The organism is uncultured Enterococcus sp., assembly GCF_913775425.1.
Taxonomy (GTDB): domain Bacteria; phylum Bacillota; class Bacilli; order Lactobacillales; family Enterococcaceae; genus Enterococcus_G.
Map to the genome: position 1 here is coordinate 1 of NZ_CAJYIS010000067.1, position 57,671 is coordinate 57,671.

Annotated in this window: 58 protein-coding genes (1 of these 58 running past the window's edge); 49 read left to right on the forward strand and 9 right to left on the reverse strand. The window is 39.2% G+C overall.

Translation table 11 applies throughout. The annotated features are described in order from the left end of the window. The 8 genes from tsf to QZ413_RS07825 form a co-directional block, all read left to right on the forward strand. The coding region (gene tsf / locus QZ413_RS07790) for a translation elongation factor Ts (protein ID WP_297078965.1) at positions 1 to 869 on the forward strand (869 nt) is incomplete at its 5' end. Between the two features lie 153 nt (positions 870 to 1,022). Beyond that, positions 1,023 to 1,745, forward strand: coding sequence for a UMP kinase (gene pyrH, locus QZ413_RS07795; protein ID WP_035020756.1), 723 nt, complete (start codon positions 1,023 to 1,025; stop codon positions 1,743 to 1,745). A 2-nt stretch (positions 1,746 to 1,747) separates the two neighbouring features. Then, on the forward strand, positions 1,748 to 2,305 hold the full coding sequence (frr, locus tag QZ413_RS07800; RefSeq protein WP_297078967.1) for a ribosome recycling factor: 558 nt from the start codon (positions 1,748 to 1,750) through the stop codon (positions 2,303 to 2,305). A 167-nt stretch (positions 2,306 to 2,472) separates the two neighbouring features. Continuing rightward, a complete protein-coding gene (locus QZ413_RS07805; protein ID WP_297078969.1) occupies positions 2,473 to 3,273 on the forward strand; it encodes an isoprenyl transferase in 801 nt (266 codons plus the stop codon). Beyond that, positions 3,270 to 4,076, forward strand: a complete 807-nt coding sequence (locus tag QZ413_RS07810) for a phosphatidate cytidylyltransferase (RefSeq protein WP_297078971.1) — start codon at positions 3,270 to 3,272, stop codon at positions 4,074 to 4,076. Before QZ413_RS07805 ends, QZ413_RS07810 begins: the two co-directional genes overlap by 4 nt. Before the next feature lie 142 nt (positions 4,077 to 4,218). Beyond that, complete coding sequence (gene rseP, locus QZ413_RS07815) at positions 4,219 to 5,484, forward strand: RIP metalloprotease RseP (protein ID WP_297078972.1); 1,266 nt, start codon at positions 4,219 to 4,221, stop codon at positions 5,482 to 5,484. Positions 5,485 to 5,508: 24 nt separating this feature from the next. Continuing rightward, positions 5,509 to 7,179: a proline--tRNA ligase gene (gene proS, locus QZ413_RS07820; RefSeq protein ID WP_297078974.1), complete on the forward strand. Its 1,671-nt coding sequence runs from the start codon at positions 5,509 to 5,511 to the stop codon at positions 7,177 to 7,179. A gap of 100 nt (positions 7,180 to 7,279) precedes the next feature. After that, complete coding sequence (locus QZ413_RS07825) at positions 7,280 to 11,611, forward strand: PolC-type DNA polymerase III (RefSeq protein WP_297078976.1); 4,332 nt, start codon at positions 7,280 to 7,282, stop codon at positions 11,609 to 11,611. Between the two features lie 153 nt (positions 11,612 to 11,764). Here the strand turns inward: QZ413_RS07825 and rlmD are convergent, their stop codons facing one another. Next, positions 11,765 to 13,135, reverse strand: a complete 1,371-nt coding sequence (gene rlmD / locus QZ413_RS07830) for a 23S rRNA (uracil(1939)-C(5))-methyltransferase RlmD (protein ID WP_297078978.1) — start codon at positions 13,133 to 13,135, stop codon at positions 11,765 to 11,767. Positions 13,136 to 13,237: 102 nt separating this feature from the next. Between rlmD and QZ413_RS07835 the strand changes: the two genes are divergently transcribed. The 3 genes from QZ413_RS07835 to QZ413_RS07845 all read left to right on the forward strand — a co-directional run bounded on the left by QZ413_RS07835 (position 13,238) and on the right by QZ413_RS07845 (position 15,793). After that, a complete protein-coding gene (locus QZ413_RS07835; protein ID WP_297078980.1) occupies positions 13,238 to 14,029 on the forward strand; it encodes a RecX family transcriptional regulator in 792 nt (263 codons plus the stop codon). Then, positions 14,019 to 15,164 carry an A/G-specific adenine glycosylase gene (gene mutY, locus QZ413_RS07840; protein ID WP_297078981.1) on the forward strand — a complete coding sequence of 382 codons (1,146 nt, stop codon included), beginning with the start codon at positions 14,019 to 14,021 and terminating at the stop codon, positions 15,162 to 15,164. Before QZ413_RS07835 ends, mutY begins: the two co-directional genes overlap by 11 nt. A gap of 95 nt (positions 15,165 to 15,259) precedes the next feature. Next, on the forward strand, positions 15,260 to 15,793 hold the full coding sequence (locus QZ413_RS07845; protein ID WP_016185709.1) for a DUF402 domain-containing protein: 534 nt from the start codon (positions 15,260 to 15,262) through the stop codon (positions 15,791 to 15,793). A gap of 32 nt (positions 15,794 to 15,825) precedes the next feature. On the opposite strand, the gene QZ413_RS07850 is transcribed toward QZ413_RS07845, so the two are convergent. Both QZ413_RS07850 and QZ413_RS07855 read right to left on the reverse strand, forming a co-directional pair. Further along, positions 15,826 to 16,257, reverse strand: coding sequence for a GNAT family N-acetyltransferase (locus tag QZ413_RS07850; protein ID WP_297078984.1), 432 nt, complete (start codon positions 16,255 to 16,257; stop codon positions 15,826 to 15,828). After that, positions 16,226 to 16,765, reverse strand: coding sequence for a cysteine hydrolase family protein (locus tag QZ413_RS07855; protein ID WP_297078986.1), 540 nt, complete (start codon positions 16,763 to 16,765; stop codon positions 16,226 to 16,228). Before QZ413_RS07855 ends, QZ413_RS07850 begins: the two co-directional genes overlap by 32 nt. Positions 16,766 to 16,946: 181 nt before the next feature. On the opposite strand from QZ413_RS07855, the gene QZ413_RS07860 reads away from it, so the two are divergent. The 7 genes from QZ413_RS07860 to QZ413_RS07890 all read left to right on the forward strand — a co-directional run bounded on the left by QZ413_RS07860 (position 16,947) and on the right by QZ413_RS07890 (position 23,356). Beyond that, complete coding sequence (locus QZ413_RS07860; protein WP_297078987.1) at positions 16,947 to 17,693, forward strand: threonine/serine exporter family protein; 747 nt, start codon at positions 16,947 to 16,949, stop codon at positions 17,691 to 17,693. 12 nt (positions 17,694 to 17,705) lie between these two features. After that, a complete protein-coding gene (locus tag QZ413_RS07865; RefSeq protein WP_297078989.1) occupies positions 17,706 to 18,137 on the forward strand; it encodes a threonine/serine exporter family protein in 432 nt (143 codons plus the stop codon). A gap of 136 nt (positions 18,138 to 18,273) precedes the next feature. Continuing rightward, positions 18,274 to 19,599: an aminopeptidase C gene (locus tag QZ413_RS07870; protein WP_297078992.1), complete on the forward strand. Its 1,326-nt coding sequence runs from the start codon at positions 18,274 to 18,276 to the stop codon at positions 19,597 to 19,599. 19 nt (positions 19,600 to 19,618) lie between these two features. Next, on the forward strand, positions 19,619 to 21,028 hold the full coding sequence (locus QZ413_RS07875; RefSeq protein ID WP_297078993.1) for a C69 family dipeptidase: 1,410 nt from the start codon (positions 19,619 to 19,621) through the stop codon (positions 21,026 to 21,028). A 12-nt stretch (positions 21,029 to 21,040) separates the two neighbouring features. Next, positions 21,041 to 22,489, forward strand: a complete 1,449-nt coding sequence (locus QZ413_RS07880) for an amino acid permease (protein ID WP_297078995.1) — start codon at positions 21,041 to 21,043, stop codon at positions 22,487 to 22,489. Between the two features lie 65 nt (positions 22,490 to 22,554). Further along, positions 22,555 to 22,956 carry a hypothetical protein gene (locus QZ413_RS07885; RefSeq protein WP_297078997.1) on the forward strand — a complete coding sequence of 134 codons (402 nt, stop codon included), beginning with the start codon at positions 22,555 to 22,557 and terminating at the stop codon, positions 22,954 to 22,956. A gap of 58 nt (positions 22,957 to 23,014) precedes the next feature. Then, positions 23,015 to 23,356: a hypothetical protein gene (locus tag QZ413_RS07890; protein WP_297078999.1), complete on the forward strand. Its 342-nt coding sequence runs from the start codon at positions 23,015 to 23,017 to the stop codon at positions 23,354 to 23,356. On the opposite strand, the gene QZ413_RS07895 is transcribed toward QZ413_RS07890, so the two are convergent. After that, positions 23,343 to 23,963 (reverse strand): TetR-like C-terminal domain-containing protein, encoded by a 621-nt coding sequence (locus tag QZ413_RS07895; RefSeq protein ID WP_297079001.1) that lies wholly within the window; start codon positions 23,961 to 23,963, stop codon positions 23,343 to 23,345. The genes QZ413_RS07890 and QZ413_RS07895 overlap by 14 nt on opposite strands. Positions 23,964 to 24,087: 124 nt before the next feature. Between QZ413_RS07895 and QZ413_RS07900 the strand changes: the two genes are divergently transcribed. After that, entirely contained in the window at positions 24,088 to 26,658 is a 2,571-nt protein-coding gene (locus tag QZ413_RS07900; RefSeq protein WP_297079003.1) for a YhgE/Pip domain-containing protein, read from the forward strand. Positions 26,659 to 26,700: 42 nt separating this feature from the next. Here the strand turns inward: QZ413_RS07900 and QZ413_RS07905 are convergent, their stop codons facing one another. Next, a complete protein-coding gene (locus tag QZ413_RS07905; RefSeq protein ID WP_297079005.1) occupies positions 26,701 to 27,246 on the reverse strand; it encodes a biotin transporter BioY in 546 nt (181 codons plus the stop codon). A 76-nt stretch (positions 27,247 to 27,322) separates the two neighbouring features. On the opposite strand from QZ413_RS07905, the gene QZ413_RS07910 reads away from it, so the two are divergent. Next, positions 27,323 to 27,640 (forward strand): CHY zinc finger protein, encoded by a 318-nt coding sequence (locus QZ413_RS07910; protein ID WP_297079007.1) that lies wholly within the window; start codon positions 27,323 to 27,325, stop codon positions 27,638 to 27,640. Positions 27,641 to 27,672: 32 nt separating this feature from the next. Here QZ413_RS07910 and QZ413_RS07915 read toward each other — a convergent pair whose 3' ends face one another. Beyond that, on the reverse strand, positions 27,673 to 28,221 hold the full coding sequence (locus tag QZ413_RS07915; protein WP_297079009.1) for a metal-dependent hydrolase: 549 nt from the start codon (positions 28,219 to 28,221) through the stop codon (positions 27,673 to 27,675). A 165-nt stretch (positions 28,222 to 28,386) separates the two neighbouring features. Between QZ413_RS07915 and QZ413_RS07920 the strand changes: the two genes are divergently transcribed. From QZ413_RS07920 to QZ413_RS07930, 3 genes are all read left to right on the forward strand, one after another. Continuing rightward, on the forward strand, positions 28,387 to 29,496 hold the full coding sequence (locus QZ413_RS07920; RefSeq protein WP_297079011.1) for an AI-2E family transporter: 1,110 nt from the start codon (positions 28,387 to 28,389) through the stop codon (positions 29,494 to 29,496). A gap of 110 nt (positions 29,497 to 29,606) precedes the next feature. Continuing rightward, entirely contained in the window at positions 29,607 to 30,983 is a 1,377-nt protein-coding gene (locus QZ413_RS07925; protein WP_297079013.1) for a hemolysin family protein, read from the forward strand. Between the two features lie 120 nt (positions 30,984 to 31,103). Next, positions 31,104 to 32,684: a peptide chain release factor 3 gene (locus tag QZ413_RS07930; RefSeq protein ID WP_297079086.1), complete on the forward strand. Its 1,581-nt coding sequence runs from the start codon at positions 31,104 to 31,106 to the stop codon at positions 32,682 to 32,684. 37 nt (positions 32,685 to 32,721) lie between these two features. Here the strand turns inward: QZ413_RS07930 and QZ413_RS07935 are convergent, their stop codons facing one another. Then, complete coding sequence (locus tag QZ413_RS07935; protein WP_297079014.1) at positions 32,722 to 33,021, reverse strand: DUF1827 family protein; 300 nt, start codon at positions 33,019 to 33,021, stop codon at positions 32,722 to 32,724. Between the two features lie 128 nt (positions 33,022 to 33,149). Then, on the reverse strand, positions 33,150 to 35,342 hold the full coding sequence (locus QZ413_RS07940) for an ATP-dependent Clp protease ATP-binding subunit (RefSeq protein ID WP_297079018.1): 2,193 nt from the start codon (positions 35,340 to 35,342) through the stop codon (positions 33,150 to 33,152). 326 nt (positions 35,343 to 35,668) lie between these two features. On the opposite strand from QZ413_RS07940, the gene QZ413_RS07945 reads away from it, so the two are divergent. The 18 genes from QZ413_RS07945 (at position 35,669) to QZ413_RS08030 (ending at position 51,716) form a co-directional block, all read left to right on the forward strand. After that, positions 35,669 to 35,935 (forward strand): phosphocarrier protein HPr, encoded by a 267-nt coding sequence (locus tag QZ413_RS07945; protein ID WP_297079019.1) that lies wholly within the window; start codon positions 35,669 to 35,671, stop codon positions 35,933 to 35,935. Beyond that, the gene (ptsP, locus tag QZ413_RS07950) at positions 35,935 to 37,662 is read left to right on the forward strand and encodes a phosphoenolpyruvate--protein phosphotransferase (protein WP_297079021.1); all 1,728 of its coding nucleotides are present in this window, start codon (positions 35,935 to 35,937) and stop codon (positions 37,660 to 37,662) included. The genes QZ413_RS07945 and ptsP overlap by 1 nt, the downstream gene beginning before the upstream one ends. A 165-nt stretch (positions 37,663 to 37,827) precedes the next feature. Further along, positions 37,828 to 38,865: a glycosyltransferase family 4 protein gene (locus QZ413_RS07955; RefSeq protein ID WP_297079024.1), complete on the forward strand. Its 1,038-nt coding sequence runs from the start codon at positions 37,828 to 37,830 to the stop codon at positions 38,863 to 38,865. Positions 38,866 to 38,883: 18 nt separating this feature from the next. Continuing rightward, complete coding sequence (locus tag QZ413_RS07960) at positions 38,884 to 40,116, forward strand: glycosyltransferase family 4 protein (RefSeq protein ID WP_297079025.1); 1,233 nt, start codon at positions 38,884 to 38,886, stop codon at positions 40,114 to 40,116. Positions 40,117 to 40,182: 66 nt separating this feature from the next. After that, positions 40,183 to 41,055 (forward strand): NAD(P)-dependent oxidoreductase, encoded by an 873-nt coding sequence (locus tag QZ413_RS07965; protein ID WP_297079027.1) that lies wholly within the window; start codon positions 40,183 to 40,185, stop codon positions 41,053 to 41,055. An 89-nt stretch (positions 41,056 to 41,144) separates the two neighbouring features. Then, positions 41,145 to 41,375: a YkuJ family protein gene (locus QZ413_RS07970; RefSeq protein WP_297079029.1), complete on the forward strand. Its 231-nt coding sequence runs from the start codon at positions 41,145 to 41,147 to the stop codon at positions 41,373 to 41,375. Between the two features lie 183 nt (positions 41,376 to 41,558). Beyond that, complete coding sequence (locus QZ413_RS07975; RefSeq protein WP_016185685.1) at positions 41,559 to 41,999, forward strand: MarR family winged helix-turn-helix transcriptional regulator; 441 nt, start codon at positions 41,559 to 41,561, stop codon at positions 41,997 to 41,999. A gap of 9 nt (positions 42,000 to 42,008) precedes the next feature. Continuing rightward, a complete protein-coding gene (locus tag QZ413_RS07980) occupies positions 42,009 to 42,971 on the forward strand; it encodes a beta-ketoacyl-ACP synthase III (RefSeq protein WP_297079032.1) in 963 nt (320 codons plus the stop codon). Positions 42,972 to 43,005: 34 nt separating this feature from the next. Further along, positions 43,006 to 43,230 carry an acyl carrier protein gene (locus QZ413_RS07985; RefSeq protein WP_016185683.1) on the forward strand — a complete coding sequence of 75 codons (225 nt, stop codon included), beginning with the start codon at positions 43,006 to 43,008 and terminating at the stop codon, positions 43,228 to 43,230. 60 nt (positions 43,231 to 43,290) lie between these two features. Beyond that, positions 43,291 to 44,220, forward strand: coding sequence for an ACP S-malonyltransferase (gene fabD, locus QZ413_RS07990; protein ID WP_297079036.1), 930 nt, complete (start codon positions 43,291 to 43,293; stop codon positions 44,218 to 44,220). Positions 44,221 to 44,229: 9 nt separating this feature from the next. Next, positions 44,230 to 44,967 (forward strand): 3-oxoacyl-[acyl-carrier-protein] reductase, encoded by a 738-nt coding sequence (fabG, locus tag QZ413_RS07995; RefSeq protein ID WP_297079038.1) that lies wholly within the window; start codon positions 44,230 to 44,232, stop codon positions 44,965 to 44,967. Between the two features lie 16 nt (positions 44,968 to 44,983). Beyond that, the gene (fabF, locus tag QZ413_RS08000) at positions 44,984 to 46,225 is read left to right on the forward strand and encodes a beta-ketoacyl-ACP synthase II (RefSeq protein ID WP_297079040.1); all 1,242 of its coding nucleotides are present in this window, start codon (positions 44,984 to 44,986) and stop codon (positions 46,223 to 46,225) included. Beyond that, positions 46,222 to 46,713: an acetyl-CoA carboxylase biotin carboxyl carrier protein gene (accB, locus tag QZ413_RS08005; RefSeq protein ID WP_297079042.1), complete on the forward strand. Its 492-nt coding sequence runs from the start codon at positions 46,222 to 46,224 to the stop codon at positions 46,711 to 46,713. The genes fabF and accB overlap by 4 nt, the downstream gene beginning before the upstream one ends. Positions 46,714 to 46,717: 4 nt before the next feature. After that, on the forward strand, positions 46,718 to 47,146 hold the full coding sequence (gene fabZ / locus QZ413_RS08010; protein WP_297079044.1) for a 3-hydroxyacyl-ACP dehydratase FabZ: 429 nt from the start codon (positions 46,718 to 46,720) through the stop codon (positions 47,144 to 47,146). Positions 47,147 to 47,154: 8 nt separating this feature from the next. Next, a complete protein-coding gene (locus QZ413_RS08015) occupies positions 47,155 to 48,519 on the forward strand; it encodes an acetyl-CoA carboxylase biotin carboxylase subunit (protein WP_297079047.1) in 1,365 nt (454 codons plus the stop codon). 12 nt (positions 48,520 to 48,531) lie between these two features. Next, entirely contained in the window at positions 48,532 to 49,392 is an 861-nt protein-coding gene (accD, locus tag QZ413_RS08020; RefSeq protein ID WP_297079049.1) for an acetyl-CoA carboxylase, carboxyltransferase subunit beta, read from the forward strand. A 3-nt stretch (positions 49,393 to 49,395) separates the two neighbouring features. After that, positions 49,396 to 50,181, forward strand: coding sequence for an acetyl-CoA carboxylase carboxyl transferase subunit alpha (locus tag QZ413_RS08025; protein ID WP_297079051.1), 786 nt, complete (start codon positions 49,396 to 49,398; stop codon positions 50,179 to 50,181). 80 nt (positions 50,182 to 50,261) lie between these two features. Then, entirely contained in the window at positions 50,262 to 51,716 is a 1,455-nt protein-coding gene (locus tag QZ413_RS08030; RefSeq protein WP_297079054.1) for an amidase, read from the forward strand. Between the two features lie 156 nt (positions 51,717 to 51,872). On the opposite strand, the gene QZ413_RS08035 is transcribed toward QZ413_RS08030, so the two are convergent. After that, positions 51,873 to 52,412, reverse strand: coding sequence for a hypothetical protein (locus tag QZ413_RS08035; RefSeq protein ID WP_297079056.1), 540 nt, complete (start codon positions 52,410 to 52,412; stop codon positions 51,873 to 51,875). Between the two features lie 199 nt (positions 52,413 to 52,611). Here QZ413_RS08035 and QZ413_RS08040 point away from each other — a divergent pair, with 199 nt between their 5' ends. The 8 genes in view from QZ413_RS08040 to QZ413_RS08075 are tightly spaced (at most 60 nt apart) and all read left to right on the forward strand, a layout consistent with a single transcriptional unit that may run on beyond the window. Continuing rightward, positions 52,612 to 53,139, forward strand: coding sequence for a YqeG family HAD IIIA-type phosphatase (locus QZ413_RS08040; RefSeq protein WP_297079058.1), 528 nt, complete (start codon positions 52,612 to 52,614; stop codon positions 53,137 to 53,139). Beyond that, a complete protein-coding gene (gene yqeH / locus QZ413_RS08045; RefSeq protein WP_297079060.1) occupies positions 53,136 to 54,245 on the forward strand; it encodes a ribosome biogenesis GTPase YqeH in 1,110 nt (369 codons plus the stop codon). Before QZ413_RS08040 ends, yqeH begins: the two co-directional genes overlap by 4 nt. A gap of 11 nt (positions 54,246 to 54,256) precedes the next feature. Continuing rightward, the gene (yhbY, locus tag QZ413_RS08050) at positions 54,257 to 54,568 is read left to right on the forward strand and encodes a ribosome assembly RNA-binding protein YhbY (RefSeq protein WP_297079062.1); all 312 of its coding nucleotides are present in this window, start codon (positions 54,257 to 54,259) and stop codon (positions 54,566 to 54,568) included. Positions 54,569 to 54,582: 14 nt separating this feature from the next. Further along, positions 54,583 to 55,209, forward strand: coding sequence for a nicotinate-nucleotide adenylyltransferase (locus QZ413_RS08055; RefSeq protein ID WP_297079064.1), 627 nt, complete (start codon positions 54,583 to 54,585; stop codon positions 55,207 to 55,209). Beyond that, complete coding sequence (yqeK, locus tag QZ413_RS08060; protein ID WP_297079066.1) at positions 55,202 to 55,792, forward strand: bis(5'-nucleosyl)-tetraphosphatase (symmetrical) YqeK; 591 nt, start codon at positions 55,202 to 55,204, stop codon at positions 55,790 to 55,792. Before QZ413_RS08055 ends, yqeK begins: the two co-directional genes overlap by 8 nt. Positions 55,793 to 55,801: 9 nt before the next feature. After that, a complete protein-coding gene (gene rsfS / locus QZ413_RS08065; RefSeq protein WP_297079069.1) occupies positions 55,802 to 56,161 on the forward strand; it encodes a ribosome silencing factor in 360 nt (119 codons plus the stop codon). Next, on the forward strand, positions 56,161 to 56,889 hold the full coding sequence (locus QZ413_RS08070; RefSeq protein WP_297079071.1) for a class I SAM-dependent methyltransferase: 729 nt from the start codon (positions 56,161 to 56,163) through the stop codon (positions 56,887 to 56,889). The genes rsfS and QZ413_RS08070 overlap by 1 nt, the downstream gene beginning before the upstream one ends. 60 nt (positions 56,890 to 56,949) lie before the next feature. Next, positions 56,950 to 57,671, forward strand: partial view of a nucleotidyltransferase gene (locus QZ413_RS08075; RefSeq protein WP_297079088.1) — the 5' portion only. It continues 451 nt past the right edge of the window; 722 of the gene's 1,173 nt are visible here — the first part of the coding sequence; its start codon is at positions 56,950 to 56,952; the stop codon falls past the right edge of the window.

Genomic DNA, 57,671 nt, shown 5'->3' on the forward strand with positions numbered 1-57,671 from the left:
CAGCTAAATTAGTTAAAGAATTACGCGACATGACAGGCGTAGGAATGATGGACGCAAAACGTGCATTAGTTGAAGTTGATGGCGACATCGATAAAGCTGTAGATTTATTACGTGAAAAAGGAATGGCGAAAGCGGCTAAGAAAAATGACCGTATCGCTGCTGAAGGGTTAGCTTCAGTTGCTGTAGACGGAAACGTTGCAGCAATCGTAGAAGTAAACTCAGAAACAGACTTCGTTTCTAAAAACGAAAAATTCCAAGAATTAGTGAAAGAAATCGCTGAATTAGTAGCGAAAAACAAACCTGCAGATTTAGAAGCAGCGATGGCAATGACAACTGCTAAAGGAACTGTAGAAACTGATTTAATCGAAGCAACACAAGTAATCGGTGAAAAAATCAGCTTCCGTCGTTTCCACGTTGTAGAAAAAGGCGACAACCAAGCATTTGGTGGATACTTACACATGGGCGGACGTATTGCAGTATTAACTGTAATCGATGGCTCAACTGATTCAGACGTAGCGAAAGATGTTGCGATGCACGTTGCCGCAATCAACCCTCGTTATGTAAATGAAACACAAATTCCTCAAGAAGAATTAGATCACGAAAAATCTGTTTTAACAGAACAAGCATTAAACGAAGGCAAACCTGCGAATATCGTTGAAAAAATGGTTGTTGGTCGTTTGAACAAATTTAAAGCTGAAATTTCATTAGTTGACCAACCATTCGTTAAAGATCCTGACTTAACAGTTGAAAAATACTTAGCGACTAAAGGTGCTACAGTTGTTTCATTCACTCGTTTTGAAGTCGGCGAAGGAATCGAAAAACGCGAAGATAACTTTGTTGAAGAAGTTATGAGTCAAGTGAAAAAATAATTCTGTTCTACAGAGCAGAAGGGAACGCATATTTATGCGCTCCCTTTTTTTTGAGAATTTTCCTTGGGATAATTTCTAGGAAACTACTCATCAAACGTGACGCTTCAGTAAATAATGTGCTAAAATAAGCATATAACTGTGATGGAGGATAAGATTGTGAAACCAAAATACCAACGTGTTGTATTGAAATTAAGTGGCGAGGCATTAGCCGGAACAGAAGGATTTGGGATTAATCCCCCAGTTATTAAAGAAATCGTAAAAGAATTAAAAGATGTTCATGATTTAGGTGTCGAACTAGCGATCGTTGTCGGTGGTGGAAACATTTGGCGTGGACAGATCGGTGCGCAAATGGGAATGGAACGTGCGCAAGCAGATTATATGGGAATGCTTGCAACCGTAATGAATGCTTTAGCGTTACAAGATACATTAGAAAACGCTGGAGTACCAACACGCGTACAAACATCAATTGAAATGCGCCAAATCGCAGAACCATACATTAGACGTCGTGCAGAACGTCATTTAGAAAAAGAACGTGTTGTGATTTTTGCTGGAGGAACTGGAAATCCATATTTCTCTACAGATACAACTGCAGCATTACGTGCTGCTGAAATCAACGCTGATGTGATCTTGATGGCAAAAAATAATGTCGATGGTGTCTACTCTGCAGATCCAAAATTAGACAAAGATGCAGTGAAATTTGAAGAGTTGACCCATATGGAAGTAATCTCAAAAGGATTGCAAGTAATGGATTCAACAGCAAGTTCACTAAGCATGGATAATGATATTCCATTGCTTGTCTTTAATTTAAATGAACCCGGTAATATTCGTCGTGCAATTTTAGGTGAAAATATCGGAACTACTGTGAGGGGGAAATAGAAATGGCAGATCAAATTTTAACAGATGCAAAAGCGAAAATGAAAAAAGCGGAAGATAACTTACAACGTGAGTTAGGACAAATCCGTGCTGGACGTGCAAATGCTAGCTTATTAGACCGCGTATCGGTAGTGTATTACGGAGCACCAACTCCTGTGAATCAATTGGCATCCATTACGATCCCAGAAGCGCGTATCTTAATGATTACACCATTTGATAAATCATCGATCAAAGAAATCGAAAAAGCACTGATGGCATCTGATATTGGGATTACACCAACTAGTGATGGAAATGTAATTCGTTTAGTAATTCCTCAATTAACAGAAGAACGTCGTAAAGAATTAGCTAAAGACGTGAAAAAAGCGGCTGAATCAGCAAAAGTAGCTGTTCGTAATGCACGTCGTGATGCATTAGATGCATACAAAAAACAAGAAAAAGCAAGTGATATCACAGAAGATGATTTACGTGACGCAGAAAAAGCGGTTCAAACTGCAACAGACGACAGTATCAAAACAGTTGATAAAATCGCAGCAGATAAAGAACAAGAATTACTTGAAGTGTAAGAAAAAGGTGATCGTGTTCGATCACCTTTTTTTCATGTAAAAAAACAGAGAACAATAGTCATTTTTTGTAGCCATTAAATTTCTGTGAATAATGTTTGGTTTTCATGGGCATTTTAAACGATTATTGCTATAATGAATAGACTAGTTATCTGATGGGAGCGACAAATATGTTACGATTTTTTCCACAAAAAAAGAACTATTTAGCAGAAACTCGTGAACAGACATTTGATCATACATTGCCAATACCAGAGCATGTGGCGATTATTATGGATGGAAATGGACGTTGGGCACAAAATCGCCGTCTTCCACGTGTTGCTGGACATAAAGAAGGCATGGAAACCGTAAAAAAAATCACACGTCACGCCTCACATTTAGGCGTAAAGGTATTGACGCTTTATGCGTTTTCGACTGAGAATTGGAAACGTCCGACAAATGAAGTCGATTTTTTAATGCAGTTACCAGTCGATTTTTTTGATAAGTTTGTCCCTGAATTGATCAAAGAAAATGTAAAAGTCCATGTGATGGGGTATCAAGAGTTTTTGCCAAAGCATACGCTAGAAGCAGTAGAACGTGCGATTGAACAAACAAAACACAATACAGGGATGATTTTGAACTTTGCGTTGAACTATGGTAGTCGCGCGGAAATCATTACAGCCATGCAACAAGTCTACACTGAAGTGGCTACGACGCATCAAGATGCCAGCAAAATTGATGAGGCATTATTTGAAAAACATTTAATGACTGGTTTTTTACCTGAAACGTTACGTGATCCTTCATTGTTGATTCGAACGAGTGGTGAAGAACGTATCAGTAACTTTTTGTTATGGCAAATCGCCTATTCAGAACTATTCTTTACAAAAGCCTATTGGCCAGATTTTGATGAGCGATTGTTAGAAGAAGCCATTGCGGTATATCAACAACGTGATCGCAGGTTTGGTGCGGTCAAGATCAAGGAGGATAAGGAATGAAACAACGGGTCATTACTGCTGTTGTGGCGCTGATTATTTTCTTACCCATCATCTTTTTTAATTTTGGTGGACAAGCAGTCAATTTATTAGCAGCTGTATTAGCAGTCGTCGGGGTATATGAATTATTTCGCATGAATCAATTAACGATTTTGAGCTTTGAAGGAGTCTTATCAGCTTTAGGGGCTGTCATATTGGTCTTACCAAAAGATCCTTACTTTGCATTTTTAGCAGATCAAACATCAAAATTTAGTCTTTTTTATTTCATTGTAATGGTATTACTGGGCATTTCAGTCGTGTCAAAGAACACTTATACAATCGATGAAGCCGCTTTTCCAGTATTGGTTAGTTTGTACGTCGGTGTTGGCTTTGAGACGTTTGCTTCAGCAAGAGCAAGTAGTTTAGTCGTGTTAATGTTTGGGCTATTGATCGTATGGGCAACGGATATCGGTGCATATATGTTTGGTCGTAAGTATGGGACGAAAAAGCTTTGGCCGGAAATCTCACCAAACAAAACAATTGAAGGGGCGTTAGGCGGAATCGTAAGTGCGGTCGTCGTGGCCTTTGTTTATTTGATCTTATTTTCAGCAACTCGTTATTTCGGTCATGGATTTTTGATGATGTTGTTATTGACCGTGATTTTATCTATTATCGGCCAGTTTGGTGATCTAGTAGAGTCAGCTTTCAAGCGTCATTATGGCGTTAAAGATTCGGGCAAGATCTTACCTGGACATGGTGGGATTTTAGATCGTTTTGACAGTATGTTGTTTGTATTTCCGATGATGTATTTATTAGGAATCTTTTGATAAATCTAGTGCGTGCACTAGATTTATTTTTTTACGAAAGTTAAATTCTTGTTACAAAATAGACAAGTCGGTAAAGAAGAATTGAACTGTGCTAAAATAAACAGTAAGTTCTGATACTGAACATGAGAAACGAGGATGGTAAATGAAAGCTTTATTAGTATTTTTATTGATATTTTCCGTTGTGGTAGTGGTCCACGAATTTGGTCATTTTTATTTTGCAAAACGTGCAGGGATTTTGGTTCGCGAATTTGCGATCGGGATGGGACCTAAAATCTATTCTCACCGTGGAAAAGATGGAACGCTCTATACGATAAGATTGCTTCCTTTAGGTGGATATGTACGAATGGCAGGTTTTGAAGAAGAAGAAGAATTAAAGCCTGGGATGGTCGTTGGTCTGGTTACCGATAAAGATGAGCACGTGCTAAAAATCAATACAAGTAAAAAAGTCAATTTGACACAAGCGATCCCTTTAGAAATTACGCAATATGACTTGCTTGATCAGTTGACAATTACGGGATTTGTTAATGGGAACGAACAAGACGAGCAAACATTTACCGTGAGTAAGACGGCAACGATCATTGAAGAAGATGGTACTGAGCTAAGAATTGCACCAAGGGAAGTTCAATTCCAATCGGCCAAATTATGGCAACGTATGCTGACGAATTTCGCAGGTCCGATGAATAATTTCATTTTATCATTTGTTATTTTTACGGTGTTGGCTTTTGCTCAAGGTGGTGTTCAAGATCTCAACTCTACAGTAATTAGTGGTGTCGGATCAGACACTCCTGCACAAGCAGCAGGACTAAAAGCTGGTGATAAGATCACGAAGATCAATGATACGACAGTGACAGATTGGGCAGAACTCACGCAAGCGATCCAAGCAGCAGATGATCAAACACTGACAATTCAATATGAGCAAGCAGATCAGACCAAAGAAGCTACTGTAACGCCAAAAAAAGTAGAACAAAATGGACAAACGCTCTATCAAATTGGTATTTCTGCACCGATCAATACAAGTACGTCTGCGAAACTAATTGGTGGCGTGACGATGAGTATCCAAAGTTTTACTCGGATCATTAAAGCCCTGGGATCTTTAATTCAAAACTTTAGTTTGGATAAATTAGGTGGCCCAGTAGCTATTTTCGAAATCTCTTCGCAAGCAGCTACGCAAGGATGGATGACCGTATTAAGTGTTATGGGATTGATCTCAATGAATCTAGGTATTTTTAATCTATTGCCGATCCCAGCTTTAGACGGTGGAAAACTGGTATTAAACGTTATTGAAGGTGTACGAGGAAAACCGTTGAGTCAAGAAAAAGAAGGCATCATTACGTTGATAGGGTTTGGTTTAATGATGGTATTGATGGTGTTAGTCACTTGGAACGATATTCAACGATTCTTCTTTTAAAATGGGGAAAATGAAGGAGTAAAGATGAAGCAGTCAAAACTATTGATTCCAACGCGACACTGTGCTGAAGAGATCGACACGATCAGTGAGCGTTTGTTGGTTCAAGCAGGGTATGTGACAAAGTTAGCAACAGGAATCTACGCCTATCTGCCACTAGCAGAACGCGTAATCGAAAAGATCAGTCAAGTGATCGAACAAGAACTCAGTACACGAAATAGTATCAAAATGCGCATGCCAAATCTATTGCCACAAGAATATTCATTAGAAGAGTGTGCTAGTCAAGCAAGTGAGAATCTTTTTTCAGTAAATGATGCTGCAAGCGAAACCTATATGCTCGCACCAGCACACGAACGTTCATTTATGGAACTGATCATGAAAGAAGTACGATCGTATAAAGAATTGCCACTTTCGTTATTTCAAACGCAAATGAAGTATCGTGATGAAGCAAAAAAACAACGAGGATTGATCGATAGTCGTGAATTTTTAATGACAGACGTCTATTCTTTTCATGCTGACCAAGCAAGTTTAGATCAATTTTATCGGGAGATGGAAGAGAGTTTAGAACGCATCTTAATAAAATGCGGACTATCGTTTAAAGTCGTCAATGGTGCAAGCAAACGAATCGGTGCACGTGCACTGAGAGAATTTTTGATTCCAACACCAATCGGACAAAAAATCTTTTGCTATGCGAGTGAAGGCGCATATGCTGCGACTTTGGCGGTTGCTACAAGTGATACCATCACAAAAAAATCACATGCAACGTATCAACCATTAGAGAAAACGACTATCTTCGATCTACAAGAAGCTCCTTTAGATCAGACGATCAAACCGCTCTTTTATTTGATCAATGAAACGATTGTCGTCTTGTTATTGCGTGCAGATCACTTATTAAATGAAGAAAAAGTAAAACATTTTTTTCAGCAAAAACAAATCACGGCATTAGGTGAGCAAGAACTGCTTGATTTGATTCCTGATTTTAACGATAAAGAGATCTTTGAGATTATTGCGCGTTTTGAGGTCTTCGCTGATCCAAGTTTGGCTGATCTGGTCAATGCACAATTGAGCAGCCATACGCTCGATTTGGCTTATCGCCATGTAAATTTTGGTCGTGAGCTTATCGTGACACAATTTTTTGATATGCAATTGGTCAAAGAAGGCGATCTAGCACCTAATGGACAAGGGATTTTACATTTTGATCGTGGGATTTCTGTTGCCCAAATGACAAAATTAGCACCTGCATATGCGAGTCAAGTCGGTGCTGTTTTTCTAGATGATCAAGCACAAACGCAAACCTTGAATATGGGCTATTATGGAATAGGGCTTACACGGGTATTTGCTTTGATCGTCGAAATGTATGCCAGTGAAGGAAAGATGTGTTGGCCACAAGTAATCGCACCTTTTGATGTCCACATCCTACCTTTAGATATTCATGACCCTTTTCAAGTAGAGCTTGCCAAACAATTAGCACGTGAGTTAGAACAAGCAGGGTATGATCTATTAATTGACGATCGTGACGTTGAGGCGACGACGAAACAACAAGATGCATCACTGATCGGTTGTCCGATTCAATGTACGATCAGCAACAAAGCTGTAGAGGGAGTTATTGAATTGGAAATCAAGGCAAAACAAGCGATACTAGAAGTTCGGAAAGAAGAAGTTTTGTCTACCTTGTCGATTTTGTTACAATCAGAATAAGAAACTAGAAAGAGTTCGACTCTTTCTAGTTTTTTTGTTGAAACATGCTATACTGAAAGAACGCGGAATTTGCAAAAAAAGAATCAAGGAGGGAATTTTTTTGGCGGAAACACAAGAAAGATTTAAAGTATTATTGGAGCAAATCCAACTGCCACTTGCTGATCAGCAGCATCCCTTAATGCAAGATGCACATATCACAGAAGTATTCGTCCATACGCAATCCAAGCATTGGGCCTTTCATTTTTTATTTGACGATCTTTTGCCAGTCGACTTATATCAACGGTTCGTCCAGCATTTAGAACTTGCGTTTAAAGAGATTGCGACGGTAAGTGTCACGATTGCTTGTCAAGAAGCTACGGTGACAAAGGAATTGATCGAAGCATACTGGTCAACTGTCTTATTACAAAAAAATTGTGAAACACCATTTGTACAACGGGTAGTAGCCAATCAACCGATTACATATGAAAACAATCAACTGACTGTTTTAGTGAGCAATGAATCGGTCATACCGATGTTGACTCAACAGTATTTTCCACTGATCCAACAAAACTATGTGGCATTAGGTTTTCCTAAGTTAAAACTTGTTGCAACGGTCGACACTAAACAAGCGACCGAGGAATTGCGTGCTCATCAAGAACGGATGCAAGCGCAACAAGAAGAAGCGATGCGTCAAGCGGCACAATCGATCGCAGCGCATGAACAAAAGAAAAAAGAAGAACCAAAACAAGCTTTGTCTGGTCCAATCGTTTTAGGACGCAATATTCCTAAAGATGAGGCCATTATGCCTATGGGCAATATTTTAGAAGAAGAGCGACGCATTACGATCGAAGGCTATGTATTTGATACCGAAGTACGTGAATTGCGTTCAAAACGAAAAATTTTAATTTTGAAAATGACCGATTATACCTCTTCTTTTATCGTGAAAAAGTTCTCGAACAATGAAACAGATGAACAAATGTTTGAAGCAATCAAAAAAGGAAGTTGGCTAAGAGTTCGTGGAAGTATCCAAGAAGATACTTTTATGCGCGATTTGGTTATGAACGCGCAAGATATTTGTGAAGTGAAACATGAAAGTCGTAAAGATTATGCACCTGAAGGCCAAAAGCGGGTGGAATTGCATGTTCATAGTAATATGAGTCAAATGGATGCGACCAATTCAATCAAAGATTATGTGAACCAAGCAGCAAAATGGGGACATAAAGCGATCGCGATCACTGATCACGGCGGAGCACAATCATTCCCAGATGCCCATCATGCTGCGAAAAGCGCGGGAATCAAAATGATTTATGGTGTTGAAGCCAATATTGTAGATGATGGTGTACAAGTGGCTTATAATCCTCAAGCTGTCGATTTAAACAATGCGACGTATATCGTATTCGACGTGGAGACAACTGGACTGTCAGCTGTCTACAACTCAATCATTGAATTAGCAGCAGTGAAAATGCACAAAGGCAATATCGAAGCATCATTTGATGAATTCATCGATCCAGGACATCCACTATCTAAGACGACAGTCGATTTAACCGGGATCACAGATGAGATGGTTCGTGGTTCGAAAAGTGAAGAAGAAGTATTGCGTCTCTTTCGTGAATTTTCAGAAGGTGCGATTTTAGTCGCTCATAACGCGTCGTTTGATATGGGATTTTTAAATACTAGCTATAAGAAGTACGGCATTCCAGAAGCAGATAATCCGGTTATCGATACGCTAGAGCTTGCGCGTTATCTCTATCCACAGTTTAAACGTTTTGGATTAGGGGTATTGACAAAAAAATTCGGCGTTAGCTTAGAACAACATCACCGAGCGATTTATGACGCGGAAGCAACGGCACATTTAGCATGGATCTTTATCAAAGAAGCGATGGATAAGCATCAAATGCTCTTACATCAAGAGTTGAATCGACATGTTGGTGGCGAGAACAGTTACAAATCGGCTCGTCCATTTCATGCAACACTTTTGGTTCAAACACAAGCAGGATTAAAAAATCTATTTAAATTGATTTCGATGTCCAATATCGATTATTTTCATGATAAAGTTCCACGAATCACACGTTCAGAATTAACGAAATTGCGCGAAGGGATCTTGGTCGGTAGTGGTTGTGACAAAGGGGAAGTTTTTGTTGCGATGATGCAAAAAGGGGTCGAGGCTGCAGAAAAATTAGCAGAGTTCTACGATTATATCGAGATCATGCCAAAACCAGTTTATGCTCATTTGATCGAACAAGAATTAGTAAAAGGCGAAGAAGATCTAGAAGAAATCATTCAAAATCTAGTCGATATCGGTCAAAAATTAAACAAACCTGTGATCGCAACCGGAAATGTGCACTATTTGAATGAAGAAGATGCGATTTATCGTAAAATTTTGATCAATTCGATGGGAGGAGCCAATCCTCTAAACCGTCACAGTTTACCAAAAGTCCATTTTCGAACGACCGATGAAATGTTGACCGAATTTCAATTTTTAGGAAATGATCTTGCCCAAGAAGTCATCGTTGATGCACCGAACGCTTTAGTTGAACAGTGCGAAGAAGTCATTCCGGTAAAAAATGAATTGTATACCCCGAAAATTCCAGGATCAGAAGAAGAAATTACGGAATTGAGTTATTCTAAGGCTAAAGAACTCTACGGTGATCCTCTACCAGATGTTGTACAAAAACGTTTGGAAAAAGAATTGAATTCGATTATCGGTAATGGCTTTTCCGTGATCTATTTGATTTCTCAAAAACTGGTGCATAAGAGTAATGAAGACGGGTACTTAGTTGGTTCGCGTGGCTCTGTAGGATCGAGTTTTGTCGCGACGATGACAGGGATTACAGAAGTGAATCCTTTAGCTCCACATTATTATTGTCCGGATTGTCAATATTCAGAGTTTTATGAAGACGGGACATTTGGTTCTGGTTTTGATATGCCAGAAAAAGACTGCCCAACGTGTGGCAGTCATTTGAAAAAAGATGGTCATGATATCCCGTTTGAAACCTTTTTAGGATTCCATGGTGATAAAGTGCCCGATATCGATTTGAACTTTTCTGGAGAATACCAACCACAAGCGCATAATTATACGAAAGTATTGTTTGGAGAAGACTATGTCTATCGAGCTGGAACGATCGGTACGGTAGCTGATAAAACGGCGTATGGTTTTGTGAAAGGGTACGAACGTGATCATAATCTACATTTTAGAGGCGCAGAGATCGACCGTCTAGCCAAAGGGGCAACTGGTGTGAAACGGACGACTGGACAGCATCCAGGGGGAATCATTGTTATCCCTGACTATATGGATGTCTATGATTTTACGCCGATCCAATATCCTGCTGATGATGTCAATTCAGAATGGAAAACGACCCATTTTGATTTCCATTCGATCCATGACAATATTTTAAAACTAGATATTCTAGGACACGATGATCCAACCGTGATCCGAATGTTACAAGATCTATCTGGGATCGATCCTAAAACGATTCCGACTGACGATCCAGAAGTGATGCGGATTTTTGAAGGAACTGAAATCTTAGGAGTGACACCTGAGCAGATCTATTCTAAAACAGGAACGCTAGGTATTCCAGAATTTGGTACACGTTTTGTTCGCGGAATGTTAGAACAAACCCATCCTTCGACATTTGCAGAATTATTACAGATCTCTGGATTATCTCATGGAACGGACGTATGGCTAGGAAATGCTGAAGAATTGATCCGTCGTGGGGAATCGACATTGGCTAATGTAATCGGGTGTCGTGATGATATCATGGTCTATTTGATCCATGCTGGTCTTGATGATGGCTTAGCCTTTAAAATTATGGAAAGTGTCCGTAAGGGAAAAGGGATCCCTGATGATTGGCAAGAAGAGATGCGTAAACAAGATGTACCGGAATGGTATATCGAGTCGTGTTTGAAAATCAAATACATGTTCCCTAAAGCCCATGCGGCAGCATACGTTTTGATGGCATTGCGAGTAGCGTATTTCAAAGTGTATTTTCCTATTTTATATTATTGTGCGTATTTTTCAGTACGAGCGGATGATTTCGATTTAGTCGCAATGAGTAAAGGAAAAGATGCGGTCAAAGAACGAATGAAAGAAATCACGGATAAAGGCTTAGATGCTTCGACAAAAGAAAAAAATCTGTTGACAGTATTGGAGCTATGTAATGAAATGTTAGAACGTGGTTTCGAATTTGGAATGATCGATTTGTACAAGTCAGATGCTGAGAATTTTGTGATTGACGGCAACCGATTACTGGCTCCGTTTCGCGCGGTCCCAAGTTTAGGGTTAAGTGTGGCCAAACAAATCGTTGAAGCACGAAAAGATGGTCCATTTTTATCAAAAGAAGACTTGGCGAATCGTGGAAAAGTATCGAAGACATTGATCGAATATATGACAGACAATGGTGTATTAAAAGATTTACCAGATGAAAATCAGTTGAGTCTATTCGATATGTTTTAAAAAGAGGCTGTGACAGAAGTAGTCAGCTCTAATAAGCCGCATCATTTCGATAATAGTGTTATCTATTTCGGTCATGATGCGGCTTATTTAAGTAACAGCTACTTCTAGAACACATAAAAAGAAGCCATGGCAGATTTTTGCCATAGCTTCTTTTTATTTACGTGTTAGTTTCACCACGACTTCACAACGTGCAGTTTGAGGAAACATATCGACAGATTGTAAGTACTCGATGTCAAATTTTTTCGCTAAAGTGTTTAAATCTCGCGCTAAAGTCGATACATTACAAGAAACATAGACCATTTGTTCAGGTGGATACGCAATTAACGTATCTAGAAGGGTTTGATCTAGTCCAGTACGCGGAGGATCGACGATCAACCGATCTATTTTGATCCCTTGATTGACCCAAGTAGGAATCCACTCTTCAGCTGTGCCTGTTTCATACAGTGTATTGCGTGCGCCTAAACGTTTGGCATTACGTTTGGCATCTTCAATAGCTTGAGGGACGATATCCATTCCAAGTACTTTTTTTACTTGTGATGCAATATTTAAACCGATCGTACCCACACCACAGTAGGCATCGACGACTGTATGGGTTTCATTTAAATCTAAAGCTGCGATCGCTTCTTGATACAGTCGACTCGTTTGCTTAGGATTCAATTGGAAAAAAGCTCTAGGAGATAAATCGAAGGTGACATCATTGATTTGTTCTTCGATGGCTTCTTTTCCCCAAAGATGAAGCGTTTCATCCCCCATGACAATAGAGGTTTTTTTATCTTGGACATTTTGCATGATCGAAACGATCTCAGGAAATTGGGCTGTCAATGCAGCGATCATTGCTTGTTTTTTAGGAAGTTTTTTCGAATTTGTAATAAATACGACTTGTAGCTCATCGGTTTTTATTCCCACACGAACCATTAATGTCCGGACGATCCCACTATTTTTTTGTTCATCATAAATCGGGACATTATATTGTTGTAAAAGGGTAACGATTGCATTGATGACTTCTTGCGTTCGACTTTCTTGTACCAGACAATCATCTATCGCAACAAGATTATGACTATTCGTTTGATAAAGTCCAGCTTGTACTGTATCGTCTTGTTTACGTACTTGAAACTGTGCTTTATTGCGATAATGCCAAGGATCATCCATCCCGATCGTCGCACGTAAGTCATATTCTTCATAACGGTCGGGTTTAAATTTATGCAAGGCTTGTTTTAAAAGGTCACGTTTAAAGTCAAGTTGTTTGTTATACGCTAAATGTTGCAACTGACAACCACCGCATTCATCATAAACACGACAAGGAGGCGTGATTCGATCTTTGCTTTTTTTTATAATTTTTTTTAGTTCAGCTTCAGCATAGCGAGGGGTAGCATTCGTGATCGTGGCGGTCACTTCTTCACCTGGAAGCGCACGTGGGACAAATACGATCAGCTTTTTAAAATAGCCGATTCCTTCACCATTGATCCCAAGGCGTTTGATTTTTAGCGGGATCGTTTGTCCCGTTGATACGATTAATTCTGTCATAAGTACTCCTTTAAAAAGTAAATTCGCTTCATTGTACCACAGAAAAGCCGATAGTAAAAAAGTATGGTACACTAGTCAAAGAATCATCAAGGGGGATCAAGTATGAAAATTGTACAGGTAAAAAAATTGAAAAAAAACTATAAAATCCTTTTTGATTCTGGCGATGAATTGATCGCTTCAGAGGATTTTTTAATTACCGCTCATCTATTTAAAGATCAAGAATTCACACCAGAAGAGTTCCAAGCACTTCAAGCTCAGTCAGGCTATGACCGAGGCTTACAGTTGGCGATGAATTACATCAGTTACCAGTTACGTACTAAAAAAGAAGTGGATCAGTATTTAAAGGAGAAAGAATTTTCTAGTCAAGATCGACCGAAAATTTTGGCACGCTTAGAAGAATTAAAGGTGATCGATGATCGCTTTTATGCAGAAAGTTTTGTCCGAACACAATTGTCCCTAGGCGACAAAGGGCCTAAACAGCTACAACAAAAAATGAAAGCAAAAGGTTTGGATGATGACACGATTGCATATGGCTTGACGTTTTACACTAAAGACGATGAAGTCGCCTTAGCTGAGGCGGTTGCGATCAAATTAAATAAACGGATCCATCATAAAAGTCATCGAGAACGATTGCAAAAGATCCGGATGGGATTGATGCAAAAAGGATATGATAGTGCGATCATCGAGCAAGTGATGAGCGAATTAACGCTTGAACTGGATGAAGACGAAGAAGAAGTAGCACTTGAAAAAGCCGGCCAGCAATTGTTGCGTCGTCACGCACGCTTACCCCTACATCAACGGGAACAAAAAATCAAGCAAGCTCTTTATACAAAAGGTTTTGCTTTAGATAGGATTCAGATATTTTTAGAAAAGGAACGAGAAAATGAAGAATGAAGTCACTTGGTCACAGGAGACAATCGCACAATTTCAACATGAATTTTTAACTTGGTATCATCGACACAAACGCAATCTACCTTGGCGAGTCGATCAAGATCCTTATCGTATTTGGATCTCAGAGATCATGTTGCAACAAACTAGAGTCGATACAGTGATCGATTATTATTATCGCTTTATGGAAAAATTTCCGACGATCGACACTTTAGCAAATGCTCCAGAAGAAGAACTGTTAAAAATGTGGGAAGGCTTAGGCTATTATTCAAGAGCACGTAACTTACAAGTCGCTGCTCGTCAGATCCAAAAAGAGCACCACGGTGTATTTCCCAATACAGTAGAAGCGATCAGTCAGTTAAAAGGGATTGGACCTTATACGACAGGTGCGATTTCAAGTATTGCATTTGGTTTAGTCGAACCAGCAATCGATGGGAATATCATGCGTGTGGTGAGCCGATTGTTTTGTATCGACGAAGATATCGCAAAACCAAGTAGTCGCAAAGTGTTTGATGCTTACACACGAGCGATTTTATCACCAAAAGAACCTGGAGAAATGAATCAAGCTTTTATGGATCTAGGTTCAGCAATATGTACGCCTAAAAATCCTGACTGCGCTTCATGTCCATTGCAAGCCTATTGCCAAGCTTATCAAGAAAATAAAATGACGGATTTTCCCGTGAAAACGAGAAAAGCAAAACCAAAAGATGTCTATTATTTTGCTGCAGCAGTAGAAAACAATCAAGGAGAATTTTGGTTTGAGCAACGAGAAGATCAAGGGTTGCTCGCTAAAATGTGGCATTTTCCATTACAAGAAGTGGATAAAGAAACCTTTGAACAAGCACGTATACAATTTGCGAAAGAAGAAGTTGAACAGTTGTCACTGATTGCAGAAGAAGAAGATCCTCAAATTTTTGAAACGTTACCAGTAGTCTGGCAAACACGCCATTTAGGTACAGTCAAGCATCTGTTTAGTCATTTACGTTGGCATGTAGTGCTCTTTTATGGTCGTACCCAACAACCCGAATACTTTAAAAATGGACAATGGCTTAGTCAAGATGTGTTAAAAGACTATGCTTTTCCTAAAATCCAGCATAAAATGTGGGATGAAATCGCAAAAAATCAAAAACATTCGCGATAGCGCTAGGCAAAGTTTTTGTTTATTGCTATAATATTGAGTGATATGAGTTTACACTCAAATAAAGGCGTTGATGTTTCGCTGAGGGAAGGATTGCTATGCGAGTTCCAAAAGAAGGCGAGTTTGTAACGATCCAAAGCTACAAACACGATGGCAATTTGCACCGTACGTGGCGAGATACCATGGTATTAAAAACTAGCGAATATTCAATGATTGGCGTCAATGATCACACATTGGTAACCGAATCAGACGGTAGACGTTGGGTTACCCGAGAGCCAGCAATCGTATATTTTCATAAGAAGTATTGGTTTAATATTATTGCGATGATCCGTGAAAAAGGTGTCTCTTATTATTGTAATCTTGCTTCTCCTTATCTATTAGATGAAGAAGCATTGAAATATATTGATTACGATTTAGATATCAAGGTATTTCCTGATGGAGAAAAACGCTTATTAGACGTAGATGAATACGAGTTGCATAAGAAAATGATGCATTATCCAAAAGACATTGATTTTATTTTAAAAGAAAATGTCAAAATATTGGTCGATTGGATCAATAATGGAGAAGGTCCTTTTTCTGAAGGGTACGTAGATATTTGGTATGATCGCTACAAGCAATTGTCGCAAAAATAAAAAAACACTGTCACACTCGTGACAGTGTTTTTTTATAGCCGTTTTTCCATAGTGACATGCTCGATTCCAGCATCTAAAAAAATGGGGCCATCTGCACTATAGCCTAAACGTTCGTAGAATCCTTTAGCGCTAAGTTGTGCACCGAGGGTAATCGTAGTAAAACCTTGTTGTCGTAATCTGTCTTCGATAAAACCAATCAATTTTGCCCCAGCACCTTGGCTGCGGGCACTTTTTTTGACCGCCATCCGTTGTAATTTAGCTTTGGTTTCACTTAAAGGCAAAATACGAGCCGTTACGATCGCTTCATCCTGTTGGTATCCAACAAAGTGGATGGTTTTTGCTTCTAAGTCATCAATCTCTAAATCAGCCGGGACTTGTTGTTCTAAGATAAAAACGGCTTTTCGCAAGGCCAAAGCATCTTGATAGATGGAATCATGTATATTTTTCGTATGGTAAATGTTCATTCGTGTACTCCTTTTGTAGTGGGTCTTCAAATTTTAAAAAACGATGCTGCCAAATAGATTCGTAAAACGCTATAAGTTGTGTTGCTGTCAGATCAGGATGATCTGTCGTTGAACTCGCATTAGGAAATGAATACAAATGAAATCCTAAACCATGTGCAAATTTGATCGTACTATCGACACAGTATTGTGTTTGAGCACCACAAATTTCTAATTCAGTGATCTTATGTTGTGCCAGATATGCGGCTAGATTGGTCTGATAAAAACTGTTGGCATGTGTCTTAGCGATAAATGCATCTTGATCTTGTGCGTCTAGTTGGGGCATTAGCTGCCAAGCTGCACTATTTGGTAGTAACTCACTATCTTGGTGTTGGATGAAGATAATGGGAAGTTTTTTCTGCCGATAGCACTGTATGCGTTGATTGATTGCATGCACCAATTTTGGTGCATTGAAAAATGTAGGTTGTAGGCAGACGCCTTGTTGCATATCGATAATTAGCAAAGCGAGCATTCATATTCCTCCTTGGTTTCTCTTAGTATACCTTATTCTGTTTAAAAAGTAGGCCTTTTGTACCCAATTTTGATCAAAAAGATGACAAAATTGTTTGGCATCTAATTTAGATTTCGATGGCATAGGATCGTAAATTTCTTCATAGTCAAAGAAAACGAAACAACATAAAGTGGTGAAATAGATGGAAACCAATGAGGAAAAGATTCGCACACTTCTTTTATATGGGAAGTTGCTGTTAGAATGTAATTTTGATTTAGCCGAGATTCGTAGTGAGATGTACCATGTAATGGGGCAAATGGATCTCCATCATTTATCGATCTTCATGACCCAAACGAGCTTGATGTTGATCGACAATACGACAGATAATGTCAAAATGATCAAAATCGATACCTATGCGTATAATTTTGAAAAAATCAGTCATATCCACGAGTTAGTGGTGGCCTTGACACTCAAAAAAATGACATTACAAGAATTTTATACAGCATTATTGGCTGTAGATCAGAAAAATTATGCGTTTTCTATTCCAACACAAGTATTTCATGCAGGGATAATCTGTGGAGCGATGTATAGTTTGATCAATGGTTGGTCGATGTTAGTCCTCGCGTCTTTTTTGCTTGGTAGTTTTGGGTATTTTTGCTTCTTGACGTTCCAAAGATATTTGAAGATCAAATTATTCACGATTTTTTTATATTCGATTTTGATTACCCTTTGTTCGATGATATGTGTACGTTCATTTGAACTGCCTAACACTTTTGCCTTGATTTTGAGCTGTATGATGCCGTTATTTCCAGGAGCGACATTGGTCAATGCCATTAGAGCAGGGATCAACGGGGATTATATCGTCAGTTTGTCACAAGGAGTAGAAGCAATCAATACTGCCTTAATGTTAGGATTACCAGTTGCATTTTTATTAACGATTACGCTCTAAGGAGGAAATTCGATGTTCTTACGTGCTTTTTTTAGTTTTTTTGTCAGTTCTTCAACAGCGATACTAAATAAAGTCGAGCGAAAGTATTATCTATTGTGCGGCTGTTGCGGTATGGTAACGTCACTTGCTTATAGTAGTGCGTCAGATTATGTTTCGGCACCAATGGCGTCATTGCTAGCTTGTATTGCGTTGACTGTTATAAGTCAGCTACTTGGTCATCTTGTCGAGCGTCCAAGTTTGATTTTTACGATTTCAGGTATCATGCCGATCGTTCCAGGTAGCCTACTATTTAAAACCTTCAATGCATTAGCTGAAAATGACTATAATCAAAGTTTGAGTTATGGGGCACAAGCAATCTTAGTCGGCGTATCGATCGCACTAGGTTTTTTCTTCAATGAATCATTTGCGGCGATTTTAGGGCAATTTAGACATAAAAAAGGCTAACGGTTCTGTTAGTCTTTTTTGATATCAAAAAAATAATGACAAAACTGTTATGTAACAAGGCTTGGATTCAATGGTTATTTTTTTTGAAGTCCTTTATCCTAAAAAGTGTAAAAAAGAAGACAAGGACGTGATTATTGTGAAAGGATTAACAAAAGAACTGATTCAGGAAATACAGCATAATGTAGAAAGTAAGCAGTATCGTGTTGCCCAAAATGCGGTCACGACGAATGGAATCTTTAAAGCTGCCCAAAATATCCAAGCCATCGATGAAAATTATTTTAATTTCTCAGTCGATATCGACGATCACTTAGTCACCAACCAAAACCACAGTGGCCGTTGTTGGATGTTTGCTTGTTTAAATATCTTGCGCTCACATCTAGAAAAACAATACAATATCGACAATTTTGAACTATCGCAAAATTATCTTTATTTTTGGGATAAATTAGAAAAGGCGAATTATTTCTATCAACATATTTTAGCAACAGCAAATAAAAAATTATCTAGTCGTACAGTCCAATATTTATTGACCACACCACAACAAGACGGTGGTGATTGGAATTTAGTGTTATCACTCGTTGAAAAATATGGACTTGTTCCCCATTATGCGATGAATGAAACAAGTTGTAGCATCGATTCGACAGAACTAAACACGATCTTGAATCGGAAGTTACGAAAAGATGCGTATGCGATCCGTGAGATGGTAGAAAATCATGCAAAACATTGTGAAATCGAGATGTATATCAAGCATCAATTAAAAACAGTGTATACCATCCTTTGCACGGCATTAGGAACACCTCCAGAACGATTCGATTTTTCGTTCCGCACCAAGGACAATACATTCGAACAATATCCGCAGTTGACACCATTAGCATTTTATCAAGATTATCTAGACTTAGATTTGACAGATTATGTAGCACTCATTAACGTTCCAGACGATGCTATGCCATTTAATCAACTGTATCAGGTACAATTATCAGATAATATGGTCGATGGTTTAGCAAATGTGTATTTGAATGTTCCAATCGAACAACTGAAAGCTGCTACGATTGCGCAATTAAAAGCAAGTGAGCCTGTCTTTTTTGGTTGTGACGTCTTGAAATTTTTTGACCGTCAAAAAGGGATCATGTCTTATGATCTATACGATTTTGATGCCTTATTTGATACCAATTTAAACATGCCTAAAGGTCCACGTTTCTTTTATCGTGAAAGCCTCCCAACACACGCGATGGTTATTGGTGGGGTACATATTGTCAACGACGTACCACTTCGCTGGAAAGTTGAAAATAGTTGGGGACGAGAAGTCGGAGATAAAGGATTTTTTGTGATGGACGATGCGTGGATGAGTGAATTTGTCTATGAAGTCGTTGTGAAAAAAGAGTTTTTACCAGAAACATTACGTGGCCTTTTAGAAGAAGAGCCAATTGCGTTACCATTTTGGAATCCAATGAATCCTATTGCATAAAAGAAAGGTATGATGAAACATGTGTACAACTGTTCTAGTAGGAAAAAAAGCATCTCGTACTGGTTCAACAATGATCGCACGCAATGCTGATGCTGAAGAACCGATTCAACCAGTCAAATTTATTCATGTAAAAGCAGATCAAAATGGCAAAGGGACTTATCGCTCTACAGTGTCAGAATACCAAGAAACCTATCCTGAGCATTCGTTGGCGTATCACATGATCCCATTTATCGAAAGTGAACGTAAAGAACTAGGGATCATGGGTGAAGCTGGCATCAATTCGTTGAATATTGCGATGAGCTCGACAGAAAGTATTTTTGGAAATCCATTTGTATTAGCGATCGATCCGTTAACCAAACGGGGGTTAGGCGAAGATTCTTTATTAAATATGGTATTGCCTTATATCCACTCAGCACGAGAAGGTGTCACGTATACAGCTAAAATTATTGCAGAGTATGGTTCACACGAAGGAAATGGGATCATTTTCAGCGACAAAGATGAGATTTGGTATATGGAGATTCCTTGTGGTCATCATTGGGTAGCCGTACGATTACCAGATGATTGTTGCGCAGTGATCGCCAATCAATCTTTGATCGAGGAAGTCGATTTTACAGATACCCAAAATGTGATGTACTCAGAAGGCATTCAAGAATTTGTGGCGACCAATCACTTGAATCCTGATTATGAAGGCTTTAATTTCCGTCATATTTTTGGAACTAGCTCAAAAGAGGATCGTAAATACAATACAGCACGTGTTTGGTATGGTCAAAAGTATCTAGGGTTAGATACGACAGACCCTACAGCAAGTGATATGCCATTTTGCTTTAAACCAAATCGTTTACTTACTGTAGCAGACGTTGGAGCCGTTTTAAGTTCACATTACGATGAAACTTGCTATGATCCATTTAATGAAACGGATCAGATCCATGCAAAAATGTATCGCCCGATTGCCATGAATCGAACGGCAGAATCACATATTTTGGAAATACGAAACCATGTTCCAGCAGAAATCGCCGCTTTGTTTTGGTTGAATAGTGGACCAACAGCATTTAATCCATACGTACCGTTTTATACCAACAGTGAAGATACTGCTCCAGCATATCATAAAACGTCCAAGACCTATGACAATACACAAGCATATTGGTTATCACGAGAACTTGCAGTGTTAGTTGAACGAGATTATCAAAAATTATCTTATGCCAACTTTGATTATTTGACAGCTGCTGCGATTTTAGCCAACCAATGCGTGGCAGAAACCGATCGTTTGTATCAAGAAAAACCGACGACAGATCCGGTTGCCTTTTTAACAAAACAAAATCAACAAAATGCCGATAAAATGCTAACACTAACTAAAAAACATATTGGTGAATTGATCGAAAAAGGGTTAGCATTATCTAAATTGACATTTGATATTACAAAAGACGTTTAGGAGGGGTTAGGTATGCAACAAGTACACAAACAATCTACACCAGTCACGCCAGCTCCTTCGACATTTAAAACGTTATCAAAAATCAGTTTGCCAACGTTTATCGGGTTAACATTTGCACTAGTGGCAGGTCCTTATTATTCGACATTGACGGCGACAGGATGGAACATGTTTATCTATATGGCCATTGCAGCTTTATGTTTTGCCTTACCGATTGCGTTAATCTCAGGTGAATTTGGTACGACTTTTCCAGGAAGAGGCGGCCCAGAGCTATGGGTGAACAATACGTTAGGCCCTAAGTGGGGATTTGTGACTTCTTGGTTGATTTGGGCAGCCATGTTTCCGTCGATGGTAGTAGTTGGAACTGGTTTTGCACCGATGCTTGCACTGTTGATCAAGCGCCCAGATCTAGTTGAAAATCCGCTTTATACATTGATTGTCATTTTAGCTTTGGTTTGGTCGATGACGTTGTTAAACTTGAAATTTGATATGGCGAAAATCAATGGGAAGTTTGGGATATGGTTAGGACTTTATATTCCAGTATTGATGCTATTTTCTTTAGGCTTGATTACCTTTATTAAATTTGGATTTTCATCACATAGTATTTTAGGTCCATTTTCAATGGATAAGTTACTGCCGCAATCGTTGACGTCTGGTACAGGAATGTATTTTAGTGGCATCATCTTCGTTTTTTTAGGAATCGAGATGTCTTCGGTCTTTATTACACGTTTAAATAACCCTTCAAAACAGTATTCTAAAGGAATCATTACCGCTTTGGTGATGCTGGCTTTGTTCTCATTGATCAATTCATTTTTGGTAGCCAATGTCATTCCAGCTGGCAAGATCCAATTGAATAATGGCGCGCAACCATTGCAAATTTTTGCAAATGAACTAGGATTACCGTATATTTTAGTCCAACTCTTTTGTTTGTTTTCTGTCATCAGTGTAGTAACCAATATGTCGACGTGGTTTGTCAGTGCGTCTAAAACCATTACACAAAGTGCGTTACAAGGTGATTTTCCACCAAAATTCAAGTTTTGGAAAACCAATCAATTCAACGCTTGTAAAAGTTTGTTGCTCGTACAAGCCGTAGCGATCTCGCTTTTAGCAGGAGCCTATGTTGTGATTCCAGGAATCAATAAAGTGTTTATCATTATCACCAATAGTGGTACGGTTTTATATTGTATGGCCTATTGCTTGATGGCGATTGGATTTATCGCTATGCGCAAACAAAACAAGGTGCAAGAACATCCATTTAGAATCGGGAAAAAAGGCAATGGTTTAGGATTCTTCATGGCAGGATTGCTGATCGCAACCGTCGTATTTGCGCTAACGATCACCTTTATCAATAATAATCTATTGAATTTTATCTTTGTTGTGGTACTTGTAGCGATCTTGTTTGCCATCCCTTTGATCATTTATAAAGTCAAAAAACCTGCGTGGAAAGAAAATTTACCAAAATAAGATAGATAATGGTCAAGCCACAGCAGAAATGTTGTGGCTTTTCTTTTAGCAGAAAGGAGTAGAACATGGATCAAGAACAACTTTTTGTCTTAGAAAAATTGGGTGTGTTAGATTTTAACCAACGGATAACAGGTTTGGCAGCTGTAACAAGTTATGCACAAAAGATTCGAACAGATCCAAAATGGACGCTTTTTGACCGTAGACTATGTTGGTATGTGTTGAAGTTAAGTTGGCAAATCGAAATGCCCTTGACGGTTAAAACAGCACGTGAATTAGCAATGGATATGAAAGTATCGACGAAATCAGAAGCAAAAGAACTAGGCTTGATATTGGAGTGGATCGAAGTGAAATTTCATATCAAGCCAGAGCTTTTGTTAAACGAATGGTGTAGTTGTATTCAAAATCGACAACATACAGCACCTTACACACAAAGATTGATGCGTATGTTAACATTCGGGACATTTTGAAAATCGCTTAGAACGAAAGATCTGGTGTCTCTGTGAGTGTATACACACGCTGCTGATAATGCAACAACATGAACACACGTTTATTGCGCTACTTTATGATCCTGATTACCCTAAAGACACCTCATATGAAAGTGTCTTACTTGACTTGGCTTACGTTGCGAAAATGTGTTATAGCGAACGGTTTAGTGATTACCTTACCACACACTCCACGTTAGGACTTTATTTAACTGAAACAGCGATAAAAATCACTGAAAATAAACCACTATGGCATGCGCCACTACACCGTGATTGGAGCCATTCTTTAGCACATGACATCGCACTATACAAACAACTATTGTCAGAACTTGATCGCTACCACCAACGATTTTTGCAAACAGCAACTATCCTTAATCCTCATTAAATGATGCGATTGTACGTAGCGGGCCCATTTTGTTATAGGTCAACAAAAGACGAGCGATTTCAGCAGGTGATTCGACCATCCCGGTTTTGATCCAATATAAGATACTTTCTGCTTGTACATCAAATAAGACGATATCGATATAAGCTTTTGGAATCTCTGAAAATAACTGTCTAAATTGTTCGAGGTGACGGTCAAGTAAATAAGCCAGTAGATCATAAAGAGTTTGTTTGGCATGAAAATAAAAGGCCGAATCATTATGGTCTTGTAACAATACTGGAAACAAGCGATGTTCTGCTTTGACTTCTTGTAAAATCAACAGCACAGTTTGGTAATCCACAAAAATGGTCTGTTCATCGGTAACATTGATGCGTGTTGGATCTAAGCGTTTATCTTTCAAGATATTCATCAATTGTGCCAGTGTTTCTGTGGTTTCTTGTTTGATCAAGTGATGGATATCTTCATAGTAATGGTAAAACGTACTCCGATTGACATGTGCTTTGCGACACAATTCGCTGACTTGTATTTCGCGAATCGGTTTGATTTTGGATAATGTAACTAGGGCTTCATATAATTTAACTTGGGCATTATGTTTTTTGACGACACCCATGTGCACGCACTCCTTTGATGAACCGACAGATTTCAAAAATCTGTTGGTTGTTTTTCGGTTTTCTCCATACTATACTAAATTTCTAAATCCGACAATGTGTTGTATAGTTATAGGAGGCATAACCATGTGGAAAAAAGAATTACAAACGATTGCGCGTGACAAAAAGTTACGCATCGTGTTACTCGTCATTGCCTGTATCCCGCTGCTCTATGCGGCAGTGTTTTTAGGATCGATTTGGGATCCTTACGCAAAATTAGATCAGCTAAAGGTCGCAGTCGTCAATGAAGATCAACAAGCAACCTTCCAATCAAAAAAGATCGCGATTGGAAAAACGCTCGTTCAAAATCTAGAAAAAAACGATGCATTGGATTTTGAGATCGTGTCAAGTCAACAAGCGACAAAAGGCTTAAAAGATGGTACATACTATATGAAGATCACGATTCCAAAAACGTTCTCCAAGCAAGCAACGACCTTGTTTGATGAAAAGCCACAACCAATGCAACTGGCGTATGAAACGAATCCTGGTCGTAATATGGTTGTAGGGACCATTACCGAATCTGCGACAAAGGCATTACAAGAATCAGTACGTAAAGAAGTAGCCAAAACGTATACCACAGCACTTTTTGATCAATTTAAAGCAGTTGGATCAGGCTTGTCTGAGGCTGGAAAAGGTGCTGAAAAGTTAGAAAATGGGACAAATGAAGTAGCAACAGGTGCACAGACACTTACCGATAACTTGAATCAGCTTGAAACATCGACATTAGCGTTTACGAATGGAAGTCAAACATATGAACAAGGAATTCGTACATATACAACCGGTGTTCGCACTTTGAACGATGGCGCAAAACAAGTAAATGAAGGCACACAAGCTTTAGCGAACAAAGTTCCAAATCTAACGTCTGGTGTTTTACAGCTTGAAAATGGGACAAATGCACTAAACGATGGGGTAACAGCGTATACTTCAGGTGTTACAAAAGTCAATGCTGGAGCGGCAACTTTGGCACAAAAGAGCCCCGAATTAGTTACAGCTGTTCAAAGTCTTACGACGGGATTGACCCAACTATCTGAACAAAGTAGTGCATTACCTTCAGCACTCACTGATCTAGGTCAAGGAACTACGGCTCTTGAGAATACGATCCAAACCCAACTCTTGCCACTAGTCGATACACTAGTTGCGCAATTGCAACAGACACGTTTAAGCGACACACAAACGATTGATCAAACGATAAATCAATTAAACCAAACGATGATGGCTGTTGTCGCTCAATTGGATACGGATCAAGCGACTCAACTCGCTTCACAGTTGAATCAGTTGCAGACTCTTTCTGAAGAGCAACAACAACGCGTGATTTCTGATACCGCTACTTTTTTGACGCAACTGACGCCGTTAAAAGAACAAATGCAGACAGTCAGTCAAAGTATCGACGAAGTCCAACGTCAACTTTCACAACTTACATCAGGTAAAGGCGATGAAACACCACTTGTAACAGCTACGACTTTACAACAAGGTATGGTACAGTTTAGTGATACGTTTACGACAGTCGATCATACTGTAACTCAACTTGCGCAAACAACTCCGGCTATGACAGATGGTCTAAATTCTTTAGTTGAAGGTAGTCGTCAACTTAAAGACGGCGTGAACATGTATACGAGTGGTGTCACTCAGTTGTCAGAAGGGACGAATCAACTAGCAACAGCTACTCCTGGTTTGCTAAGTGGTAGTGCGCAATTGACACAGGGGATCACACATTTAAATCAACAAATGCCGACTTTAGCTAAAGGCATAGATAGTCTTGCAAGCGGAACTGAGAAAGTTGCAAACGGTAGCCAGCAGCTCGTGACCAATAGCCCTGCGCTTACACAAGGAGCTTCACAAATTGTGACAGCTTCGACGCAACTTGCCGATGGTAGCCAAAAATTAGCTATAGGAAGCCAAAAATTGACTGCAGGAGAGACGACATTAGCTGATGGTACAGCTACATTAGCGAAAAGTTTGAATTCAAATGGTCAAGACGTGACAAATAAAGCTAGTGTTTCAGATGAAACGATAGCCATGTTTACTACACCGATCACGCTTAAAAAGACAGAGTATAGCCATGTTAAAAACTATGGATCTGGTTTAGCACCTTATTTTCTTTCAGTAGCATTGTTTGTAGGCGCTTTGGCCTTTAATGTAATCTATCCGATGGCAAAAGCGATCAAAAAACCAAATAAAACGTGGGAATTGTTTACTTCAAAATGGATATTGATGGTGATCTTTGCACTAAGTCAAGCGATGATCTTAGCGACAGTGATGTTGTTTGCGATGCACATTCAGCATCAAACGATTTTAGGATTTTATATCATGGCAATCGTTTCTTCACTTGCTTCGACTAGTTTAGTCACGTTGTTGAACGTAGCGTTTGGGACGATTGGAAAAGGGCTATCGATGGTGATGCTTGTCTTACAACTTGGCTCAGCAGGCGGTACGTTTCCTTTAGATGTAAGTAATTCATTTTATCAGTTTTTACACCCGTTATTTCCAATTACGTACAGTGTGATGGGATTAAGACAAGTCATTTCAGGTGGGATGCAAGCTCATGCATTTAGTCAAGCAGCTTTGGCGTTGGGGATGTATCTACTTGTCTTTAGTAGTTGTTTATACCTCGTATTTTGGCGTAAAATAAAAACCGATCGTTTAGAAACGGTAAAATAAAAAATACACATCGTCTTATAAGACGATGTGTATTTTTTTGTTTTACGATAATTTTTTGAAAAACGGCAACGTCAATAAACGTCTAGCTACGATAACGACCACACACGCTTTGATCGTATCTCCAGGAATAAATACAAGGTTAGAAAGTAAGGCTTGGATGAGCGGCATGCCAGTCGTGAGTGTTAATCCAATCGAGCCCATGATGTCCACAAATAACACACCAGGTAGCCAAATTATCAAAAATTGTTTGATCACATTATGTGTAGTCAAAAAATTTGTTTGGTTTAAGCCGATCAAAGTTGCGCAAAAAAGCCAGCTAACTAAGTAACCTACTGTGACACCGGCAAACACGACAAGGCCGCCCGAACCACCAGATAAGATTGGAAAGCCTAATGCAACTAACACTAAAAATAGAAAAACAGTGAGGGTGCCTCTTTTGGCACCCAGTAAAATTCCTGCAAGCATGATCCCTAAATTTTGGAAGACCAAAGGAACAGGTAAGATGCCTAGTGGGATGGGAGGGATGAAGCCTAAAATGATGATGATCGCAAGCATCATAGCGATTGAGGTAATGGTTCTTGTTTTCATAGTTGTGTAAACTCCTTCTTTTATTATGTTACCCATTATATTATAATAAGTTAACAAAAGAAAGGGGAAATAAACGATGTCGATAAATTATGTGCAACAGATCTATGGAACACAACTGGATGAAGCTGGTAGATGTTGTCATTATCAAAAAGAAGAAGATGTCGTTGCGCTAAAATGCGGACGATGTCAAACATACTATGCGTGCTTTAAATGTCATGATGAATGGGAGACACATCACTTTCATGCAATCGATCGAGCTGATCTTGCTCCGGTAATGTGTGGTGCTTGTCATCAAACACTGAGCTATGAACAATACCAAACACAGCGTTGTCCTTACTGCGCTCATGCATTTAATCCTGGATGTTCTCTTCATCACGAGATTTATTTCAAATAAAAAAGATACGTGAGAGACGTATCTTTTTAGGCTTATTTAGATAAAAATACTGTAAACCATTGGGATAGATTCGTTGGATTGATCAGTGGATCGGGTGTTGTTGTGAGTTTTCCTTGGCTATAGCAATAGTAGATAAATAAAATCGCACAGACACCAAGCGTTTTTTCTACAGCACCGCCTGTCGTATACAGTGGAATGTGGTATTTAAATTTTGAGAGTGGTTTCAACCAATAGACACCGTTTCGACTAAAACTATCTTCTAAAATATGTAAAGTTGCACCAAAGGCTAAACAATAGCTCAAGGTCAAGGCATCGAATTTTACTGTGATCAACGCACTAATAAAAAATAATGCCAATGGGAAAAAAATCGTGTGGGTCAGCCCACGATGGCCAAAGACGGCTTTGATGACGTTTGATAATCCAAGTGTTCGTTGCCCGATGACTGAATGAGGCTCATCGATATCTGGTAAGAGCACACCTAGATTGAGTAGTAGTACATTTGTCACATTCAGCGTGTTGGTTTGGGCCATGATCGGCAGCGCGATCGCATTGCTGACTAACAAGTGGTTCGTATATAACATAGTGATCTCCTTTATTCTTGTTAAGATAACTAGTTTAGCATAAAAAATAACATCGTGAAATATAATTTATAAAAGTAGTATGAAAAATAAATTCTAAGGATTTTTCGCTTTCCTTTTGCATCTTCATCTAAATAGCCTATAATGAACAAAAAGGAGGCGAAAATCATGTTTACGAAAAAAAATAAACGAAGTTTGATGTATTGGTCGCTTGAAATCTTAGTCTTGGCAACCTTGATCTTTGTATTAAGTAAAATCAATTTTTTATTTCAACCGATCGGTACGTTCTTTTCGACTTTGTTTATCCCAGTATTGATTGCAGGTTTTTTATTTTACGTACTTAATCCGATTGTGTTATTCATGACAAAGCGGTTGCATATCAAACGCATTCTAGCCATTGCTATTGTCTTTTTATTATTGATTGCAGCAATCGTTTTGATCATTATGACGGTCATTCCCAACTTGATCAATCAAATAGCACAATTGGCATCGAATATTCCAAACTTCATGAATGATGTCGAAGATTGGGCCACAAAGCTTGCACAAAGTGAAATGTTCAAAAAGTTTGATTTGATGGGTGAGTTAGAAAAATTGAATATTTCTTATGGTACACTGATCCAACGGTTTTTGAGCGGTCTGTCTAGTAGTCTTGGTTCGATTTTTAGTACGGTAGCCAGTGCGACGATCATTATTCTGACAGCACCATTTATTTTGTTTTACATGTTAAAAGACGGGGAAAAAATCGTTCCAAACGTAGAGAAAGTTTTTTCTAAAAAGCGTGGCGCTCAAATCGCTGAGTTGCTTGGTCAAATGAATCAAACATTGGCTAACTATATCAGTGGTCAAGTTATCGAATGTTTATTTGTAGGAACCTTTACCTTTTTAGGCTATTTTATTTTGGGTGTCGATTATGCATTCTTGTTTGGTGTAATCGCAGGATTGACGAATTTGATTCCTTATCTAGGTCCATATCTAGGCTTGATGCCTGCGGTTTTTGTTACGATTTTTAATGAACCGTTTAAAGCGTTGTTATGTTGTGTCGTCGTGTTGATCGTCCAACAGTTAGATGGTAATATCATTTATCCAAATGTGATTGGAAAAACGTTAAAAATCCATCCATTAACCATCATCATCGTCTTACTTGTAGCAGGCAATCTTGCAGGACTATTGGGGATCTTTTTAGGGGTTCCGTTTTATGCGATTTGTCGTACGGTGATTATTTTTGTGATTAAAATCATTAAAGAAACGAAAAAAGGGCCGTTAGAAATCGACACATAAGAAGATTTCGTTGCAAAGATTTTTGCTTTATGATACGATTTGAGCGTGGATTTATCCATGCTTTTTTTTTATATAAAATGAACAAAACAGAATAAGGAGAGAATGCAACTATGAATGCTGACCCTGATAGTCAGTCGCTTTTAGCGCAAATTTTATTATTAGTTATCTTAACGTTGATCAATGCGTTTTTTGCTGCAGCCGAGATCTCGATGGTTTCGATCAACAAAAATCGAGTGGAACAAAAAGCCGAAGAAGGGAATATAAAGTCAAAAAAATTACTTAAAATATTGAATAATCCAACCAACTTTTTATCGACGATCCAAGTCGGGATTACTCTAGTCAATATTTTATCTGGTGCGGCGTTGGCCGAAAGTTTGACTGCCAAATTGACTCCACTTTTAGGAACGGGTACAGCTGCGAGAAGTTTAGCTAATTTAATTGTATTGGCCGCTTTAACTTATGTATCTATCGTATTTGGAGAGTTGTATCCAAAACGAATCGCTTTAAATAAATCTGAAGAAGTTGCTCAAGCTACTTCAGGCATCATTCGTGTGTTGGGTACAGTGATGACACCCTTTGTTTGGTTCTTATCTGCATCGACCTCGCTTTTATCTAAATTGACACCGATGAAGTTTGACGATGAGGATTCAAAAATGACGCGTGATGAGATGCGCTATATGCTTGAAACAGAAGGCGTCTTAGAAGATGATGAATTAGAAATGTTGCAAGGTGTCTTTTCTTTAGATACCAAAGTGGCACGAGAAGTGATGGTCCCAAGAACGGATGCGTTTATGATCGATATCAATGATCCAATGGAAGAAAGTTTAGAAGCCATGCTAGCGGAAAACTATTCTCGTATTCCTGTCTACAATGAAGATAAGGATAAGATCGTTGGTGTGATACACACTAAAAATTTACTAAAAGTCGCATTTCAAGTTGGGTTTGATCAATTGAACCTACAATCGATTTTACAAGAGCCGTTATTTGTTCCTGAAACGGTCTTTATTGATGATTTATTATATGAATTAAAACGAACACAAAATCAAATGGCGATCTTATTAGATGAATATGGTGGTGTCGTTGGAATTGTGACACTGGAAGATTTACTAGAAGAGATCGTTGGTGAAATCGATGACGAAACGGATGAAGTCGAGAATCTTTATGAAAAAATCAATGATCAAGAGTATCTGATCCAAGGACGGATGTTGATTGAAGACTTCAATGAAGTCTTTGAGACCACGTTGCATATGTCGGATGTCGATACGATGGCCGGCTATTTGATCACCGCACTTGGTACGATTCCAGACAAAGATGAAAAATTATCGTTTGAAATTGATCATTTGACCTTGATCACAGAAGAGATGGAAGGCAGTCGGGTATTAAAAATCCGAGTGATCTTTTCAAAAGATGAAGAAAAAGAAATCGAACCTGAAGAGGAACGCCGCTTTTTCAAAAAAGAATTTGATGATGATGAACCTCGTCGTTAAAAGAAGAAGCCATGTGCTTCTTCTTTTTTTCGTCTTTATTTCATGCTATACTAAACCAGTTGTTACAATTAGATCGAGTAAAAAAAGGAGGATTGTACTCATTTTTTGAGTAAAACCTATATGAAAAACCCAAACTTACATGAACAAGTCGACAGTCGCCGCACTTTTGCGATTATTTCCCATCCGGATGCTGGGAAAACGACAATTACAGAGCAATTATTATTATTTGGTGGCGCGATTCGTCAAGCTGGTACCGTAAAAGGAAAAAAGACCGGTAATTTTGCAAAATCCGACTGGATGGAAATCGAAAAACAACGTGGGATCTCGGTAACCAGTTCAGTGATGCAATTTGATTATCAAAACAAACGAGTGAATATTTTAGATACTCCTGGGCATGAAGATTTCTCAGAAGATACGTATCGTACCTTGATGGCTGTTGACAGTGCGGTCATGGTGATCGATAGCGCAAAAGGGATCGAAGCACAAACGAAAAAATTATTCCAAGTTGTCAAAAAACGTGGAATCCCGATTTTTACCTTTATCAATAAATTGGACCGTGATGGTCGTGAACCGCTGGAATTACTAGAAGAATTGGAAGATTTATTAAATATCGAATCGTATCCGATGAACTGGCCGATCGGAATGGGAAAAGGAATGGAAGGTCTTTATGATATCTTTAATGACCGCGTGGAATTGTATCGTCCTGAAAATTACGATGGTGAGCGCTTAGTGGCACTTGATGAAAATGGTGAATTGCCGTCAACGCATAAGCTGACCGAAAATAGTGTCTACCAACAAGTACTAGAGGAAGTGGAACTATTAAAAGAAGCAGGAGATGAGTTTGATGTAGAGAAGATCACACGTGGTGAACAAACTCCAGTATTCTTTGGTTCGGCATTAACGAACTTTGGTGTGCAAACATTTTTAGAAACCTTTTTACAGTTTGCCCCAGCGCCACATAGCCATCCAACTGTTGATGGACAAGAAGTTAGTCCATACGAAGAAGATTTTTCAGGATTTGTCTTTAAGATTCAAGCCAATATGAATCCAGCCCATCGCGATCGTATCGCCTTTGTTAGAATCTGTTCAGGAACGTTCGAGCGCGGAATGGATGTCAACTTACAACGTACAGGGAAAAAAGTAAAATTAAGTAACGTGACACAATTTATGGCTGATGCTCGTGAAAATATTGAAGAAGCTGTAGCAGGAGACATTATCGGGGTATATGATACCGGAACGTATCAAATCGGAGATACACTGACAGAAGGGAAATTAAAAGTCGAATACGAAGAATTACCTTCATTTACACCAGAATTGTTTATGAAAGTTACTGCTAAAAACGTAATGAAGCAAAAATCCTTCCATAAAGGAATTTATCAGCTAGTTCAAGAAGGTGCGATCCAATTATATAAAACCTATTTAGCGGATGAATACATTATTGGTGCGGTTGGACAGTTGCAATTTGAAGTCTTCCAATACCGTATGTTAAATGAATACAATTCAGAAGTGATCATGACACCAATGGGCAATAAGATTGCACGATGGATCGATCCAGAAGACTTAGATGAACGAATGAGCTCAAGTCGTAATATTTTAGCGAAAGATCGTTTTGATCAACCTTTATTTTTATTTGAAAATCAATTTGCTGAACGTTGGTTTACTGAAAAATATCCTGAAGTCAAACTAAAAACACTACTATAAAATAAATACAGGCTCTTCTTTAAAGAAGAGCCTGTGTTTATTTTTGTATAGGAATCGAAAGTTCAACCAAGTGTGGTTCTTCAATGATGGTAAAATGTTCTGGATCAAATGTAGCCGAGGGCATTTTTTTGAAAAAATAATTTTTGATGTCACGAATTTCATTTTTCATAATTGCTCGTTTTTCATTGACCAATAAAATCTCATAATGCGTTGGTGCGACAGTATAGACGACGGTGATATCACCAGCCGTATAGACTTTCACCATCTCGGCATCTGTGCTTTCAAGTTGCTGCATGACCAGACGCGAATGGCTATTCGTTACATTGACTAACTTCATTACGCTTCACCTCGTTTTGATTGTGTCTAAATGATTCGCTTACATTCTATTACTATTATAATTTTTATTTAGAAAAAGGGAAAGAAAAAGATTTAAAAAGGCTAGATTTTCTAGCCTTTTTAAGCAGATCATGCTTCAGTGTCTAAAGAAGTATCTTTTTGTGTGATCTTGATCTCGCCATCTTCGGTTACATATGCCGTAAGTTGCGTAACACTTGGATGATCTAGGTAAAACTCAGCGATACTGTCTTCGATCGTATCTTGGATGGTGCGACGCAAGGGTCTAGCACCCATACTAGGATCATAGCCCAAATCGACTAATTTTTCTTTGACTTCCAATGGAACCTCTACATGCAAATGTTGCGTTTGTAGCAAGTCATTGACTTCGTCCAACATCAAATCAACGATCGTTACGAGCATCTCTTTGGTTAAGGCGTTGAACTCGATGATTCCGTCAAAGCGATTTAAAAATTCTGGAGTAAAGTAGTTTGGAAGCTGATTTAAAATCGAACGTTGTGTCCCAGCTAAACTAGCACCGAAACCAACACTTGCTTCAACGTTACCTGTGCCTGCATTACTTGTCATAATAATAATCGTATCTTTAAAGCTGACCGTACGCCCTTTAGCATCTGTCAAACGACCATCATCTAGAATTTGTAAAAACATATGCATTACGTCAGGATGCGCTTTTTCGATTTCATCTAAAAGGATCAAGCTGTAGGGATTTCGACGAACTTTTTCCGTTAATTGTCCTGCTTCTTCATATCCAACATATCCTGGAGGAGAACCGATCAGTTTTGAGATGCTATGTTTTTCCATATATTCAGACATGTCAAAACGGATCATTGCATCTGTTGAACCAAATAGTTCATCCGCTAATTGTTTCGCCAATTCGGTTTTTCCAACACCGGTTGGACCGACAAATAAAAACGAACCGATTGGTCGATTTTTTTTGCCTAACCCGATGCGATTTCGTCGAATCGCTTTTGCCACCTTATCGACAGCATCATCTTGGCCGATCACTTGTTTTTTCAAATCATCCGCTAGATTTTTCAATTGTGTTTGCTCTTTTTCTTTTAATTCGCCGACTGGAATACCGGTTTGTAACTCGATCAACTGTTCCATCGTTTTTTCAGTAATAACAGGAATTTCTTCATCAGCCAATTGACGGTCTTTTAATGTTGTCAATCGATTGATTTGATCACGATAATAAGCAGCTTTTTCAAAGTCTTCTTCTTTAGAAGCTTTTTGTTTTTGTTCTTCTGCATCGGCTAATTTTTTCTCGATCGTTTTCGGATCAGCAAATTGGATCGTTAGATTTTCTTTTGAACCTGTTTCATCAAGTAAGTCGATTGCTTTATCTGGTAAAAAACGATCTTGGATATAGCGACTGGATAGTTCTGCCGCAGCACGAATCGCTTCTTCGGTATATTTGACATGATGGTAATCTTCGTATTTTGATTGAATCCCTTTTAATATCGTGATCGTTTCTTCTATAGAAGGTTCATCGACACGTACAGGTTGCATCCGGCGTTCTAAAGCCGCATCTTTTTCGATGATCCGATACTCATTTAGCGTTGTCGCACCAACTAATTGGATTTCACCACGCGCTAAAGCAGGTTTTAAAATATTTCCTGCATCTAGATTGCCATCGCCTGTTGCACCAGCACCAACGATCTCATGGATTTCATCGATAAATAAGATCACTTGACCATTTTGCTTGATCTCATCCATCAGTTTTTGCATACGTTCTTCAAATTGACCACGAATACCAGTTCCTTGAACAAGTGAAGCAACGTCAAGTCGAATCACTTCTTTATCTAAAAGTTTTTGGGGAACTTCGTTGTTTACGATTTTTTGTGCCAATCCTTCAACGACAGCAGTTTTTCCGACACCGGGTTCACCGATCAAAACAGGATTATTTTTGTTGCGACGATTTAAGATCTCGATCACACGCGCGATTTCACGATCACGACCAATGACTGGATCGATCTGGCCATCACGTGCAAGTTGTGTGATGTTGCTTCCATATTCTTCTAATAATCCTTTAGGACCATTTTTTCGTGGTGGTTGCCCATTGAACCCTGATTGTGTAGGTGGGGTTTGTTGAGTGTTTTCTTGTTCCATTCGTTGTGACATTTGTTTAAAGAAATCATCTAAATTTCCAAAGCCAAAAGGATCTTGTTGGGCCATACGTGCTCCTTGTTGTTGTTTGATTTTTTGATAGCAACTTTGACAATAGTCGATTTGTGTACGTTGACCGTTGACCGTTGCATATAAATGAATTGTTGCTTCATTTTTACCACAGTTTTGACAAAGCATAGATTCACAACCTTTCATGAATAATGGCGCAATAAATGTCAAAGAAATCATTGACCAATATTGACCTTTAGAATTATTATACTGATTTTTTGAACAGACGCAAGTATTTGGATTCGTCTCATTTTTCGAATTTTTATTTGAAAAATTATGTAAAAATATTCTGTCTTTTTTCTTAATTTGGGCGGAAAAATCATAAATATCTTAGTAAAACGGTTGTCTAATAAGTCAAAAGATGGTAATCTAAACAATTGAAAGGGTTAACGTTTTTTAAATTACGAAAACCCTAACAAAAATATTATTCGTTGAATAAAGGAGATTGATTAATTATGGAAAAGAAAGAATTTCACGTAGTTGCTGAAACAGGGATCCACGCACGTCCAGCTACATTATTAGTACAAACAGCTAGCAAATTTAGCTCAGATGTAAACTTAGAATACAAAGGTAAATCTGTAAACTTGAAATCAATCATGGGCGTTATGTCTTTAGGTGTTGGTCAAGGTTCTGACGTTACAATCACTGCAGAAGGCGCAGACGAAGCAGACGCAATTGCTGCAATCGCTGAAACTATGCAAAAGGAAGGTTTATCTGAATAATGGTTGATATGCTAAAAGGAATTGCAGCTAGTGATGGCGTTGCCGTTGCAAAGGCGTACCTATTAGTTCAACCTGATTTATCGTTTTCTAAAGTAACTGTAGACGATACAGATGCTGAAGCAAAACGTTTGGATGATGCCTTATCAAAGTCAACTGAAGAATTACAATTTATCCGTGATAAAGCGGCACAAACTTTAGGTGAAGCAGAAGCACAAGTGTTTGATGCTCACTTAATGGTATTGAGCGATCCTGAGATGGTTGGACAAATCAAACAAAACATTTCAGATAACAAAGTCAATGCTGAATCAGCATTAACTGAAGTTACGAATATGTATATTGGGATGTTCGAAGCAATGGAAGATAATGCTTACATGCAAGAACGTGCTGCAGATATTCGCGACGTAACAAAACGCGTGTTAGCACACTTATTGCAAGTAACATTACCAAACCCTTCAATGATCAATGAAGAAGTAATCGTTGTCGCACACGATTTAACACCTAGTGATACAGCTCAGCTAGATCGCAATTTTGTTAAAGCGTTTGTAACTGATATCGGTGGCCGTACATCGCATTCTGCGATCATGGCTCGTTCTTTAGAAATTCCGGCAATCGTTGGAACAATGGAGATCACTGATAAAGTTGCGGCAAATCAAATGCTTGCAGTAAACGGGATCACAGGTGATGTGATCTTAGATCCTACTGAAGAGCAAAAAGCAGAGTTTATCGCTGCTGGTGACGCTTACGCTGCGCAAAAAGCAGAGTGGGAAAAACTAAAACATGCCAAAACAGTTACAGCTGATGGCAAACATTTTGAACTTGCAGCAAATATTGGAACACCTAAAGATTTAACAGGTGTAAACAATAATGGTGCTGAAGCAGTTGGATTGTATCGTACAGAATTCTTATACATGGATTCTCCAGATTTTCCTACTGAAGAAGATCAATATGTAGCTTACAAAGCGGTATTGGAAGGTATGGACGGTAAACCGGTTGTGGTACGTACAATGGATATCGGTGGGGATAAAGAGTTACCATACTTGACATTACCACACGAGATGAATCCTTTCTTAGGATATCGCGCACTACGTATCAGCTTGTCTAGCTTAGGTGAAGACATGTTCCGTACGCAATTACGTGCGTTGCTACGTGCTTCTGTACATGGTAATTTACGTATTATGTTCCCAATGGTCGCAACAATGGGCGAGTTCCGTTCTGCGAAAGCTCTTTATAACGAAGAGCGCCAAAAATTAATCGATGAAGGTGTTGCAGTAGCAGACCACATCGAAGTAGGGATCATGATCGAAATTCCAGCAGCAGCTGTAATTGCAGACAAATTTGCTAAAGAAGTTGACTTCTTTAGTATTGGAACAAATGATTTGATCCAATATACTATGGCAGCGGACCGTATGAACGAACGCGTTTCTTACCTATATCAACCATACAACCCTTCAATCTTACGTCTGATCAAACACGTTGTGGAATCAGCGCATAAAGAAGGCAAATGGGCTGGTATGTGTGGAGAAATGGCTGGAGATCAAACAGCAGTTCCACTACTTATGGGAATTGGTTTAGACGAATTTTCAATGAGCGCAACGTCTATTTTGAAAACGCGTAGCTTAATGAAACGTTTAGATACGACCAAAATGAAAGAATTAGCAGATCGTGCGTTGAATGATTGCGATACGATGGAAGAAGTAGAAGCATTAGTTGCGGAATACTTGGCTTAATTCAAAGTTAAAAGAGCGGCTTTCTTTACAGAAAGTCGTTCTTTTTTTACATAAAACACGAAGAATCCTTCATAAGTCCTACGTACAATCAAGTGAGCTATGCTATAATGAACAGTGAACATTCTCCTTGTGTGAGAATCAACCTGAAATTAGGAAGGAAATCATATGCTTAAGATCACAATGTTTTCAAAAGCAGATAAAGTAAAAGGACAAGGAGTAGGAAGTGCATATATTGAATTGATCAATATGCTGAATGAACGCTTTAAAAAAGAATTTTTGATCAACATCAATACTTGGAATAAAGCCGATATTTCGCATTATCATACCGTAAATTTTCCTTTTTATTTATCCACGTTTTTTAAAAAGCAACGTGGCGTAAGAATTGGCTATGTTCATTTCTTGCCAGAGACGTTAAAAGGCAGTATCGAACTATTTGCACCTTTTCAAAAGATATTTGAGTGGTACGTGTTAGATTTTTATCGACGAATGGATGAATTAGTGGTCGTAAATCCTAGTTTTATTCCAGAATTAGTCAAAGCAGGCTGTCCTGAAGAAAAAATCACGTATATCCCTAATTTTGTATCCAATACGGTATTTTATGAAAAGACAGCCAGCGAAAAAGAAGCATTACGCCAAAAATACGGTTTTTCAGATACGCAGTTTATTGTTTTAGGTGTAGGCCAAATCCAAAAACGAAAAGGGTTAGATGATTTTATTCAACTGGCCAAAGATAATCCAGATATAACCTTTGTCTGGGCCGGGGGCTTTTCTTTTGGTAAAATGACAGACGGTTATGAAGAGTATGAAAAAGTCTATAAACACCCACCTCAGAACCTGATTTTTCCAGGGATCATCGAGCGTGAGGAATTGGTGGACTATTATAATTTATGTGACGTATTTCTACTGCCTTCTTATAATGAATTGTTTCCGATGAGCATTTTAGAAGCGTTCAATTGTGGAACACCGGTGATGGTTAGAGAATTAGAATTGTATCAGTCGGTCATCAAAGGCTATTATATTGGATGCCAAGATCGATCAGATATGCAAGAAGCGTTACGTCGTTTTAAAAATGAGCCTTCATTATTGGATGCTTTTGAAGAAAAATCACGACAAGCCGCACGTTATTATTCCAAAGAACACGTTGCGCAAATTTGGTATGAGTACTATACAAAAATGGTGGAAACATACCGTAAATCGAATTAAGAGTCGGAGGGAGAAGAGTTGAAGGTTGGATTTTTTACAGACACCTATTTTCCACAAGTTAGTGGTGTGGCCACTTCGATCAAAACATTAAAAGACCAGCTCGAAGCAAATGGTCACCAAGTGTATATTTTTACGACTACTGATCCGCATGCACCAAAGTTTGAAGAAGGCGTGATCCGCATGCCAAGTGTACCTTTTGTTTCATTTAAAGATCGTCGAATCGTAGTTAGAGGGATGTGGTATGCGTATTTGATCGCCAAAGAATTGCAACTTGATCTGATTCATACACATACTGAGTTTGGTACTGGTATTTTAGGGAAAATGGTTGGGAAAAAATTGAAAATACCGGTAGTCCATACGTATCACACGATGTATGAAGATTACTTACATTACGTAGCAAAGGGAAAAGTCTTACGGCCAGCACATGTCAAATATTTTTCACGTCTATTTGTCAATCATTCGACTGGCGTTGTCTGCCCAAGCGAACGTGTGATCAAGACCTTGCGTGAATATGGGGTTTCCATTCCAATGCGGATCATTCCGACAGGGATCGAGATTGAGCGGTTTAAGCGTCCAGATATTACGCCAGCTATGAAAACACAACTTCGAACAACGTTAGGTCTGACAAGTCAGCATATCATGTTGTTGTCGTTAAGCCGCTTATCGTATGAAAAAAATATTCAAGCGATCTTACATGGTATGCCCGAAATATTAGCCGCTAATCCGCTTATTCGTCTCGTGATCGTTGGTGATGGACCTTATAAAAGCCGCTTAGAAGAGATCATTGCGACTTATGGTATTGAAGATTCGATTATTTTTGTAGGTGAGGTTCCAAACAAAGAAGTTGCGCTTTATTATCATGCAGCAGATTATTTTGTGAGCACGTCGACCTCGGAAACACAAGGGTTGACGTATACCGAAGCGATGGCAGCTGGGTTGCCACTAATAGTAGAAGGAAATGATTATTTAAATCATTTGATCGATGATGAAAGTTTAGGGACGACGTTTGCTACTGATGCGGATTTTTCCCAAACGGTGCTAGATTATATCAAACGAAAACTTCCAGCTCAGCCAGAAGTTTGCCAACGAAAATTACACGAAATTTCAGCAGAACAATTCGGACAAGCGATGATCCATTTTTATCAAGATATGATTGCGTTAAAACAAAAAGAACGAACTGTAGAGACTAAAGAAATCGCGATGAAAAAGATCAAGTTTAAATTAAGTAGTTCGAAACGATCCGGACAATAATAATATGAAACACTACGTGACCAGTGGTATACTGATGGCGTAGTGTTTATTTTTGGAGGGATGAAAATGAAGATTGGATTTATTGGAACAGGCGTCATGGGACAAGCGATGGCACAACATTTACTCGATGCAGGACACGAATTATTTGTCTTCAATCGTACAAAAGAAAAGACAGATCAACTTGTTACGAACGGTGCGATTTGGTGTGAAACGCCGCAAAAAATCAGCCAAGTAGCAGAGATTATTTGTACGATGGTGGGGTATCCAAAAGATGTCGAAGAGATTTACTATGGTGAACAAGGTATCTTTGCTAGTGATCTTACAGAAAAGTTATTGATCGATTTTACGACGAGTACGCCTAAACTAGCTGAAAAAATCGCGCAAAGTGCCAAAAAAGTTGGTGCCCAAAGCTTGGATGCACCTGTGTCTGGTGGTGATCTAGGTGCGAAAAATGCGACCTTGACGATCATGGTCGGTGGCGAACAATCGGCATTTGAACGCGCGTTGCCTTTGTTTAAACAAATCGGAAAAACTTATCAACTCCACGGAACAGCAGGAAAAGGTCAGCATACAAAAATGGCCAATCAAATCATGATTGCGGGCACGATGACAGGAATGACAGAAATGTTAGTCTATGCCAATCGTGCAAATCTAGATTTGGAGAAAGTCATTGAAACATTAGGCGGTGGGAGTGCCAGTAACTGGTCGATGTTAAATTACGGTCCGCGTATTTTAAAAGAAGATTACACACCAGGATTTTTCGTGAAGCATTTTATTAAAGATTTAAAAATTGCACTGGATGAAGCCAAACGTATGAAACTTGAATTACCGGCTACCGCTCTAGCAACTAGCCTCTACGAACAGCTTGCGGACAAAGGTTTTGAAAATGATGGGACACAAGCGCTCATTAAACTTTATTGGCCAGACGGAAAAAAATAAGAAATGGCTGATTTTTTTGTCAAAATCAATGCAAGATAGCGTTGATTCTGTTACAATGTAACAGAAACGAGGAAAGGGAGGATTGCTGAATGAAAAGTTCGCAATTAGTCGCGATTATTAGACGTCTCGAAGCGATGATTGAAGCGCAAGATAATGAAGTACAAGTACGCCGTTTTGAAAAAGAAGGCGTTGAAAAGTGTACGGTAACGTATGACCGCACAACTGAAACATTTGAATTAACAGAAGCTGCATCGAATCAACCATATCAATTTGATAATGTAGATATCGTAGCAATGGAAATTTATGATTTAATTCAATAAAAGAAAAAAGAAAATGAGCAAGCTAAGCGAACTCGTTTTCTTTTTTTATCAAAAAATAAAGAATATCTGTTTTTTTGTGCTGCTTTCTGAAAAAATAAAAAAACTACTTGCATTTTCTCTTTCTGTAATTTATAGTTTGATTATCAAATCATTTGATAATCAAACTATCCGGGTGGCGAAGTCATGAGTGAAAATTTTGAACAAATTAATGATCTTCTAGTTGAAGTATTCAATGATATCTTGGTCATTGAAGAGTCAGAATTAAAAAAATCACAATTTAATGACTTGTCGATCACTGAAATGCATACGATTGAAGCTGTGGGCATGTATAAAAAGAAAACGACCACAGAAGTTGCACGTGAACTATCGGTTACAGTAGGTACGCTTACGATTGCCGTCAATCGTTTAGTCAAAAAAGGATATGTCGAACGAATTCGTAGTGAAGACGATCGACGTGTGGTTAAATTAGGTTTGACGAAAAAAGGAAAATTGCTTTACCGTGTTCATCAACATTTTCACCGCGAAATGATTCGCTCTGTCGTAAAGGGAATGGATAAAGATGAAGTTTCAGCGTTATTACAAGCGCTAGATAGCTTGCATAACTTTTTGCAAGAATACAAGTGAGTGGACGAAATGACGAAATATGGACGAATCGTGGCGAGTGCTAGTTATACACCAGAACAGATTGTCACAAATGATGATCTAGCGCAAAAAATGGATACTAGTGACGAGTGGATCTATTCTCGAACTGGGATCAAGCAACGCCATATTGCTACAACAGAAAATACTTCTGATTTGTGTATAAAAGTGGCCGAAAAACTACTTGATGAAGCAAATCTAACACCGGATGCTCTCGATTTTATTATTGTAGCGACCATGTCACCTGATTTTCAGACTCCCTCTGTGGCGAGTATGGTGCAAGGAGCGGTAGGAGCAACAAAAGCATTTGCTTTTGATATGAGTGTTGCGTGTTCTGGTTTTGTCTATGGTTTGTCGATTGCCGACAAATTGATTCAAGGCGGAGCAACCTGCGGATTAGTTATCGGTGGGGAAGTATTATCGAAAATGGTCGACTGGCAAGATCGCTCAACTGCAGTGTTGTTTGGTGATGGAGCTGGTGGGATCGTGTTAGAAGCAAGTACGCAAAAAATGATTTTAATCGATGACCTACATTCAGATGGGACACGTTTTGATGCGTTGACTTCTGGCTGTGTCACGACAGATAATCAATTAAAACAAGCCAAACAATTGTCTCCGTTACAAATGAATGGCCGTGCGATCTTTGATTTTGCAACTCGTGAAGTAATGGCTTCGACGAAGGCGATGCTAGGTGACCAACTGGCTTCTGTCGATTACTTTTTATTGCATCAAGCCAATTCACGTATCTTAGATATTTTCGCACGTAAATTAAAAGTACCAAGAGAACGTTTTTTACAAAACATGCAAAATTATGGAAATACATCGGCAGCGACTATTCCATTATTATTGGATGAGGCAATCAAAGCGGGTACCATTACGCTTGGTAGTCAACAAAAAATAGTGATGACTGGTTTTGGCGGTGGATTAACTTGGGGTAACTTATTACTCGAAGTATAAAAAATAAAACAAACAATATTTGGAGGAATTATTCATGGTATTCGAAAAAATTCAAGCAATCGTAGCAGAAGAGTTAGGTAAAGAAAAAGACGAGATCCAATTAACAACAAACATTCAAGAAGATCTAGAAGCAGATAGCTTAGATTTATTCCAAATCATCAACGAAATCGAAGATGAGTTTGACGTGAAAATCGAAACTGAAGATGGAATCAAAACAGTTGAAGATTTAGTGAAATACGTAGAAGCACAACAAGCATAATACATGAGAGGCTGGGCGAAAGCCTGGCTTTTCTTATTGGAAAGAGAAAGGGGAATATTCATGTCAACTGCCTTTTTATTCAGTGGTCAAGGCGCACAATATGAGGGAATGGGAAAAGAACTCTATGAAGCATATCCAGTTGTTCGCGAGACATTTGATGAAGCAAGTGATACGTTAGGCTATGACGTTGCCGCGTTATGTTTTGAACCAAATGATCGTTTGAATTTAACCGAATATACACAACCTGCTATTTTGACCGTGAGTACAGCCTTTTTAAGGGCAGCCAACCAAGAAGGGTTGCATCCAGATGCTGTGTTGGGACTAAGTTTAGGTGAATATACGGCACTTGTCGCAAGTGGGGCATTACCATTTGCCACTGCAGTAGATCTTGTGAAAAAACGTGGACGATTTATGACACAAGCCGCACCATTTGGATCGGGTAAAATGGTCGCTGTGATGAATGCAGCAGTCGAAGAGATCGAAAAATCGTGTCAAGAAGCTAGCGAAATGACCGGAAAAATCGTCGTGCCTGCCAATTACAATACACCACAACAGATCGTTATTGGTGGCGAAGTCGAAGCTGTCGATCAAGCAGTAGTATTGTTACAAGAAAAAGGTGTTCGCCGCATGATCCCCCTAAACGTTAGCGGACCATTCCATACACCAATCTTAGCGCCAGCGGCAACACAACTGGCACAAGAACTCGCGCAAATCGCATTTTCAGAAATGAAGCTTCCGGTGATCGCCAATACCACGGCTAAAGTGATGAAGCAAGATCAAATCAAAGAATTGTTAGAACGCCAAGTGATGTCACCTGTTCGTTTTTACGAAAGTATTGCGACGTTACAAGATTTAGGTGTTACCAATTATATCGAAGTTGGTCCAGGAAAAGTCTTAAGTGGCTTCTTGAAAAAAATCGATAAAACACTAGTCAGTGAACGAATCGAAGATCAAGCAACTTTGAAACAAACATTAGAAGTATTTCAATAGGAGGTTTCCATGGAATTACAAGGAAAGAATGCATTCATTACAGGGAGTACACGCGGTATTGGTTTAGAAATCGCCAGAGCGTTTGCTAAACAAGGAATGAATATCGTATTAAATGGACGTGGAGCAGTTTCTGAAGAACTAATCGCAGAAATTACCGCTCATGGCGTAAACTGTGTAGCCGTTTCAGGCGATATCTCAGATTTTGAATCAGCTGGTCGTATGATCAATGAAGCCGAAGAAAAATTAGGCAAACTAGCTGTTTTGGTCAATAATGCAGGAATTACCAATGATAAATTGATGTTACGTATGTCAAGTGAAGACTTTGAACAAGTAATCAAAGTCAATCTGACAGGCACGTTTAATATGACCCAACATGTTTTGAAAAAATTTATGAAACAACGTGAAGGGGCCATCATCAACTTATCAAGTGTTTCTGGTTTGATGGGAAATGTCGGACAAGCGAACTATGCAGCGAGTAAAGCAGGTGTCATTGGGTTTACCAAAACAGTAGCACGTGAAGCGGCACCTCGTGGCATTACATGTAACGCAATCGCACCAGGCTTTATTAAAACAGATATGACCGATGTATTATCTGATAAAGTCAAAGAGCAAATGCTACAAACGATTCCGTTACAAGCATTTGGTTCAGTAGAAGCTGTTGCGGATACTGCTGTCTTTTTAGCAAAAAATTCATATATCACAGGCCAAGTTATCAATGTCGATGGCGGCCTAGTCATGAACGGATAGAAAAGGAGCATTCAAAATGAATCGAGTAGTCATTACAGGTTATGGTGTTGTCTCTCCAATCGGGAACGACCCGGAAGCCTTTTTATCAAGTTTAAAAGAAGGTAAAAATGGAATTGGTCCAATCACAAAATTTGACGCTGAAGATACGGGCGTACATGTTGCCGGTGAAGTCAAAGATTTTCCATTAGAAAAATACTTTACGAAAAAAGATACAAAACGTATGGAAATGTTTTCGATTTACGGCATCCATGCGTCACTAGATGCAATGGAAATGGCTGCTTTAAAAGCAGAAAATATTAATGCCGATCGTTTTGGTGTTATCGTAGGTTCTGGTATCGGTGGATTACCAACGATCCAAGATCAAGTAACACGTATGAACGACAAAGGCCCACAACGCGTGTCACCAATGTTCGTGCCATTATCTATCGTCAACATGGTATCAGGAAACATTTCGATGCGTGTGGGTGCAAAAGGTATTAGCTATTCACCTGTTACCGCATGTGCAACTGGTACAAACGCAATTGGTGAAGCGTATCGTAATATCAAACATGGCTATTCTGACGTGATTTTAGCCGGTGGATCAGAAGCAACGATTTGTGAAATCGGAATTGCTGGATTTGCCTCATTAACGGCTTTGAGCAAAGAAGAAGATCCAAACAAAGCTTCGATACCATTTGATAAAGACCGTAATGGTTTTGTTATGGGTGAAGGTGCTGGAGTCTTGGTTTTAGAATCTCTAGAACATGCTCAAGCACGTGGCGCAAACATTTTAGGTGAAGTTGTAGGATATGGCTCAACTAGTGATGCTTACCATATGACAGCGCCAAACCCTGATGGTTCAGGTGCCGGTAAAGCAATCAAATTAGCCTTAGAAGAAGCAGCGATCACTCCAGATCAAGTAGGCTATATCAATGCGCATGGTACAAGTACACCAACCAATGATGGAGCAGAAGCAACTGCTATCAAATATGGTTTAGGTGAAGGCTATATGAATACGTATGTAAGTAGTACAAAATCAATGACAGGCCACTTATTAGGGGCTGCAGGTGGTGTAGAAGCGGTAGCGACACTATTAGCTTTACAACACCAATTTATCCCACCAAATATCAATGTTACCGAACAAGATCCAAGCATTGAATTGAATGTGGTAAAAAATCAAAGTATCGATGCAACATTTGACTATGCATTAAGTGATTCACTAGGTTTTGGTGGTCATAATGCTGTAATTCTAATGAAGAAATGGGAGGAAGAAGCGTGAACTTCTCAGAAATTAAAGAAATCGTAGCCTTAATCAATCAATCCAACTTAACGGAATTCCATGTGAAGGACCAACAATTTGAATTGTATTTAAATAAAAATGCACAAGCACAAAAAACAATGAGCGAAGCGCCTGTAAGTGCACCAGTTCAAGCACCAGCACCAGTAGTAACACCTACAGCAACATCTACAGCGACACCTGAAGCAGCTCCAGTAGTAGAAGCAGCAACAGAAGTAGAAGACACTACAGGTAAAGAAATTACTTCTCCGTTAGTTGGTGTAGCTTACCTTAAACCAAGTCCAGATAAAGCCAACTTCAAACAAGTCGGCGATACAGTGAAAAAAGGTGACGTATTGTGTATCTTAGAAGCGATGAAAGTGATGAATGAAATCGTCAGTGACGTCGATGGGACAATTTCAGCGATCTTAATTGAAAATGAAGCAGTTGTTGAATACGGTCAACCATTATTCCGCGTGAGAGAAGGGTAAAGTTATGACAAGTCTAAACATTCAAGAAATCAAAGAAATCATTCCACATCGTTATCCGATGCTACTGATCGATCGTGTTGAAGAGATCGTAGCAGGAGAAAAAGTTATCGCAAAGAAAAACGTGACAATCAATGAGCCATTTTTCCAAGGCCATTTCCCTCATGAACCAGTAATGCCAGGTGTGTTAATTGTAGAAGCAATGGCACAAGCAGGGGCGGTAGCATTATTATCGATTGAAGAATTCAAAGGAAAAACAGCGTACTTTGGCGGAATCGATAAAGCAAAATTCCGTAAAAAAGTGACACCAGGCGATACCTTGATGTTAGAAGTTGAGATTTTAAAAGTAAAATCAAACGCCGGCATCGGAAAAGGTGTAGCGAAAGTCGACGGTAAAAAAGTAGCCGAGGCTGAATTAACCTTTATGATTGGATAGGTGAAAACATGTTTTCGAAAATTTTAATTGCCAACCGTGGTGAAATTGCAGTTCGTATTATTCGTGCTTGTCGCGAATTAGGGATTCGCACGGTTGCTGTTTACTCTCAAGCAGATCGCGATGCGCTTCATGCAGAACTTGCAGATGAGGCGATTTGTATTGGACCTGCTAAAGCAGTAGACTCTTATTTGAATGTCAAACAAATTCTAAGTGCGGCTATTTTAACGAAAGCTGAAGCGATTCATCCAGGTTTTGGTTTTTTATCTGAAAATAGTCAGTTTGCTGAGATGTGTGAAGAATGCAATATTACGTTTATTGGACCAAAAAGCAAAACAATCGATGAGATGGGAAATAAAATCCATGCGCGTCAATTGATGATGGATGCAAATGTTCCGGTTATTCCAGGAAGTCATGGTTCATTGAGCAGTATTGAAGAAGCGATGACACTTGCTGAAGAAATCGGCTTTCCAGTAATGCTAAAAGCAGCAGCTGGTGGAGGCGGAAAAGGAATTCGCAAAGTGATGACAGCTGAAGAGTTGCCAAAACATTTTGATTCAGCTCAACAAGAAGCAAAAGCCGCTTTTGGGAATGACGAGATGTATATGGAAAAAATCGTCTATCCAGCACGTCATATCGAAGTGCAGATCTTAGCAGATAACTTTGGAAATGTCATCCATTTAGGTGAACGTGATTGTTCTTTACAACGTAATAACCAAAAAGTGCTTGAAGAATCTCCTTCTGTTGTCATTACAGCAAAAGAACGTGCACACTTAGGTGAAATCGGAGTACGTGCAGCCAAAGCAGTGAATTATCAAAATGCGGGTACGATTGAATTTTTACGCGATGAAGAAGGAAACTTCTACTTTATGGAAATGAATACGCGTATCCAAGTGGAGCATCCAGTAACAGAGATGGTGACAGGAATCGATATCGTCAAAAAACAAATCGAAGTCGCAAACGGCGAACCTTTAGGCATCACGCAAGAGGAAGTCACATTTACTGGTCATGCGATCGAATGCCGAATCAATGCAGAAAATCCAGCATTTAATTTCGCACCATCACCAGGTAAAATCAAAAACTTGTTATTGCCTGCAGGTGGGATGGGATTACGTGTCGATAGTGCGATGTATTCAGGATACTCGATCCCTCCATTTTATGATTCAATGATCGCCAAAGTGATCGTTCATGGCAATTCTCGTTTTGAAGCATTGATGAAAATGCAACGTGCATTGACAGAACTTGTAACAGATGGTGTAGTGACTAATGCTGAATTTCAAATGGATCTAATCAGCCATCCGAATGTGATCGCTGGGGATTACACGACAGCATTTTTACAAGAAGACTTTTTACCAAACTGGAAACCTGAAGAATAGGAGGAATGACGCATGGCTTTATTCAAAAAGAAGAAAGATTATATTCGTATTAATCCGAATCGCGATCAGCCGAGCAATCAACAACCTTCTGTTCCAGATGACATGTGGGCAAAATGTCCAAATTGTAAGCACACGCTGTATACTAAAGAAATGGGTGCGGAACGAATTTGTCCAAATTGTGGCTATAATTTCCGAATCCGTGCTTGGGAACGGTTGTCGATCACAATCGACGAACGTAGTTTTGAAGAGTGGGACAATGGTTTAGAAACTAAAGACCCTTTATCATTTCCAAATTATTTAGAAAAAGTACGCAAAATGAAGGCCGCAACGCATTTAGATGAAGCGGTATTGACTGGAAAAGCAACGATCGAACAACAAGAAATCGCGATTGCGATCATGGATTCACATTTTATTATGGGGAGCATGGGAACGATTGTTGGTGAAAAGATCACACGGTTGTTTGAACGAGCGACGAAAGAACAGCTACCGGTTGTGATTTTTACAGCTTCTGGTGGTGCCAGAATGCAAGAAGGAATTTTATCTTTGATGCAAATGGCAAAAATCTCGGCTGCGGTGAAACAACACAGCAATGCTGGTTTGTTGTATATCACAGTATTGACCGATCCAACAACTGGTGGAGTAACCGCAAGTTTTGGGATGGAAGGCGATATTATCTTAGCAGAACCGCAAGCCTTGATCGGATTTGCGGGGCGTCGTGTGATCGAACAGACGATCAAACAAGAATTACCAGAGGATTTCCAAAAAGCCGAATTTTTATTAACGCATGGATTTGTGGATCAAATCGTTCCTAGAACGTTGCTAAGAAAACGTTTGAGCGAATTATTAGCTTTACATGTCAAAGGAGAGTGGTAAGCGATGGCCAAACAAGCACATGAAATCGTAACGTTAGCCCGCAGTAAAGACCGCTTGACTGCGTTAGATTATTTTGAAACGATGTTTGATGGATTTCAAGAATTTCATGGGGATCGCTTATACGCTGACGATGAAGCAGTCGTTGGTGGTGTAGCGTTTCTTGATGGAAAACCCGTAACGGTGATTGGGATTCAAAAAGGTCGGAACTTGACTGAAAATCTACGTCGTAATTTTGGTTCACCACATCCAGAAGGATACCGTAAAGCATTGCGCTTAATGAAACAAGCTGAAAAATTCAACCGTCCCGTCGTTACCTTTATCAATACTGCAGGAGCATTTTGTGGGATTGGTGCCGAAGAACGTGGTGAGGGTGAAGCAATTGCCAAAAACCTATTAGAAATGTCAGATTTAAAAGTACCGATCGTTTCGATTATTATCGGTGAAGGCGGTAGTGGTGGTGCTTTAGCTTTAGCACTTGGTGATGAAGTTTGGATGTTGGAACACTCGATTTATGCGATCTTATCTCCTGAAGGCTTTGCCTCGATCTTATGGAAAGACGGTAAACGCGCCAACGAAGCAGCAGGATTGATGAAAATCACTGCTCATGAGTTAAAAGAGATGGATGTGATCGAACGGATCATTCCAGAGACATTCCGCGAAGAAGCGTTAAGCAATCAAGAGATCATGAAGCGTTTGAAAGCTGATTTACAGTTCAAATTAAAAGAATTGATGCATCAGACGGTAGAACATAGAATCGCACAACGTTACGCGCGTTTTCGTAAGTTTTAAAAAACAGAGAAAATCATTTCTTGATTTTCTCTGTTTTTTTGTTAAAATCACAAAAAAGAGTGAAGAAGGTCGGTTAGAATATGCAAGATGTAGCGTATTGGGTAGAACAATTAAAACAAAAACAAATCAGTCATCAAGAATTGATTACTGATTGGACAAAACGAATCGAACAGCATCAAGAATTAAATGCATTTGTTTCTTTAGATCCGGAACAAACGCTCGCGCAGATTGAACAAACAAAAAACTGTTTGGCATTGCCTTATGCTGGGTTACCGATTCCGTTAAAAATTCTAGGGCACAGTAAAAAAGGGTGGTCGAACACTGCGGCTTCGCGTTTATTGGTTGACAATCGAGCTGTTGAAACGAGTGCATTTGTCAAACGTCTAGAAAGAATCGGATTTGTACCATTTGGACAAACCAATGCGCCAGAATTTGGATTTAAAAACGTAACAGATTCCACCCTTTATGGCGATACAAAAAATCCATGGAATCTAGCATACTCTGCAGGTGGTTCAAGCGGAGGAGCCGCTGCTGCTGTTGCTGGGAATTTAGTTCCCATCGCTAGTGCTAGTGATGGGGGAGGATCGATTCGTATTCCCGCTTCGTTTACGGGCTTGATTGGCCTGAAACCAACTCGAGGCACGATGCCGATGGGGCCGACTGAATTAAGAGGATGGCAAGGTGCTTCCATTGGGTTTGCATTGACCCGTTCGATGAGAGATACCAAGCAGCTGTTTTATCTTTTACGTGATCCAAATCAACCCTCACCTTATCAAGCTCCAACGATCGAGTGGAGCCATCACGATGCCAGCAAAAAAACGCCATTGTCGATTGCTGTATGTGTGGATTCACCATTGGGTCATCATGTGAGCGAGGAAGCAAAACAAGCCGTGAAAAAAACAGTCGCTCAATTAGAAGCGCTAGGACATCATGTCACAAAAGTACACTATCCAATCGATGGACTTAAACTAATAAAAGCGTATTATCGTATGAATGGTGCAGACACTGCAGCGATGTTTCACACGATGGAAGCTCAATTTGGACGGAAATTTACGATAGAAGACATGGAATTGATGACGTGGGGAATGTATCAATCCGGTAAGAAGATGACAGCCGCTGATTATGTTTTGTCTTTAGAGGTCTGGGATCAAGCATTTTTAGCGATGGAAACGTTATTTACCACATACGATCTATTCTTGTCGCCAAGTGCGACCACAACGGCGCCACGTCTAGACCAAGATTTGCAAAGTCCAATAATTCGCGAGCAATTGCGAGAGATCGAGCATGTTTCATTTTCAGAATCCGAAACGATTGTATTTGATATGTTTGCCAAAAGCTTAGCAATTACACCTTATACACAATTGGCAAATCTAAGTGGGCAACCGGCGATTAGTTTGCCTGTCCATCGCGCTGAAAATGGATTGCCGATAGGTGTCCAGTTTATGGCCAGTCGTGGACGTGAAGATCTGTTGTTCCAAGTAGGAGAAGCTTTAGAAGCTGTGCAACTGTTTGAGTCAGTAGATGAAAGAATGTGACAAAAGTCGATCACATTTTCTAAAAATCGAATAAACTTTGTTTCAGAAGTAACCCTTTTGAAAAAATAAGCCGCATCATGACCGAAATAGATCAATCTATTATCGGAAATGATGCGGCTTATTGCTTAGAGCTGTAAACTTTTATCACAGCCTTTTTTAATATTCGCCAGTAAACACTTGTTTTTCTGGTAAAGGATAGTCGCTCAGTGATTTTCCATCAGCAAGTAAGGCTTCCTTGAAATCGGCGATACTTAGATCTAATTTTCGTGAAAGATCAAAGACGCTGTGCAATACATCGTGAAAATACATCGAATTTCCCTGTTCAAAATATGCTTTATATTCAGGTGAAGTATTCGCATGTCCAGTTTTTTCTTGATAAGCTTTTGCTTCGGTCAAATAGGTATTAAAGTGGTGATTTGTGTAGGCAACGAAATGATTAAAAATCGAAATCGCCAAAACAAGATCTTTATGCCACGATTCATAAGTCTTTTTAGCTAGTCCACCTTGTACTTCGATCAATTCAAAGTTGTGATCACGTAGATATTGTGTGATCAACATTTCCGTATTTAATGCAATACCGGTATATGAGACTTCTTCAAATTCAAAATGTTTAAGGCTTTCTAGTTCGGCAAGCAAACTTTCTGGTGTGAAATTCCGATTTTCTAAACTTTTATAAATCTTTTTTTGTTGAAACATTTGACCAACCTCCAATAAACATATTTGTATATCCTTATTATAAGGCAAAGCGTAAAATAAAGGAAAAGATATCGCATCAGAAGATGTTGTCTTGATGAGAATTGGTCACATATCTTTTATTTTCGCGGTTTTTCATGTATAATCGAAGGTTGAGGAGTACCGATCAGGGCTCCTTCATTTTTTGAATAAAGGAGAATATATGTTTTCAAATTTTAAACCAACATGGATGGTAGATGCGATTTATAAAATCACTCCTGAACAATTGCAAACGCATGGAATCAAAGCAGTATTGACTGATCTAGACAATACCTTGATTGCATGGAACAATCCTGAAGGAACAATCGAGCTACAACAGTGGCTATTAACTTTGAAACAAGCGGGCATTCCGGTCATCGTCGTTTCCAATAATAACGAAGAACGCGTACGCTATGCGGTAGAACGATTTGATATCGATTTTGTAGCGCGAGCATTGAAACCTCTAGGTAAAGGAATTCGAGAAGGTGTACGTCGTTTAGGTTTATCAAAAGATGAAGTAGTTATGGTTGGCGATCAGATCATGACAGATGTTCGAGCGGCTAATCGTGTAGGCGTTAGAAGTATTTTAGTTAAACCGATTATCGATACAGATAGTTGGAAAACACAATTTAATCGAGTATGCGAGCGAAAGATCATGCACTACTTACAAAAGAAAAATCCAGAAATGGTATGGCAAGGAGAAATAAAATGAGTGAAGATTGGCAATGTATTGGCTGTGGGGTCCATATTCAAACAAGTGAACCAGATCAATTAGGGTACACGCCAAAAGCTGCGTTTGAACGCGGTATCGAATCTGGAGAAGTATACTGTCAACGTTGTTTTCGTTTACGACACTACAATGATATCCAAGATGTTTCATTGACAGACGATGATTTTTTACGTCTATTAAATGAGATCGGCACACAAGATGCGTTGATTGTGAATGTTGTAGATATTTTTGATTTTAATGGATCGTTGATTCCAGGACTGCACCGTTTTGTCGGAGATAATCCGGTATTGATGGTAGGAAACAAATTAGACATCTTACCAAAATCTTTAAAACCGTCAAAAATGATCCAATGGATGCGCGAACGTGCCCATGAAGAAGGATTACGTCCACTCGATGTAAAACTGACAAGTGCAAAAAAAGCCGCAGATATCGAATCTCTATTGGCGACGATCGAGCAATATCGAGAAGGCCGCGACGTGTATGTGGTCGGCGTAACCAATGTTGGGAAATCGACATTGATCAATCAGATCATTCGCCAAACAGCAGGTGTGAAAGAAGTGATCACGACGTCACGTTTCCCGGGTACGACTTTAGATAAGATCGAGATTCCTTTGGAAGATGGTCACTTTTTAATCGATACCCCCGGAATTATCCATCGCCATCAAATGGCACATTATCTAGGGAAAAAAGATTTAAAAATCATCGCCCCTCAAAAAGAAATCAAACCTAAAACCTATCAATTGAATGCGGAACAAACGCTATTTTTAGGTGGTCTTGCTCGTTTTGATTACGTTCAAGGCGAACGCAGTTCATTTACAGTCTATGTGGCCAATGAGTTAGATCTACACCGGACGAAGCTAGAAAAAGCGACAGCATTTTATGAAAAACATGTTGGTGGCTTGTTGCAGCCACCACGTCCAGATGAAGTCGCAACATTTCCGGAATTGGTTCGTTTCGAGTTTTCGATCAAAGAGCGGACGGATATCGTATTTGCTGGATTAGGTTGGATCACCGTAACAAATCCCGGAGTAGTTGCCGGTTGGGCGCCAAAGGGTGTCGATGTCATCAAACGAAAAGCGTTAATTTAAGGAGATCAAGCATGGAATTAAAAGGAAAGCAAAAACGAGTATTAAGAAGTAAAGCGCACCATATGAATCCGATTTTTCAAGTTGGAAAAGGTGGCGTCAACGAAGCGATGATCATTCAGATCGGTGAAGCATTAGAAAAAAGAGAATTGTTTAAAATCTCTCTTTTACAAAATACAGATGAATTACCTGAAGAAGTCGCACAGACATTAGAAGAAGCATTAGACTGTAACGTGGTACAAATTATTGGCCGTGTGTTGGTCGTATTTAAACCTTCTCGTAATGAAAAATATCAAAAGATTTCATCTGAAATCAAAGGGTTATAAAAGGAGAATTGTGTATGCATGCGAATGTCACAAGTCATTCGCAAGTTCAGCTTAAACCACAGACGGCAACTAGACGGCAAGTCGGCATTTTAGGGGGGAATTTTAACCCTGTCCATCTTGCCCATCTCACTGCAGCCGATCAGGTAGGCCATGCTTTAGGATTAGATAAAGTCTACTTGATGCCAGAAGCGATTCCACCTCATGTGGATCAAAAGACAACGATTGATGCAAAGCACCGTTTGGCGATGCTAGAACTTGCGATTGCAGATAATGATTTGTTAGAAATCGAACCATTTGAAATTACGCGTGGTGGTGTCAATTATACGTATGAAACCATGCAACGATTGATCGAACTTCATCCAGATACCGATTATTATTTCATTATCGGTGGCGATATGGTGGAATATTTACCAAAATGGAAAGAGATCGATCGTTTACTCCAATTGGTCCATTTTGTTGGAATCAAACGACCAGGCTATCAAACGACCTCTGCCTATCCGATTATTTGGATTGATGTGCCTTTACTTGAGATTAGTTCAAGTATGTTGCGCAAGAAAATCAAAGAAGGGTGTTCTACAAATTATCTCTTGCCTGATGCAGTGAAGAAATACATTGAGAAAGAAGGGTTGTACCTTGAATGAATGGCAACAGTATGAACAAACGACGCGTGCGTATCTAGTCGAACAGGTACAAGCAAACGTCAATCCAAAACGCTGGCAACATATTTTAGGTGTTGAAAAAAGTGCGATTGCATTGGCGAAACGTTATCATGTTGACGTGATTCAAGCGAGTACAGCTGCTTTGGTCCATGATTATGCCAAAGAATGTTCTGATCAAGTCTTTTTAGCTGCAATCACCCAATATGATCTGGATCCTGATCTTAAACATTGGGGAAATGAAATCTGGCATGGTATCGTAGGCGCGGAATTGATCCGTCAACAGCTAGGGATCGACGATGAAATGATCTTAGAGGCTGTTAGAGTGCATACTACTGGAGCTAAAGAGATGTCGCCTCTTGCACAAGTCTTATACGTAGCCGACTATATCGAGCCAAACCGCCAGTTTCCAGGTGTAGAGGAAGCAAGAGAACTTGCTAAAAAAGATTTAGCTGCAGCCGTGGCGTATGAAACCAAGCATACATTAGCATTTTTGATTCAAAAAGAAGTACCGATTTATCCAAAAACGATTGAAACTTATAACAGTTGGGTTGCCAAGCGCACCTAAGGAGGACCTATGAAAGATAGTAAAGAAATTTTAGAATTAGTAGTAAAAGCAGCAGACGCAAAACGTGCCGAAGAAATCGTAGCTTTAGATGTTCAAAACGTATCGTTACTTGCCGATTACTTTATGATTTGTTCTGGAACAAATGAGCGTCAGATCCAAGCCATCGTCAATGAAATCGTGGATCAAGCTGAACAAGCACAAATCGAAGTGAAACGAATCGAAGGAAAAGATTCAGCAAAATGGATTTTGATCGATTTAAATGATGTCATCGTACATGTTTTCAGCCAAACAGAGCGCGACTTCTACAATTTAGAAAAATTATGGTCTGATGCACCTTACGTGTCAATCAATGATTGGATTGATGCATAGTGGCATATGAAACCTTTGCCTTTGTCTATGATGAGGTGATGGATACAAGTTTGTATCAACGTTGGTTAGATTTTTCGATGCGTCATTTAGGTGAGAAGAACAAAATTTTGGAATTGGCTTGTGGAACGGGAGCGTTGGCCGTAGAGTTTGCCAAAAAAGGGTTTGATGTGACGGCCTTAGATCTGTCTGAAGACATGTTGATGATCGCCTCTCAGCGTGCGCAAGAAGAAGAAACCACGATTCAACTCGTCGCAGGGGATATGTTGGATTTAACTGATGTCGGCACTTATCAAGCCGTGACTTGTTTTTCGGATTCCCTTTGTTACATGCCCAATGAAATGGATGTCCAACAAGTATTTGACGGTGTTTATGGGATTTTGGAAGAAGAAGGAACGTTTATTTTTGATGTTCATTCGACGTATCAAATCGATGAAGTTTTCCCCAATTACAACTACCACTACCAAACGGATGAGTTTGCTTTTTTATGGGAAAGTTATCAAGGAGAACACCCGCACAGTATCGAACATTTTTTGACGTTTTTTGTTCAGGAAGAAGATGGGAAATTCGTCAGAGAAGATGAGTTGCATCAAGAGCGGACCTATTCACTAGATGCGTATCAGTTGATGTTAGAAAATGCGGGTTTTTCATCTGTTGAAGTATTTGCTGATTTTATCGACAGTGCGCCAAATGAAAAAAGTCGTCGTTGGTTTTTTGTTTGTCATAAATAAACCAAAAGAGTGTTCAGGAAATCCTGAGTGCTCTTTTTTTGAAAGGAGCAAAGCGTGAAGATGAAAATTTGTGGATTGATCGTAGAATACAATCCGTTTCATAATGGCCATGTGTATCATGCGCAAATGGCGCGTGAAAAAACGCAAGCGGATCTTGTGATCGCTGTGATGTCAGGGAATTTTTTACAGCGCGGAGAACCGGCGATCGTTGATAAATGGAAACGTGCAAGCGTGGCTGCTCGATATGGCGTCGATCTTGTGATCGAATTACCCGTTGTACATGCTGTCCAGCCAGCAGATTATTTTGCTCAAGGTGCAGTTACAATGCTTGCACAATTAGGGTGTGACGCGATTTGTTTTGGGACAGATGAAGTGGATGATTTTGATTATGAAGCGTACGGGCATTTTTATGAAACCAATCGGGAAAAAATCGAAGCGATGGTACGCGAAATCACGTTTGCTGATTGGACGTATGCGAAAAAAATGATGCATGTCTTACAACAGCTAAATCCTGACTTGTGTTTTGATGAAGCCAAGCCAAATCATATCTTAGCGCTCAGCTATGCAAAAGCTAATGCTGCACTAAAAGCACCGATGGCATTGTATCCGATCGCACGAAAACAAGCGCAATACCATGACCAAACGATCGAAAGTGAAATTGCTAGTGCTACTGCGATTCGTCAAGCATTGTTTGAAGAGCAAACGATCGGTCAAACAGTACCACCTGAGATGGATACGGTCTTACAAGAAGAGTTGATTAGTTGGGAGCGAGCCTATCCTTT

What these genes read in the sequence shown, in the direction of transcription:
- frr (WP_297078967.1), top strand. Translation starts at nt 1,748, where the DNA reads ATGGCAGATCAAATTTTAACAGATGCAAAAGCGAAAATGAAAAAAGCG.
- QZ413_RS07805 (WP_297078969.1), top strand. Translation starts at nt 2,473, where the DNA reads ATGTTACGATTTTTTCCACAAAAAAAGAACTATTTAGCAGAAACTCGT.
- QZ413_RS07810 (WP_297078971.1), top strand. Translation starts at nt 3,270, where the DNA reads ATGAAACAACGGGTCATTACTGCTGTTGTGGCGCTGATTATTTTCTTA.
- rseP (WP_297078972.1), top strand. Translation starts at nt 4,219, where the DNA reads ATGAAAGCTTTATTAGTATTTTTATTGATATTTTCCGTTGTGGTAGTG.
- proS (WP_297078974.1), top strand. Translation starts at nt 5,509, where the DNA reads ATGAAGCAGTCAAAACTATTGATTCCAACGCGACACTGTGCTGAAGAG.
- rlmD (WP_297078978.1), bottom strand. Translation starts at nt 13,135, where the DNA reads ATGACAGAATTAATCGTATCAACGGGACAAACGATCCCGCTAAAAATC.
- QZ413_RS07835 (WP_297078980.1), top strand. Translation starts at nt 13,238, where the DNA reads ATGAAAATTGTACAGGTAAAAAAATTGAAAAAAAACTATAAAATCCTT.
- mutY (WP_297078981.1), top strand. Translation starts at nt 14,019, where the DNA reads ATGAAGAATGAAGTCACTTGGTCACAGGAGACAATCGCACAATTTCAA.
- QZ413_RS07845 (WP_016185709.1), top strand. Translation starts at nt 15,260, where the DNA reads ATGCGAGTTCCAAAAGAAGGCGAGTTTGTAACGATCCAAAGCTACAAA.
- QZ413_RS07850 (WP_297078984.1), bottom strand. Translation starts at nt 16,257, where the DNA reads ATGAACATTTACCATACGAAAAATATACATGATTCCATCTATCAAGAT.
- QZ413_RS07855 (WP_297078986.1), bottom strand. Translation starts at nt 16,765, where the DNA reads ATGCTCGCTTTGCTAATTATCGATATGCAACAAGGCGTCTGCCTACAA.
- QZ413_RS07860 (WP_297078987.1), top strand. Translation starts at nt 16,947, where the DNA reads ATGGAAACCAATGAGGAAAAGATTCGCACACTTCTTTTATATGGGAAG.
- QZ413_RS07865 (WP_297078989.1), top strand. Translation starts at nt 17,706, where the DNA reads ATGTTCTTACGTGCTTTTTTTAGTTTTTTTGTCAGTTCTTCAACAGCG.
- QZ413_RS07875 (WP_297078993.1), top strand. Translation starts at nt 19,619, where the DNA reads ATGTGTACAACTGTTCTAGTAGGAAAAAAAGCATCTCGTACTGGTTCA.
- QZ413_RS07880 (WP_297078995.1), top strand. Translation starts at nt 21,041, where the DNA reads ATGCAACAAGTACACAAACAATCTACACCAGTCACGCCAGCTCCTTCG.
- QZ413_RS07885 (WP_297078997.1), top strand. Translation starts at nt 22,555, where the DNA reads ATGGATCAAGAACAACTTTTTGTCTTAGAAAAATTGGGTGTGTTAGAT.
- QZ413_RS07890 (WP_297078999.1), top strand. Translation starts at nt 23,015, where the DNA reads ATGCAACAACATGAACACACGTTTATTGCGCTACTTTATGATCCTGAT.
- QZ413_RS07895 (WP_297079001.1), bottom strand. Translation starts at nt 23,963, where the DNA reads ATGGGTGTCGTCAAAAAACATAATGCCCAAGTTAAATTATATGAAGCC.
- QZ413_RS07900 (WP_297079003.1), top strand. Translation starts at nt 24,088, where the DNA reads ATGTGGAAAAAAGAATTACAAACGATTGCGCGTGACAAAAAGTTACGC.
- QZ413_RS07905 (WP_297079005.1), bottom strand. Translation starts at nt 27,246, where the DNA reads ATGAAAACAAGAACCATTACCTCAATCGCTATGATGCTTGCGATCATC.
- QZ413_RS07910 (WP_297079007.1), top strand. Translation starts at nt 27,323, where the DNA reads ATGTCGATAAATTATGTGCAACAGATCTATGGAACACAACTGGATGAA.
- QZ413_RS07915 (WP_297079009.1), bottom strand. Translation starts at nt 28,221, where the DNA reads ATGTTATATACGAACCACTTGTTAGTCAGCAATGCGATCGCGCTGCCG.
- QZ413_RS07920 (WP_297079011.1), top strand. Translation starts at nt 28,387, where the DNA reads ATGTTTACGAAAAAAAATAAACGAAGTTTGATGTATTGGTCGCTTGAA.
- QZ413_RS07925 (WP_297079013.1), top strand. Translation starts at nt 29,607, where the DNA reads ATGAATGCTGACCCTGATAGTCAGTCGCTTTTAGCGCAAATTTTATTA.
- QZ413_RS07930 (WP_297079086.1), top strand. Translation starts at nt 31,104, where the DNA reads ATGAAAAACCCAAACTTACATGAACAAGTCGACAGTCGCCGCACTTTT.
- QZ413_RS07935 (WP_297079014.1), bottom strand. Translation starts at nt 33,021, where the DNA reads ATGAAGTTAGTCAATGTAACGAATAGCCATTCGCGTCTGGTCATGCAG.
- QZ413_RS07940 (WP_297079018.1), bottom strand. Translation starts at nt 35,342, where the DNA reads ATGCTTTGTCAAAACTGTGGTAAAAATGAAGCAACAATTCATTTATAT.
- QZ413_RS07945 (WP_297079019.1), top strand. Translation starts at nt 35,669, where the DNA reads ATGGAAAAGAAAGAATTTCACGTAGTTGCTGAAACAGGGATCCACGCA.
- ptsP (WP_297079021.1), top strand. Translation starts at nt 35,935, where the DNA reads ATGGTTGATATGCTAAAAGGAATTGCAGCTAGTGATGGCGTTGCCGTT.
- QZ413_RS07955 (WP_297079024.1), top strand. Translation starts at nt 37,828, where the DNA reads ATGCTTAAGATCACAATGTTTTCAAAAGCAGATAAAGTAAAAGGACAA.
- QZ413_RS07965 (WP_297079027.1), top strand. Translation starts at nt 40,183, where the DNA reads ATGAAGATTGGATTTATTGGAACAGGCGTCATGGGACAAGCGATGGCA.
- QZ413_RS07970 (WP_297079029.1), top strand. Translation starts at nt 41,145, where the DNA reads ATGAAAAGTTCGCAATTAGTCGCGATTATTAGACGTCTCGAAGCGATG.
- QZ413_RS07975 (WP_016185685.1), top strand. Translation starts at nt 41,559, where the DNA reads ATGAGTGAAAATTTTGAACAAATTAATGATCTTCTAGTTGAAGTATTC.
- QZ413_RS07980 (WP_297079032.1), top strand. Translation starts at nt 42,009, where the DNA reads ATGACGAAATATGGACGAATCGTGGCGAGTGCTAGTTATACACCAGAA.
- QZ413_RS07985 (WP_016185683.1), top strand. Translation starts at nt 43,006, where the DNA reads ATGGTATTCGAAAAAATTCAAGCAATCGTAGCAGAAGAGTTAGGTAAA.
- fabD (WP_297079036.1), top strand. Translation starts at nt 43,291, where the DNA reads ATGTCAACTGCCTTTTTATTCAGTGGTCAAGGCGCACAATATGAGGGA.
- fabG (WP_297079038.1), top strand. Translation starts at nt 44,230, where the DNA reads ATGGAATTACAAGGAAAGAATGCATTCATTACAGGGAGTACACGCGGT.
- fabF (WP_297079040.1), top strand. Translation starts at nt 44,984, where the DNA reads ATGAATCGAGTAGTCATTACAGGTTATGGTGTTGTCTCTCCAATCGGG.
- fabZ (WP_297079044.1), top strand. Translation starts at nt 46,718, where the DNA reads ATGACAAGTCTAAACATTCAAGAAATCAAAGAAATCATTCCACATCGT.
- QZ413_RS08015 (WP_297079047.1), top strand. Translation starts at nt 47,155, where the DNA reads ATGTTTTCGAAAATTTTAATTGCCAACCGTGGTGAAATTGCAGTTCGT.
- accD (WP_297079049.1), top strand. Translation starts at nt 48,532, where the DNA reads ATGGCTTTATTCAAAAAGAAGAAAGATTATATTCGTATTAATCCGAAT.
- QZ413_RS08025 (WP_297079051.1), top strand. Translation starts at nt 49,396, where the DNA reads ATGGCCAAACAAGCACATGAAATCGTAACGTTAGCCCGCAGTAAAGAC.
- QZ413_RS08030 (WP_297079054.1), top strand. Translation starts at nt 50,262, where the DNA reads ATGCAAGATGTAGCGTATTGGGTAGAACAATTAAAACAAAAACAAATC.
- QZ413_RS08035 (WP_297079056.1), bottom strand. Translation starts at nt 52,412, where the DNA reads ATGTTTCAACAAAAAAAGATTTATAAAAGTTTAGAAAATCGGAATTTC.
- QZ413_RS08040 (WP_297079058.1), top strand. Translation starts at nt 52,612, where the DNA reads ATGTTTTCAAATTTTAAACCAACATGGATGGTAGATGCGATTTATAAA.
- yqeH (WP_297079060.1), top strand. Translation starts at nt 53,136, where the DNA reads ATGAGTGAAGATTGGCAATGTATTGGCTGTGGGGTCCATATTCAAACA.
- yhbY (WP_297079062.1), top strand. Translation starts at nt 54,257, where the DNA reads ATGGAATTAAAAGGAAAGCAAAAACGAGTATTAAGAAGTAAAGCGCAC.
- QZ413_RS08055 (WP_297079064.1), top strand. Translation starts at nt 54,583, where the DNA reads ATGCATGCGAATGTCACAAGTCATTCGCAAGTTCAGCTTAAACCACAG.
- rsfS (WP_297079069.1), top strand. Translation starts at nt 55,802, where the DNA reads ATGAAAGATAGTAAAGAAATTTTAGAATTAGTAGTAAAAGCAGCAGAC.